At 56.8% G+C, this 57,671-nt stretch carries 48 protein-coding genes and 1 tRNA gene (2 of these 49 only partly in view); 14 read left to right on the top strand and 35 right to left on the bottom strand.

Annotated elements, in window-relative coordinates:
• Both rnhA and AAFH99_RS09430 read right to left on the bottom strand, forming a co-directional pair.
• Positions 1 to 321 carry the 5' portion of a ribonuclease HI gene (gene rnhA / locus AAFH99_RS09435; protein WP_081847926.1) on the bottom strand. Its footprint begins 120 nt before the window's first position, so 321 of the gene's 441 nt are visible here — the first part of the coding sequence; its start codon is at positions 319 to 321; its stop codon lies beyond the left edge, outside the window.
• 46 nt (positions 322 to 367) lie between these two features.
• On the bottom strand, positions 368 to 1,213 hold the full coding sequence (locus AAFH99_RS09430) for a class I SAM-dependent methyltransferase (RefSeq protein ID WP_406827577.1): 846 nt from the start codon (positions 1,211 to 1,213) through the stop codon (positions 368 to 370).
• 184 nt (positions 1,214 to 1,397) lie between these two features.
• Between AAFH99_RS09430 and gloB the strand changes: the two genes are divergently transcribed.
• Positions 1,398 to 2,156: a hydroxyacylglutathione hydrolase gene (gene gloB / locus AAFH99_RS09425; RefSeq protein WP_043316745.1), complete on the top strand. Its 759-nt coding sequence runs from the start codon at positions 1,398 to 1,400 to the stop codon at positions 2,154 to 2,156.
• Positions 2,157 to 2,374: 218 nt separating this feature from the next.
• Positions 2,375 to 3,949 carry a LysM peptidoglycan-binding domain-containing protein gene (locus AAFH99_RS09420; RefSeq protein ID WP_043318143.1) on the top strand — a complete coding sequence of 525 codons (1,575 nt, stop codon included), beginning with the start codon at positions 2,375 to 2,377 and terminating at the stop codon, positions 3,947 to 3,949.
• Positions 3,950 to 4,027: 78 nt separating this feature from the next.
• Here the strand turns inward: AAFH99_RS09420 and AAFH99_RS09415 are convergent, their stop codons facing one another.
• From AAFH99_RS09415 to AAFH99_RS09370, 10 genes are all read right to left on the bottom strand, one after another.
• Positions 4,028 to 5,926 (bottom strand): SurA N-terminal domain-containing protein, encoded by a 1,899-nt coding sequence (locus tag AAFH99_RS09415; protein ID WP_406827576.1) that lies wholly within the window; start codon positions 5,924 to 5,926, stop codon positions 4,028 to 4,030.
• 196 nt (positions 5,927 to 6,122) lie between these two features.
• Positions 6,123 to 6,395: an HU family DNA-binding protein gene (locus AAFH99_RS09410; RefSeq protein WP_010132873.1), complete on the bottom strand. Its 273-nt coding sequence runs from the start codon at positions 6,393 to 6,395 to the stop codon at positions 6,123 to 6,125.
• Positions 6,396 to 6,783: 388 nt separating this feature from the next.
• Positions 6,784 to 9,189: an endopeptidase La gene (gene lon, locus AAFH99_RS09405; protein WP_406827575.1), complete on the bottom strand. Its 2,406-nt coding sequence runs from the start codon at positions 9,187 to 9,189 to the stop codon at positions 6,784 to 6,786.
• 402 nt (positions 9,190 to 9,591) lie between these two features.
• Positions 9,592 to 10,875 carry an ATP-dependent Clp protease ATP-binding subunit ClpX gene (clpX, locus tag AAFH99_RS09400; protein WP_043316752.1) on the bottom strand — a complete coding sequence of 428 codons (1,284 nt, stop codon included), beginning with the start codon at positions 10,873 to 10,875 and terminating at the stop codon, positions 9,592 to 9,594.
• A gap of 228 nt (positions 10,876 to 11,103) precedes the next feature.
• A complete protein-coding gene (clpP, locus tag AAFH99_RS09395) occupies positions 11,104 to 11,748 on the bottom strand; it encodes an ATP-dependent Clp endopeptidase proteolytic subunit ClpP (protein ID WP_043316754.1) in 645 nt (214 codons plus the stop codon).
• Positions 11,749 to 11,959: 211 nt separating this feature from the next.
• A complete protein-coding gene (gene tig, locus AAFH99_RS09390; RefSeq protein WP_043316756.1) occupies positions 11,960 to 13,273 on the bottom strand; it encodes a trigger factor in 1,314 nt (437 codons plus the stop codon).
• Between the two features lie 190 nt (positions 13,274 to 13,463).
• A tRNA-Leu gene (locus tag AAFH99_RS09385) sits at positions 13,464 to 13,548 on the bottom strand.
• A 174-nt stretch (positions 13,549 to 13,722) separates the two neighbouring features.
• Positions 13,723 to 14,898, bottom strand: coding sequence for an acetyl-CoA C-acyltransferase FadA (gene fadA / locus AAFH99_RS09380; protein ID WP_406827574.1), 1,176 nt, complete (start codon positions 14,896 to 14,898; stop codon positions 13,723 to 13,725).
• Between the two features lie 11 nt (positions 14,899 to 14,909).
• A complete protein-coding gene (gene fadB, locus AAFH99_RS09375; protein ID WP_406827573.1) occupies positions 14,910 to 17,066 on the bottom strand; it encodes a fatty acid oxidation complex subunit alpha FadB in 2,157 nt (718 codons plus the stop codon).
• Positions 17,067 to 17,559: 493 nt separating this feature from the next.
• Positions 17,560 to 19,419, bottom strand: a complete 1,860-nt coding sequence (locus AAFH99_RS09370; RefSeq protein WP_406827572.1) for a beta-ketoacyl synthase — start codon at positions 19,417 to 19,419, stop codon at positions 17,560 to 17,562.
• A 294-nt stretch (positions 19,420 to 19,713) separates the two neighbouring features.
• Between AAFH99_RS09370 and AAFH99_RS09365 the strand changes: the two genes are divergently transcribed.
• On the top strand, positions 19,714 to 20,700 hold the full coding sequence (locus AAFH99_RS09365) for a GlxA family transcriptional regulator (RefSeq protein ID WP_043316766.1): 987 nt from the start codon (positions 19,714 to 19,716) through the stop codon (positions 20,698 to 20,700).
• A gap of 5 nt (positions 20,701 to 20,705) precedes the next feature.
• Here the strand turns inward: AAFH99_RS09365 and AAFH99_RS09360 are convergent, their stop codons facing one another.
• Both AAFH99_RS09360 and AAFH99_RS09355 read right to left on the bottom strand, forming a co-directional pair.
• Positions 20,706 to 21,425 (bottom strand): class I SAM-dependent methyltransferase, encoded by a 720-nt coding sequence (locus AAFH99_RS09360; protein ID WP_051686946.1) that lies wholly within the window; start codon positions 21,423 to 21,425, stop codon positions 20,706 to 20,708.
• A gap of 2 nt (positions 21,426 to 21,427) precedes the next feature.
• On the bottom strand, positions 21,428 to 21,931 hold the full coding sequence (locus AAFH99_RS09355) for an Hsp20 family protein (RefSeq protein ID WP_043316768.1): 504 nt from the start codon (positions 21,929 to 21,931) through the stop codon (positions 21,428 to 21,430).
• Positions 21,932 to 22,133: 202 nt separating this feature from the next.
• Here AAFH99_RS09355 and thpR point away from each other — a divergent pair, with 202 nt between their 5' ends.
• Entirely contained in the window at positions 22,134 to 22,742 is a 609-nt protein-coding gene (gene thpR / locus AAFH99_RS09350; protein WP_406827571.1) for an RNA 2',3'-cyclic phosphodiesterase, read from the top strand.
• Positions 22,743 to 22,870: 128 nt separating this feature from the next.
• Here the strand turns inward: thpR and AAFH99_RS09345 are convergent, their stop codons facing one another.
• Complete coding sequence (locus AAFH99_RS09345) at positions 22,871 to 23,905, bottom strand: hypothetical protein (protein ID WP_406827570.1); 1,035 nt, start codon at positions 23,903 to 23,905, stop codon at positions 22,871 to 22,873.
• 582 nt (positions 23,906 to 24,487) lie between these two features.
• Between AAFH99_RS09345 and AAFH99_RS09340 the strand changes: the two genes are divergently transcribed.
• Positions 24,488 to 24,844 (top strand): HPF/RaiA family ribosome-associated protein, encoded by a 357-nt coding sequence (locus AAFH99_RS09340; RefSeq protein WP_043316777.1) that lies wholly within the window; start codon positions 24,488 to 24,490, stop codon positions 24,842 to 24,844.
• A 140-nt stretch (positions 24,845 to 24,984) separates the two neighbouring features.
• Here AAFH99_RS09340 and gorA read toward each other — a convergent pair whose 3' ends face one another.
• Complete coding sequence (gene gorA, locus AAFH99_RS09335; RefSeq protein WP_043316780.1) at positions 24,985 to 26,346, bottom strand: glutathione-disulfide reductase; 1,362 nt, start codon at positions 26,344 to 26,346, stop codon at positions 24,985 to 24,987.
• A 287-nt stretch (positions 26,347 to 26,633) separates the two neighbouring features.
• Here gorA and AAFH99_RS09330 point away from each other — a divergent pair, with 287 nt between their 5' ends.
• A complete protein-coding gene (locus AAFH99_RS09330) occupies positions 26,634 to 27,098 on the top strand; it encodes a hypothetical protein (protein WP_231491533.1) in 465 nt (154 codons plus the stop codon).
• Between the two features lie 48 nt (positions 27,099 to 27,146).
• Here the strand turns inward: AAFH99_RS09330 and AAFH99_RS09325 are convergent, their stop codons facing one another.
• The 4 genes from AAFH99_RS09325 to AAFH99_RS09310 all read right to left on the bottom strand — a co-directional run bounded on the left by AAFH99_RS09325 (position 27,147) and on the right by AAFH99_RS09310 (position 31,220).
• The gene (locus AAFH99_RS09325) at positions 27,147 to 28,343 is read right to left on the bottom strand and encodes a TIGR01620 family protein (protein WP_231491535.1); all 1,197 of its coding nucleotides are present in this window, start codon (positions 28,341 to 28,343) and stop codon (positions 27,147 to 27,149) included.
• Positions 28,340 to 29,776, bottom strand: a complete 1,437-nt coding sequence (locus AAFH99_RS09320) for a YcjX family protein (protein ID WP_406827569.1) — start codon at positions 29,774 to 29,776, stop codon at positions 28,340 to 28,342. Before AAFH99_RS09320 ends, AAFH99_RS09325 begins: the two co-directional genes overlap by 4 nt.
• A 91-nt stretch (positions 29,777 to 29,867) precedes the next feature.
• Entirely contained in the window at positions 29,868 to 30,671 is an 804-nt protein-coding gene (locus AAFH99_RS09315; protein WP_043316787.1) for a GIN domain-containing protein, read from the bottom strand.
• Positions 30,672 to 30,800: 129 nt separating this feature from the next.
• Positions 30,801 to 31,220, bottom strand: coding sequence for an HIT family protein (locus AAFH99_RS09310; RefSeq protein WP_043316792.1), 420 nt, complete (start codon positions 31,218 to 31,220; stop codon positions 30,801 to 30,803).
• A 433-nt stretch (positions 31,221 to 31,653) separates the two neighbouring features.
• Here AAFH99_RS09310 and AAFH99_RS09305 point away from each other — a divergent pair, with 433 nt between their 5' ends.
• From AAFH99_RS09305 to tcdA, 3 genes are all read left to right on the top strand, one after another.
• Positions 31,654 to 32,085: a hypothetical protein gene (locus AAFH99_RS09305; protein ID WP_051686948.1), complete on the top strand. Its 432-nt coding sequence runs from the start codon at positions 31,654 to 31,656 to the stop codon at positions 32,083 to 32,085.
• Between the two features lie 173 nt (positions 32,086 to 32,258).
• Entirely contained in the window at positions 32,259 to 32,723 is a 465-nt protein-coding gene (locus AAFH99_RS09300) for a peptidylprolyl isomerase (protein ID WP_043316795.1), read from the top strand.
• A gap of 95 nt (positions 32,724 to 32,818) precedes the next feature.
• Positions 32,819 to 33,649, top strand: coding sequence for a tRNA cyclic N6-threonylcarbamoyladenosine(37) synthase TcdA (gene tcdA, locus AAFH99_RS09295; protein ID WP_406827568.1), 831 nt, complete (start codon positions 32,819 to 32,821; stop codon positions 33,647 to 33,649).
• An 8-nt stretch (positions 33,650 to 33,657) separates the two neighbouring features.
• Here tcdA and AAFH99_RS09290 read toward each other — a convergent pair whose 3' ends face one another.
• The 6 genes from AAFH99_RS09290 to AAFH99_RS09265 all read right to left on the bottom strand — a co-directional run bounded on the left by AAFH99_RS09290 (position 33,658) and on the right by AAFH99_RS09265 (position 40,592).
• On the bottom strand, positions 33,658 to 35,328 hold the full coding sequence (locus AAFH99_RS09290; RefSeq protein ID WP_043316798.1) for an aminotransferase class V-fold PLP-dependent enzyme: 1,671 nt from the start codon (positions 35,326 to 35,328) through the stop codon (positions 33,658 to 33,660).
• A gap of 6 nt (positions 35,329 to 35,334) precedes the next feature.
• The gene (locus AAFH99_RS09285) at positions 35,335 to 36,129 is read right to left on the bottom strand and encodes a TatD family hydrolase (protein WP_406827567.1); all 795 of its coding nucleotides are present in this window, start codon (positions 36,127 to 36,129) and stop codon (positions 35,335 to 35,337) included.
• A 145-nt stretch (positions 36,130 to 36,274) separates the two neighbouring features.
• Positions 36,275 to 37,150 carry an SDR family NAD(P)-dependent oxidoreductase gene (locus AAFH99_RS09280; protein WP_406827566.1) on the bottom strand — a complete coding sequence of 292 codons (876 nt, stop codon included), beginning with the start codon at positions 37,148 to 37,150 and terminating at the stop codon, positions 36,275 to 36,277.
• Positions 37,147 to 38,166 (bottom strand): SDR family oxidoreductase, encoded by a 1,020-nt coding sequence (locus AAFH99_RS09275; protein ID WP_081847929.1) that lies wholly within the window; start codon positions 38,164 to 38,166, stop codon positions 37,147 to 37,149. The genes AAFH99_RS09280 and AAFH99_RS09275 overlap by 4 nt, the downstream gene beginning before the upstream one ends.
• Positions 38,167 to 38,263: 97 nt before the next feature.
• Positions 38,264 to 39,232, bottom strand: a complete 969-nt coding sequence (locus AAFH99_RS09270) for a bile acid:sodium symporter family protein (protein ID WP_231491537.1) — start codon at positions 39,230 to 39,232, stop codon at positions 38,264 to 38,266.
• Between the two features lie 13 nt (positions 39,233 to 39,245).
• Positions 39,246 to 40,592 carry a flavin-containing monooxygenase gene (locus tag AAFH99_RS09265; RefSeq protein WP_406827565.1) on the bottom strand — a complete coding sequence of 449 codons (1,347 nt, stop codon included), beginning with the start codon at positions 40,590 to 40,592 and terminating at the stop codon, positions 39,246 to 39,248.
• Between the two features lie 158 nt (positions 40,593 to 40,750).
• Between AAFH99_RS09265 and AAFH99_RS09260 the strand changes: the two genes are divergently transcribed.
• Positions 40,751 to 41,740, top strand: a complete 990-nt coding sequence (locus AAFH99_RS09260; RefSeq protein ID WP_043318156.1) for an AraC family transcriptional regulator — start codon at positions 40,751 to 40,753, stop codon at positions 41,738 to 41,740.
• A 71-nt stretch (positions 41,741 to 41,811) separates the two neighbouring features.
• Positions 41,812 to 43,302 (top strand): helicase HerA-like domain-containing protein, encoded by a 1,491-nt coding sequence (locus AAFH99_RS09255; RefSeq protein WP_051686949.1) that lies wholly within the window; start codon positions 41,812 to 41,814, stop codon positions 43,300 to 43,302.
• Here the strand turns inward: AAFH99_RS09255 and AAFH99_RS09250 are convergent.
• Both AAFH99_RS09250 and AAFH99_RS09245 read right to left on the bottom strand, forming a co-directional pair.
• Positions 43,271 to 44,242, bottom strand: a complete 972-nt coding sequence (locus AAFH99_RS09250; RefSeq protein ID WP_081847930.1) for a DUF3445 domain-containing protein — start codon at positions 44,240 to 44,242, stop codon at positions 43,271 to 43,273. The genes AAFH99_RS09255 and AAFH99_RS09250 overlap by 32 nt on opposite strands.
• Positions 44,243 to 44,321: 79 nt before the next feature.
• On the bottom strand, positions 44,322 to 44,846 hold the full coding sequence (locus AAFH99_RS09245; RefSeq protein ID WP_043316806.1) for a hypothetical protein: 525 nt from the start codon (positions 44,844 to 44,846) through the stop codon (positions 44,322 to 44,324).
• 213 nt (positions 44,847 to 45,059) lie between these two features.
• Here AAFH99_RS09245 and AAFH99_RS09240 point away from each other — a divergent pair, with 213 nt between their 5' ends.
• The 3 genes from AAFH99_RS09240 to AAFH99_RS09230 all read left to right on the top strand — a co-directional run bounded on the left by AAFH99_RS09240 (position 45,060) and on the right by AAFH99_RS09230 (position 49,224).
• Positions 45,060 to 45,641, top strand: coding sequence for a hypothetical protein (locus AAFH99_RS09240; RefSeq protein WP_406827564.1), 582 nt, complete (start codon positions 45,060 to 45,062; stop codon positions 45,639 to 45,641).
• 582 nt (positions 45,642 to 46,223) lie between these two features.
• Positions 46,224 to 47,357, top strand: a complete 1,134-nt coding sequence (locus AAFH99_RS09235) for a M14-type cytosolic carboxypeptidase (protein ID WP_406827563.1) — start codon at positions 46,224 to 46,226, stop codon at positions 47,355 to 47,357.
• Positions 47,358 to 47,418: 61 nt separating this feature from the next.
• Entirely contained in the window at positions 47,419 to 49,224 is a 1,806-nt protein-coding gene (locus AAFH99_RS09230; RefSeq protein ID WP_043316811.1) for a M28 family metallopeptidase, read from the top strand.
• Positions 49,225 to 49,302: 78 nt separating this feature from the next.
• On the opposite strand, the gene AAFH99_RS09225 is transcribed toward AAFH99_RS09230, so the two are convergent.
• The 7 genes from AAFH99_RS09225 to AAFH99_RS09195 all read right to left on the bottom strand — a co-directional run.
• The gene (locus AAFH99_RS09225) at positions 49,303 to 49,812 is read right to left on the bottom strand and encodes a phosphate-starvation-inducible PsiE family protein (protein ID WP_231491539.1); all 510 of its coding nucleotides are present in this window, start codon (positions 49,810 to 49,812) and stop codon (positions 49,303 to 49,305) included.
• A gap of 156 nt (positions 49,813 to 49,968) precedes the next feature.
• Positions 49,969 to 51,606: an AMP-binding protein gene (locus tag AAFH99_RS09220; RefSeq protein ID WP_043316815.1), complete on the bottom strand. Its 1,638-nt coding sequence runs from the start codon at positions 51,604 to 51,606 to the stop codon at positions 49,969 to 49,971.
• 388 nt (positions 51,607 to 51,994) lie between these two features.
• The gene (locus tag AAFH99_RS09215) at positions 51,995 to 52,345 is read right to left on the bottom strand and encodes an SCP2 sterol-binding domain-containing protein (protein ID WP_406829173.1); all 351 of its coding nucleotides are present in this window, start codon (positions 52,343 to 52,345) and stop codon (positions 51,995 to 51,997) included.
• 102 nt (positions 52,346 to 52,447) lie between these two features.
• On the bottom strand, positions 52,448 to 54,244 hold the full coding sequence (locus AAFH99_RS09210) for an acyl-CoA dehydrogenase C-terminal domain-containing protein (RefSeq protein WP_043316818.1): 1,797 nt from the start codon (positions 54,242 to 54,244) through the stop codon (positions 52,448 to 52,450).
• 324 nt (positions 54,245 to 54,568) lie between these two features.
• Positions 54,569 to 55,657 (bottom strand): AraC family transcriptional regulator, encoded by a 1,089-nt coding sequence (locus AAFH99_RS09205; protein WP_051686951.1) that lies wholly within the window; start codon positions 55,655 to 55,657, stop codon positions 54,569 to 54,571.
• 12 nt (positions 55,658 to 55,669) lie between these two features.
• Positions 55,670 to 55,891 (bottom strand): hypothetical protein, encoded by a 222-nt coding sequence (locus AAFH99_RS09200; RefSeq protein WP_043316820.1) that lies wholly within the window; start codon positions 55,889 to 55,891, stop codon positions 55,670 to 55,672.
• Between the two features lie 474 nt (positions 55,892 to 56,365).
• Positions 56,366 to 57,671, bottom strand: partial view of a class II fumarate hydratase gene (locus AAFH99_RS09195; protein WP_406827561.1) — the 3' portion only. Its footprint extends 116 nt past the window's final position; 1,306 of the gene's 1,422 nt are visible here — the last part of the coding sequence; its start codon lies off the right edge, out of view; it ends in the stop codon at positions 56,366 to 56,368.

Below are 57,671 nucleotides of genomic sequence, written 5' to 3'. Positions count from 1 at the left end.
ATCCAACGCCTGCCAGAGATCCGCGTTCTTTACCGGTTTCTTCGCAGAAGTCTTCCAGCCATTTTTCTTCCAGTTGTGTATCCAACCGGTAATACCCTGGCGGACGTACTGGGAATCCGTATGCAGATCCACTCGACAGTGCTGATTCAGAGCCTGCAATGCCTGAATGGCCGCCATTAACTCCATTCGATTATTGGTCGTCAGCGACTCACCGCCACACAGCTCTTTTTCTGCATCGCCACTCATTAGCAATGCTCCCCAGCCACCGGGGCCGGGGTTTCCACGGCAAGCGCCATCGGTGTATATGGTGACCTGTTTCAAATCGTACTCGTTTAGAATTTTTTGACTGGTTGCCGAGCAGGGCGTGTCAGCGCTTACTGTTCCGACCCCGCTTGTGTGAGGGCAGTGGCTTGAGCCTGTCTCTCGCCGCTATGCGTGGACTGCTGGGCACAACACTCAGAGCCGGCTTTTTCTCACCGCGCCAATTGAGCTTGATCGTACGCATCCGCGCCACTTCTTTGCGCGCGACTATGATGTAAAAGCCTCCCCACGGCAAGTGCCACCGGGTCCCCACACGCTCCATCCACGACGTCTTGGCAAGAAGGTCCCCATGCGTCAGGGGTAAACGGAAGAAACCGCGCTCAATCTCGCCAGACTGAAGACCCAACAGATTCATCCAGTCGGCGATACGCGCAGCGCGTAACTGGTTGCCGGACTGATATGGACTCGACGATCGAAACAGGCGTGTGAGCCCCAGCAAGGAAAATGGATTGAAGCCAATCAGAACCATATGCCCACCGGGTATAAGCACCCGCGCCGCTTCTCGCAAAACCTGGTGAGGTTGCGGAGAAAAATCCAACAGATGATGTAAAACTGCCACATCGATAGATTCTGAAGGAAGCGGCAATTGCTCAAACTCAACAAGTGCAGCCCCCTGACCTTGCGTGCAAGGGCTGAGCTTGAAGCGGTGATTGATACGACTGCACGCGGCGAAATCCACCTGCCGGGCCACACTGGCCTGCATCAGGTGATAACCAAACAGCCCCTCCACCACCGGCTGAACCAGTGCCAACTGCTGGGTCAAAATCTCCCGCCCCAAACCACTGTCGAACCAGTCACTCAGCGCCGGGCAGGACTCGGCGAGCGGAGCTATGGGCGCTTTCCCGCGATAGAACAGGGATTTTTTTCCCGGCTTTTCCGGCATCCGCGTCATCTCCAGCTCCTTTTCCCGTCATCCAGTTCCTGTCATCCAGTTCCCGTCATCCAGCCATTGCCACCCTATGGTCGCACGCCCCTTCCAACACTGACCAGTCACACTGGTGACAACATTCTTCCTGCCGCAGCATTGTGCCTATGTTAGGGTTCGCCAATCATCCTTAGGTTAGCGGGGACAGCCAATGATCACAATCCGCCCGATCCCGGCATTTAACGACAACTATATCTGGCACTTACAGGAAAATGGAGAGCACTGGGTAGTGGATCCGGGTGACGCCGCACCGGTAATGGCGGCATTGCAGGGGCAGCGTCTCACCGGCATTCTCCTGACCCACCACCATTTCGATCACACCGGCGGTGTAAGCGCTCTCACCAGCGCCTTTGACTGCCCGGTTTACGGCCCCGCAACCATCGAAGGCGTCACCCACCCACTGGAGGAAGGTTCCCGGCTTACCCTACTCGGCAGACATTGCAGGGTTTTTGAGGTGCCAGGTCACACACTCGATCACATCGCCCTGCTTATGGAGGATGGCGCTGAGCGGTACCTGTTCTGCGGCGACACACTGTTTGCCGCCGGTTGCGGGCGCCTGTTCGAGGGCACACCGGATCAAATGCATCAATCTCTCTCCAGACTCGCGGCACTGCCCTCGCACACGCTCGTCTACTGCACCCACGAGTACACACTCGCCAACCTGGCGTTTGCGCTGGCCGCTGAACCACAAAACCAGGAATTGATCGAGCGCCAGCAGGCCGCCAGAGCACAGCGCGATCGCGGTGAGCCCACCCTCCCGTCCACTATCGGTCTGGAACGTGCCACCAACCCCTTCTTGCGCACCGCGGAACCCAGCGTTCGCCAACAGGCCCTGCAGCGTGGGGCATCGGCCAGCGCGGATACTGTGGAAATTTTCGCCACCTTACGCCAATGGAAGGACGTTTTTTGACCAAATTCCATTGACCGGAACCAATCCCCCTCTTTAGAATCAGACAATTACAAATCAAAGCTCAAGTGTATTATTTGGCGACTTGATCCCGAGGCCACATCTGTCAGCAGCACTTTCTGCTGGAGGCCCGGGGCCTGCCAGAATCGCATCCGAGGAGCGCTGGGCGCGCTTTGCAGGATTAGAGAGCCACAAGATAACAACAGATCGTGGACACCAGAATGGTTTATAAGAAGTTTGCCGTTGCGCTACTGGCAGCGGCCGTGGGGGCCTGCACGCAGATTGATTCTGCACCGCAAAACGCAAACTCCTCTCAGAAAAATGGGGCCGCTCAAGACCTGACCACTGGCGGGAGCGAGCACAACGAAATCAGCCAGAACATCTTGAACGTCACCGAGCCGGCCCTGCCGCCGGACGATATCTGGCAACGTCTTCGACAGGGATTTACCCTCGACCGTGAAGTCCATCGCCCCAAGGTAAAAGATTACGTAAAATACTTTTCTTCCAACCAGGGCTATATGGCCCGGGTAACGGAACGCTCCCGCCGGTATATCTTCCATGTCGCCGAGCAGCTGGAACAGGATAATATTCCACTGGAATTTGCCCTGTTACCGATTGTCGAGAGCGCCTACGACCCCTTCGCGTACTCTCATGCCCAGGCATCCGGTATGTGGCAGTTTATCCCTGCAACGGGCCGCTCATTCGGACTTCACCAGAACTGGTGGTATGACGGCCGCCGCGACGTGGTGGAATCCACCCGCGCCGCATCGGAATACTTCAATTACCTGTCCGCAAAATTCGACGGCGACTGGCTGCTGGTCCTGGCCGCATACAACGCCGGAGAAGGGACTGTTCGCCGAGCCCGAGAGCGCAATGCCCGTCAGGGCAAGGGCACCAGCTTCTGGGACCTGAAATTACCTCGCGAGACCCAGCGATACGTACCGCAATTACTGGCACTTGCCGAAGTGGTATCGCGCTCAGACCACTACCGGGTTCCACTGCATGATGTTGGCAACGAACCCTATTACGCAGCGGTCAATGTGGGCAGCCAGATCGATCTGGCCCAGGCTGCCGAACTGGCCGGTGTGGAAATTGAAGAGCTGCATCTGTTGAACCCCGGGTTCAACCGCTGGGCCACAGACCCGGACGGAAACCATCGCCTACTGGTACCCCGCGATAAAAGTGCTCGATTCATTGAAGCACTGGAAAAACTCCCTGCAGACCAACGTGTCAGCTGGCAACACTATCGGGTGGCCCGCGGGGATTCTCTGTCGGTGATTGCACGCCGCTACGAAACGACAATTACAGCCATCCAGCAGGCAAACAAGCTGCGCGGCAGTAGCATTCGAGCAGGTCAGACTCTGCTGATACCCAGCGCCTCAGGACCCAACACCCAATACGCCTACGCCATTGACCAGCGGGTAAAACGCCGACAGAACTCAGGGAAGGGGCAGAAAACCAACTATACCGTTCGCCCTGGCGACACCCTTTGGGCGATCGCCCGCAAGCTGGATGTGAAAGTGCGCGAACTCGCCAGCTGGAACAGCATGGCACCGGGGGATACCCTGCGCCCGGGCCGCCAGCTGGTCGCCTACAGCAACAGTGACAGCAGCGACAGTAGAACGACCCGCAAACTCTCCTACCGGGTACGCAACGGTGACTCCCTCTACCGTATCGCACGTAAATTCAGCATCGACATCAGCGATATTGTGCGCTGGAATAAAATCAGTAAGAACAGCTATCTACAGCCTGGCCAAAGACTGACCCTGTTTGTGGATAGCGCCAACAACGGTTAACGAAACAAACTTTTCCAGCAGACATAAAAAAACCGGCGAGATTCGCCGGTTTTTTTATTCAGCAATCAAAGCTGGCAATCACTGAGCCTGTTCCGCACGGAATATTTCTACATCCGCCTTACCGGCCAGGAACTGCTGCACTGCCGCAAGCTCTGCACTACCCTGCATCGAAGCCAATTGCTGTAGTAGTGCATCTCGTTGCTCTTTGCTTTGCCGCGCCAAATCGCCCGCACGTACAGCACGTAACTGAACAACCACCACATCGCCGCTGGGCAGAGCGAACTGCTCTAGTGTGCGTGCTCCCGGGCGGGGTTCATTCATCGCGAATACTTTGCTCACGACCTCACCCCGTGCACCGAAGCCACCACGGCGAGTCTTATCACTAGTCTCCAGCGTCAGGCCTTCTGTCTCAGCGACGCTCGCCAGCCCCTCACCGGCGGCTGCCTGTTCGCGAATCTGCTCAGCCTTGCTTGCGAGTTGCTCACTGGCTTTTTCGCGTTTCAGCTGCTGGACGATCTCTGCCTTCACCTCTTCCAGCGGCTTTACACCGGCGGGTTTGTGCTCGACAACACGCAACACCACAGCGTGATTTTCGGTAAGGTTCAGCACGTCGGAAGTATTACCATCCTCCAGCACCTCCGGTGCAAAGGCCGCAGAGATTACCTGACCCTCACCAGTGATACCGCTACCTCCCTGACGAGAGAATAGTGCAGATTTCTGCACACTAACGCCCAACTCTTCCGCCGGCGCTGCCAGCGTTTCCGCGTTGTACGCAAGGTCACCCAGGCGGCTGACCGCATCGACAAATTCGCGTTCCGCTGCAGCATTGCGCAAGCGAGAGGAAATAGCCGCTTTGCGCTCTTCGAAGGTCGGTGGCTCCGCATCCGCAATTTCGATCAGCTTGATAAAGTGGGTTCCACCATCGGTTTGAACCGGGCCGGACACCTCACCTACCTGCAATTCTGCCAGCGCGTCTTCAAACGCTTCAGGGAATACATCACCAGAAGTAAAGCCCAGGTCGCCCCCCTCTTCGCTGGACACAATATCGTCGGAATACTGTTTTGCCAGCGCCTCAAAGGATTCACCTTCGTTCAGCTTTGCCTGTACTTCCGCGATCTTGGCTTGCGCGGCCTCGTCATCCCCTTCTACCAGGATGTGTGCGGCATGACGACGAACATTAGCCTCGAAGTTTTGTACCTCCTGCTCGTACTGAGCCCGTACGTCCTGCTCAGAGATATCGATATTCGCCGCAAACTGCTCAGGCGTCAGCTCGATGTACTCAATCGCTACCTGCTCCGGGCGCTGGAACGAGGCCTGATTTTCGCTGTAGAAGGCGTCTACCTCTTCGTCGGCAATTTCGATGCCCTCGAGTAATGGGGAAGCAGACAGCGTAACGTAATCAAAGTCGCGCTCCTCCATGGATACCGCCACGATGTTCTCCGCATCGGTCCGTGTGCTGAACGCAGTGTCGGACACGCTGCTTATAAACTGCTGCATCACCATTTCCTGCTCAAGCAACTGACGGAATCCTGCAGGACTGTACCCCATGCGGCGCAGCCCCTCGCGGAACATCTGCTGATCAAACTGGCCGTTTACCTGAAACCCGGGCATCTGCACAATTTCTTTATCTACAGCGCCGGTGCTCATGGCCATGCCGCTATCCAAGGCCGCCTGGCGCATGACTGCGCTATTAACAAGCTGCTGTAGCACGGGGCCGCGCAGCTGCTCATCGGTGAGCAGATCGCTTGGTACATTTTCGCCGTATTGGCTTTCGATCATCGCGCGGCGATTCTGAATCGCCCGTTGCAGATCCAATTGGGTAATCTTCTCCCCATTTACCTCCGCCACTTTGTCGGCGGAGCCACCACTGGCACCGGTGAAGAAATCAATCCCACCGATCACCATGATAAATCCGAAAAACGCCGCAACAATAATGGCGGCCGTTCCCTTCAGGTTGTCACGCATGGACTGAAGCATATTCAGCTCCGAAATTAACTCTTGTCAGTATTCAGGCAGATCAATCTTTATTGTTGTATCGATCTCAGGTCCAGGGTTTGCTGAGGCCGATCAGGACAAATTATCTGTTGATCCTGTTTACAATTTTTTCTTTCACAAACAAAAAAGGCGCATCCAGATGATACGCCTCTTTGAAGCATTGCTTTTACAAGGCTTCTTAGTTCACCGCGTCTTTCAAAGCTTTACCAGCTTTGAAGTTCGGGATTTTAGCCGCTGCGATTTCAATCGGGTCACCAGTGCGCGGGTTGCGGCCGGTGCGGGCAGCGCGCTCTTTAACAGCAAAAGTACCAAAGCCAACCAGAGCAACCTGATCGCCTTTCTTCAGTGCGTCGGTAATGCTGTCTACCATGGCGTCCAGAGCGCGGCCAGCAGCTGCCTTAGGAATGTCGGCAGACGCGGCGATGGCTTCAATCAGTTCGGACTTATTCACGCTATATCCCTCTGTTCTTTTCTAGGTCTAAATGGTCTAAATAACTAGATTCTGCATCCGGAAGATCCTTCCGGACGTGATTTCCAGGTGTCTTTTTCAGGTCTGTTGCAACCCCGTTTTACAAGGCGCAATCGTGCATTTTTAGCAGTCGATTTTTAATCGCCTGCGGCTCCCCCGCAGCGCAACAAGCCACGTTTTATACCAACTGCCTGTTGGTGGGTCAAGGAACCATGCGGCTTTGCGGGCAGTTGGACAATTTTGAAGCGCACTTGTTCAGTCAACGGTCGGCAAGTTCATTTTTTAACCTGCAGCAACAGCAGGTCGCGTACTCTACGCGACTTGCTGCCGAGGTTTCAATGGTTTTTTTGCCGACCGGATGGCTGGCCTTTTAGTGAGTTTGCACCGAGCGCTGGGAGCGCTCATCCGCCTGCTTCTGCAAAGCAGAGTACTCTTCATCACTGAGCGGGCTGGGCATTGTTTCCAGCGCGTACTCCAGCACCTGATCAATCCATTTTACCGGCTTGATCACCAAATCCTGCTGGATATTGTCAGGAATATCCTTAAGGTCACGCTCATTGTCCGCGGGAATCAGAACGGTTTTGATACCACCGCGATGGGCCGCCAGTAACTTCTCCTTCAGCCCCCCGATGCGCAACACTTCACCGCGTAAGGTAATTTCACCAGTCATTGCCACATCGGAGCGCACCGGGATGTTGGTCAACACCGATGCCAGAACCGTGCACATGGCGATACCTGCCGACGGCCCATCCTTTGGGGTCGCCCCCTCCGGCACGTGAATATGTATATCACGGGTCTCGTGGAAGTCTGGCGCGATACCCAGCGCCTGCGCACGAGCGCGCACAACGGTCAGAGCCGCCTGAATGGACTCTTGCATCACGTCACCCAGAGAACCGGTTTTAATCACCCGCCCCTTGCCGGACACCGCCGAAGACTCGATGGTGAGCAGTTCTCCACCCACTTCAGTCCATGCCAATCCGGTGACCTGACCAATCTTGTTTTCTTCCTCGGCGCGGCCGTAATCAAACTTCCGCACACCCAACAAGTCTTCTAGCTGTTCCGACTTGATCACCACCTTTTTAGTAGTGGCGTTCCGCACATGCTCGGTGACCACTTTTCGGCAGATTTTTGCCATCTCCCGATCCAAACCACGCACACCGGCCTCACGGGTGTAATAGCGCACCACATCGCGCACAGCCTCATCTGCCAGCTCCAATTCCTCTGGCTTCAAACCGGCGGCTTTGCGCTGCTTTGGAATGAGATAACGCTGGGCGATGTTCAGTTTTTCATCCTCGGTATAACCGGGGATTCGAATCACCTCCATACGATCAAGTAACGGACCGGGAATATTCATCGAGTTGGAGGTGCACACAAACATCACATCGGAGAGGTCGTAATCGACTTCCAGGTAATGGTCGTTAAACGACTTGTTCTGCTCCGGATCCAGCACCTCAAGTAGTGCCGAAGCGGGATCACCGCGGTGATCCATACCCATTTTGTCAACTTCGTCCAGCAGAAAGAGCGGGTTTTTTACCCCCACTTTAGAAATTTTCTGAACCAGCTTCCCCGGTAAAGAACCAATGTAAGTCCTACGGTGCCCGCGAATTTCCGCTTCATCGCGCACGCCCCCCAGGGCCATACGCACATATTTGCGATTGGTCGCACGGGCGATGGATTCGCCGAGGGAAGTTTTACCGACCCCAGGCGGTCCAACCAGGCAGAGAATCGGGCCTTTCACTTTTTTCACGCGCTTTTGCACCGCGAGATATTCGAGGATACGCTCCTTGACCTCTTCCAGACCGTAGTGATCTTTGTTCAGAATTTCTTCTGCCTTGATCAGGTCGTGACGCACGCGGCTGGCCTTTTTCCACGGTACACTCAGCATCCAGTCGATGTAACTGCGCAACACGGAGGCTTCCGCAGACATGGGCGACATCATTTTCAGCTTGCCCAGTTCGGCACGGGTTTTCTTCTCAGCCTCGGCAGACATCCCCGAGTCGGCGATTTTCTTCTCCAGCTCCTCAATTTCATTGGGCTCTTCGGTGATCTCGCCCAACTCTTTCTGAATCGCCTTCATCTGTTCATTCAGATAGTACTCGCGCTGACTCTTCTCCATCTGCTTTTTGACACGACCGCGAATGCGTTTTTCGACCTGGATCAGGTCAATTTCCGAGTCCATCAGCCCCAGCAGGTGCTCGAGACGCTCCTTGACACTGATCGTCTCCAGCAGCTCCTGCTTCTGGGGCAGGTCCAGGGACATGTGCGCGGCAATGGTATCTGCGAGGCGACCCGGTTCATCGATCCCGGACAGGGAAGTCATTACCTCGTTGGGCACCTTCTTGCTCACGCTGACATACTGCTCAAACTGGGACATCGCGGAGCGCACCAGCGCCTCCGCTTCCGCCTCGGGTAAATCCTCGGAGTCAATGGGGAATACGGTGGCACGGTAATGCCCTTCCCCTTCGGTAATTTCCTCCACCTTTACCCGGTGGCCGCCCTCCACCAGCACCTTCACGGTGCCATCGGGCAGTTTAAGCAGTTGCAACACACTGGCAACGGTACCCACACGGTAAACGTCTTCGGCGCCAGGATCATCTTCTGATGCCTGACGCTGGGCAACCAGCAATACCTGCTTATCACTGCGCATGGCATCTTCCAGCGCATCAATGGATTTTTCCCGGCCAACAAACAGCGGGATAACCATATGCGGATATACCACCACGTCTCGCAGTGGCAGCAGGGGGTATTCGTTCAAGGTCTCGGATGGCTGGTCCATATAACTCCTCTCGGCCTTCAGGCGGCAGGAACCGCCAGATTGGCAGCGTATTCGTCGTCGCAAGCCGCAGTTCCTGATGCGGTCTTTTGTACGGCTAGTGCCTGTTCAACAGCTAAAGTGGGGGCATACAGCAGAATAACAAGCCTGCACCGCCGTGCGCAGCAAAATTAGTTTAATTCCGCAGAGTCGGCCTTGGTCGCACAAAACTGTAGTTTCTGAATGCCGGCACTGCTTAGCACAAAACCAACTCACCTGTGAGTCGGCAGGACAAAGACGCCAGGGTCATCACCCTAACGCCCGGAGAGCCCGTCGGTGTAGGCAATGCCCAAACGGCAAACATAAAAAAAGCCCCAAAATGGGGCTTTTTCATAGGCGAATGGAGCCAGCTCAGGGCCCGAAGTATTACTCCTCGGGCGCCACTTTTTGCGCCTCGGCCTGCTCATACACCAGCAGCGGTGCGGACTCGCCCTTGATCACCGCTTCGTCAATGACCACCTTGGCCACATTGTCCATGGACGGGATGTCGTACATGGTTTCCAGCAGCACAGATTCCATGATCGAACGCAAACCCCGGGCACCGGTTTTACGTTCCATGGCCTTGGTGGCAACCGCGTCCAGCGCATCCGGACGGAAGTCCAACTCGACCCCTTCCATATCGAACAACTTGCCGTACTGCTTGGTCAAGGCATTGCGCGGCTCGGTGAGAATCTGCACCAGGGCGGCGCGGTTCAACTCTTCCAGAGTCGCGGTCACCGGCAGACGACCAACAAATTCAGGAATCAGACCGTAACGCACCAGGTCTTCCGGCTCCAGATCCAGCAGCACTTCGCCGAAGTTACTGTTGCTATCCTTGGACTTTACTTCCGCGGAGAAGCCGATGCCACCCTTCTCGGAACGATCGCGAATCACCTTGTCCAGCCCTGCAAATGCACCACCGCAAATGAACAGGATATTGGAGGTGTCCACCTGCAGGAACTCCTGCTGCGGGTGCTTGCGGCCCCCCTGAGGCGGAACAGAAGCGACGGTTCCTTCGATCAGTTTCAACAGAGCCTGCTGCACACCTTCCCCGGACACATCACGAGTGATCGACGGGTTGTCCGACTTGCGGGAAATCTTGTCGATCTCATCGATGTAAACGATACCCTGCTGGGCCTTTTCCACATCGTAATCGCACTTCTGCAGCAGCTTCTGAATGATGTTCTCGACGTCCTCACCAACGTAGCCCGCTTCGGTAAGCGTGGTCGCGTCAGCGATGGTGAACGGCACATTCAGCAGTCGCGCAAGGGTTTCGGCAAGCAAAGTCTTACCACTGCCGGTAGGCCCAACCAGCAGAATATTGGATTTACCGAGTTCCACATCGTCTTTACCTTTTACACCTTTACTGGTGCGCAGACGCTTGTAGTGGTTGTATACCGCAACTGCGAGCACCTTTTTGGCGCGCGCCTGACCAATGACATACTGGTCGAGGATTTCGGTAATTTCCTGAGGAGTCGGCAGACGGGAATCGTCGCCATCGACGGTTTCCTGCACCTCCTCACGGATGATATCGGTGCAGAGTTCGACGCATTCGTCACAGATGTATACAGAGGGGCCTGCGATCAGTTTGCGCACTTCCTGCTGGCTCTTGCCACAGAAGGAACAGTAAAGGAGTTTGCCGTTATCGTCTCCGCTGTTCTTTTCAGTCATCTAAGTACTCCGTGGTCTCATAGCCAGCCAAAACTCGGCGGCAAATAGGGTTCATAGCCAAGATGCGGTCTTTTGGCAGGATTTTCAAGCTTTTTTATTCTCTCCTCCGGGTACGGCGGTAGCGCTGCCCCACAGTTCCCGCTATGGCTTGCGGAAATCCGCGGGACAACCCTCCCCTCACCCTCGGGTATTTTAGGGATTTGGTGCGCAGTCAGTCCGACTGCAGTATTACTTGCCCAAATTCTGACGCTGGGCCAGCACATCGTCGACCAGACCATATTCCTTGGCTTCGTCGGCACTGAGGAAGCGGTCGCGGTCGGTGTCGCGCTCGATATCCGCCACGCTTCGACCTGTGTGATGCGCCATCAGCTCATTCAGGCGCGCGCGGATTTTCAAGATTTCCTGAGCGTGGATATGAATATCCGACGCCTGCCCCTGAGCACCACCGCTGGGCTGGTGGATCATCACGCGGGAATTTGGTGTCGCGTAGCGCTTGCCTTCCGCGCCCGCCGTCAACAGAAAAGCCCCCATACTACAGGCCTGACCAATACACATGGTGCTGACGTCAGGTTTGATAAACTGCATGGTGTCATAGATCGACATTCCAGCCGTCACCGAACCACCCGGGGAGTTGATGTACAGGTGAATGTCTTTGTCCGGGTTTTCCGCTTCCAGGAAAAGCAGCTGCGCCACCACCAGGTTGGCCATATGGTCTTCGACCGGGCCCACCATAAAAATCACGCGCTCTTTCAACAGACGGGAGTAAATATCGAATGAACGCTCCCCTCTGGCAGTCTGCTCCACCACCATGGGCACCAGGCCACCAGTGGCGAGAATTTCTTTGGAGTTCATTGGATTATCAAAATATGCCATGGATACGATGCTTCCTTTTTCGGCGTATTAGGCGGGTCAGAACGCATGTGCTCAAAAAAGACACACTTCTGAAAAATTCGCTCAACCTGAGCTTAACCGCTCATTCGCAATAATGCCAGATTGACACTCGCGCCACCGAGCTGAATATACAAAACCCATAAACGAAAACGGCCACCCGAAGGTGGCCGCCTTAAACACTATCGAGCGCGAATCAAGACTGCTTTTGTGGCTTGATCACATCGTCGTAGCTGCTTTCGACATCGCTGACTTTTGCTTTATCCAAAACAAAATCAACAACCTGATCTTCCAGCACTACGGACTCGACACCAGCCAGCAGCTCGCGGTTATTCAGATAGTACTCAACCACTTCTTCCGGCTGCTGATAAGTGGAAGCAAGCTCTTCAACCTTGGCTTTTACACGGTCAGCATCGACGGACAGTTTGTTTTCTTTCACAATCTCGCCAACTACCAAGCCCAGTACTACTCGACGCTTTGCCTGATCTTCAAACATGGTATCCGGCAGCATTTTCGCAGCATCTTCCGGTTTGATCTGACCGCCAAACTGCTGAATCATCTGGCCGCGCAGGGTCTGAACTTCACCCGCTACCAGTGCAGCGGGAATTTCCACCTGATGCTTTTCAAACAGCTGGTCCATGACCTGGGTCTTGACCTTATTCAGTGCCGCATTCTTCAGCTCGCGCTGCATATTGCCACGCACTTCCTCGCGAAACTTCTCTTCGCCACCCTCTTCAACGCCATAACCCGCGAAGAATTCGTCGTTCAACTCCGGCAGCTCCGGTTTCTCAGACGCAGTCACCTTGATAGTGAAAACGGCTTTCGCCCCTTTCAGGTTTTCCGCCTGGTAATCTTCAGGGAAGGTTACTTCCACTTCTTTCTCTTCGCCCGGCTTCATGCCGAGGATGCCATCTTCGAAACCGGGAATCATGCTGCCAGAACCCAACACCAGCTGCTGACCTTCGGCTTTACCACCCTCAAACTCTTCGCCGTCTTTGCGGCCAACGAAGTCGATGGTTACGCGGTCGCCTTTCTGAGCCTTGCGCTTGGTTTCTTTCCAGCCAGACTGCTGCTTACGCAGAACGTCGATCATATTGTCCACGTCCGCATCGGTTACTTCAGCCACGGGACGCTCAACGGCGATTTCTGACAGGTCCGCCAGCTCAACTTCCGGATAAACCTCGAAGGTCGCTACGTACTCCAGATTCTCACCTTCGGTCACATTCTTGGCTTCGATGCTCGGCTGACCAGCCGGCTTAACCTGCTCCTTCTGAACAGCGTCGTAGAAAGAGCGGCTCATTACTTCGCCCAGCACTTCCTGACGAACTCCAGCACCAAAACGCTGACGCACAACCTTCATCGGCACCTTGCCTTTACGGAAGCCGTTGATGCGCACGGTCTTTGCCGCTTGCTGAAGGCGCTTGTCTACTTCCTTATCAACCACTTCTGCCGGCAGATTGACGGTTAAGCGACGTTCCAGACCGGAAGTTGTTTCGATGGAAACCTGCATGTTAATCCTCGTGAGACTCTTCTCTTCACTGAATGCCGGGCTACGGGAATGCTTGCCCGCACCAGCGATTAGCGTTGCGCCGATGCTTGTTCGGCCGCCAAATACAAACAGCCCGCGCCACTACCTCCCTGAGCGCACTTCGCAAGCGCGTTGAAGGTACCGAATGAGCACGGACTGCAAAATTCCTGATTGGTGGGGACGGAGAGACTTGAACTCTCACACCTTGCGGCACCAGAACCTAAATCTGGCGTGTCTACCAATTCCACCACGTCCCCAACGACACACTCGCGGATAAGCCTTTGATTTCCCTGAACTTTTAGAAAAAAACAGGCTGCACGTCCAGCGAGGGGAGCAGATTGTGCCACAGTGGACACAGGGCTTCAATAAGTACGCCGAAAACAATCAGGGCGCCCGCAGGCGCCCTGATCTCATACGCGAATCCCGGCGACTTAGACGCGCTCGAGAATCGTGGTAATCCCCTGCCCCAGACCAATACACATGGTCGAAACGCCGAGATTACCGCCTTCATTCTGCATGACGGACAGCAAGGTTCCGGTGATACGCACACCGGAACAACCGAAGGGGTGCCCCAGGGCGATCGCACCGCCGTAGAGGTTTACCTTTTCGTCCATGACGTCCAGCAGATTCAGGTCCTTCAGCACCGGCAACGCCTGCGCCGCAAAGGCCTCGTTCAATTCCAGCTTGTCAATATCCTCGATGGTAAGGCCGGCACGCTTCAACGCGTTCTGCGTGGAGGGAACCGGGCCGTAACCCATGATGGAAGGATCCACACCAGCCAATGCCATCTCACGCACTTTGGCGATCGGCGTCAGACCGAGAGACTGGGCACGCTCCGCCGACATCACCAGCATCACGGAAGCGCCGTCGGTAATCTGCGAGGAGGTTCCGGCAGTCACCTGGCCATGTTTCGGATCGAATGCCGGCTTCAACTGGGCAAGCGCCTCCGCAGTAGTATCCGGGCGAATGGTCTGGTCGGTTTCCACCAGCATCGGCACGCCGTCTTCATCGTGTCCCTCGATCGCGATAATTTCGCGATTGAACTTACCTTCCTTGGTAGCCTTGGCGGCCAGCTGGTGAGAGCGGGCGCCAAATTCATCCATCTGCTGGCGCTGGATACCGTGCATCATTGCCAGGTATTCGGCGGTCATACCCATGGAACCGGCGGCCTTGGCCATGTTGCGCCCCAGCATCGGGTTGGGGCTCACATGTTCCATCATGTTCAGGTGGCCCATGTGCTCTACGCCACCGACCACGTACACATCACCAACACCGGCCTGGATATTCGCCGCCGCAGTGTGCAGCGCCGACATGGAAGAGCCACACAGACGGTTTACAGTCTGCGCCGGAATGGTGTGCGGAAGACCCGCGCGCAGCAGAATAAACCGCGCCACATTGAAACCCTGCTCGTCGCGCTGCATTACGCAGCCCCAGATCAGGTCATCGATTTCTTTCGGGTCCAGCTTGTCGTTGCGCTGCAGGAATTTTTTCAGCAGTTCTGCAGACATGTCGTCCGCACGCACGTTGCGGTAAACACCGTTCTTGGATCGACCCATGGCGGTGCGCGCGTAGTCGACGATTACGGCATCTCTAGGATTCAGACTCATGGAAACTCTCCTTACTTGTCGCCGTAGTAGGTTTTGCCGCTGGCAGCCATTTCACGCATACCTTTGGTCGGCTCATACAGCGGACCCAGGTCGCTGTGCTTCTCGGCCATTTTCACGAAGGTATCGAGACCAATGCTGTCCAGCCAAGCGAAAATGCCGCCGCGGAACGGCGGGAAACCGATGCCGTAGATGAGCGCCATATCCGCTTCCGCAGGAGAATCCACAATACCTTCTTCCAGGCAGCGGGCGAGCTCGGTCGCCATCGGCACCATCATACGCTCGATGATCTCTTCGTTTTCAAACTCACGGCGCTCGGCAACGTGGGGCTTCAGCAGCTCATAGGCCTCATCGGTTGCCACTTTCTTCGGACGACCTTTTTTGTCTTCTTCGTAGACGTAGAAACCTTTGCCATTTTTCTGACCGTAACGACCCGCTTCATACATGACATCAGAAGCAGCAGTGAAGGATTTACCCATGCGGTCCGGGAAGCCTTCCGCCATCACTTGCTCAGCGTGCACACCGGTATCAATACCGACTACATCCATCAGGTAAGCCGGGCCCATTGGCCAGCCCCAACGCTCCATCACCTTGTCCACCTGCTGGAAATCCGCGCCGTCGCGCACCAGCATGGCGAAGCCAGCGAAATACGGGAAGAGTACGCGGTTTACAAGGAACCCAGGACAATCGCGCACCACGATGGCCTTCTTGCCCATCTTGTTGGCATACGCCACAACGCGTGCAATGGCATTTTCGGAGGTCTTCTCACCGCGAATCACTTCCACCAGCGGCATTTTGTGCACCGGGTTGAAAAAGTGCATGCCGAGGAAGTTTTCCGGGCGGGACAGTGGCTCCGCCAGGGAGTCAATGGAGATGGTGGAAGTGTTGGAGGCTATGACGGTATCGTCGGTCACCTTGGTTTCCACTTCTTTTAGCACCGCGTGCTTCACCTTCGGGTTTTCCACCACGGCCTCGACAACAATATCGACATTGTCAAAACCGTCGTAACTCAGAGTGGGCTCGATGCGGTTCAGGGTCTCAGCCATTTTCGCCGGGGTCATGCGACCGCGATCAACCAGCTTGGTAAGCAGTTTGCCCGCCTCTTTCAGACCCAGATCGATGCCGTCCTGAGCGATGTCCTTCATCTTGATCGGCGTGCCTTTGTAGGCAGACTGGTAGGCAATACCACCACCCATGATACCGGCGCCCAGTACCGCAGCGCGCTCGATATCCTTGTCCGACTTTTTCTCCCAGCCTTTTGCCACCTTGCCCACTTTCTGATCACTCAGAAACAGACCCACCAGAGATTTGGCGGTTTCGGTTTGGGCACTGGCAATAAACTGCTGCTGCTCAATCTTCAGGGCTTCTTCGCGATCGACTTTGTAGCCCTGCTCGATAGAAGTCACCGCATTCACCGGCGACGGATAATTGCGCCCCGCCTGCTGGCCGACAAACGCCTTGGTAGTGAAGAAGGCCATCAGTGCTTCGGTGTCGTTCAGCGGGATCGGCGACTTCTTGATCTCGCGACGCTTCTCATAATTCAACTCGCCGGCAATGGCGCGTTCGAGCAATTTCAGCGCGGCGTCTTTCAGCTTGTCGGTCGGAACTACCGCATCCACCGCATGAGCGGTCAGCGCCGCATCCGGACGCTGCTCTTTACCCGCCGCAATCCACTCGGCCGCAACATCAACACCGACGACGCGCGGCAGACGCACGGTGCCACCCCAACCGGGAATCAGGCCCAGTTTTACTTCTGGCAGGCCCACCTTGGCTTTGTCGCCCATTACACGGAAGTCACAACCCAGGCAGACCTCGAAGCCGCCGCCCAGTGCGTAACCGTTGATGGCTACCGCTGTGGGGAACGGGAGGTCTTCCAGGCGATTGATATTCTCGTTGTTCTTGTTCATCAGTTCGGCGATGCCTTCCGGACCGGCGGAGAAGGCTCCTCCAAATTCGGTAATGTCGGCACCGACGATGAATACACTCTTGCCACTGGTCAGCAGTAAGCCTTTGATATCGCCCACTTGTTCAATCGCATCCAGAGCGTCGGAAAACTCCGATACCGTGAGACGATTGAATTTGTTGACGGACTCGCCTTCCAGATCGAATTTCAGTTCCGCGATGCCGTTTTCCAGCATCTGCACGGATAGCGCTTTGCCACTAAATAACATTATTGACCTCATTGATTGGTGACCCGGTGTCATTGGTATCAATGGACCGGTCCGGGGGTCGGGTTGTGCAAGACTGAGATAGGACTCGCCGCGAACAGCGTGCGGCACTCGTGTTGCCAGTTGATGACGCACTGTCCGAAATCAGTCAACGCGCCAAGTATAGCCAGATTCAAACGTGTGTTTGAATACCATTTCTGCCATATCCACTGTCCGGTTCGGTGCATGCAGGTGCAAATATTGTGGTCTTGCACCCATTCCGATCAAAATCTGACCCAATCGTTCACGAACCGGGGAATTTATTTCTACGTGGGCTCACCCCGGCAACAGCGGTGTGCGCAGCAAGCATAGCGGGAAAAAGCGGCTGTTGGGGGAGCCCGTGGGGCGAGCAATGAAGTGAGGAAAGTCGGGATAGGCGCGCGAAGCGGCAGACAGCGGAATACTCTGCCGAAGGTACCGATGCTGACCCGCTCTCACGGGCCAGCATCGGACCTACTCAGACCATATCCGCAAAGGGGTTGTCCGCATCCAGAGAAATGGCACCAGCCCCACCGGGGAGCGTCAGTGTATGGGCATCCATCTCAATGGCAGCCTCATCGATCAAACCTTCACCGAATCGGTAAATGGCGTTGAGATCACCGCGACTGGCACGCGCATCGTAGGCCGCAGACTGTTCCGCTACCGCCTCATTGCGCTTCTGGTATGCGGTAAATGCAGCCTGGCCGTGACGCTTGGTGAGCATGCGCCGGGTAACATGGGGCGCAAGCACACTGGCTGTCGCGTTGTTACCACCAAACCCCTTGGAGTTAAGGAATGCCACATCCAGAGTCTCAGGGTCGCGCTCCACATGCGTCAAAGAAAGAGCAAGATGCTCGTGATGCACATCCTCCGCTACCCGATCAATGGTGGTGATACCGGGCAGGATACCGCGGTTGAACACGCCCAGGCTGGTGATCAGTTGATCCCCACTGGCGGCCGCCACGGTATGCCCCACAAACGCCTTCACCGCACACACTGGCCACTCTTTTATCGAGAAAGCCGCCGCCAGGCGATCAAAAATTGCTGACTCAGTAACCCGGTTTTGCGGGGTGCTGGAACCATGTGCCTGCACAAAACTGCGCTGGCGCAAGCTTTCTTCACCGAGAATCGCCCGGGCTTCCGCCATGGCGCGCGCCACCGTCAGATAGTTACCCGGGCCTGGCGCAGATATGGACTTTTTGGGCCCATCGGCATTGACGAAGACATTGGCGACAGCCCCGTGAATGGGCGCACCCAGCTCAAGAGCCAGCTCATCGTCCATCAGCACCACCCACTGACTACCCTCGCCCAGGGTAAAGCCGCAGTTGTCACCAAATGGGCGACTGGCGCGGCGGAAATCGATATTCTCGCCGAATATTTTGCGCAGCCCATCCAGATTGGCCAAAGCACCCATGGTGGCGTAGCCATCGACCACTTCCGGCACCAGCGGAGCTTCCGCAGCCCCCACAACCGCAACCCGAGCGCGGCCACAGCGAATATCTTCCACCGCCGAGCGCAGATTGTAGAGATAAGTTGCACAAGCACCGGCAACCGCACCAGTAGTTCCCACGCTGCCCAGCACATAGGCATTCACAAAATCGGCCGGCATACTGGTGAGACCCAGCGCCAGCTGCTTGGAGCTGACACGGCCACCGCGCAGGCGCGACTGCAACAAGCCACCGTTGCCATTGGGATCTAACTGGCTCATGGCGGAACTGGCATAAACGGAAATTTTGTCGGGCCCGGCCTTTTCGGCGACCATGCCCCAGTCGATTCCCAGTGATTGCACCGCATCGGAGGCGCCGAGAATCGCCAACTGCAGGCCCCGGGGATGGAACCGGGAATTGTACTGCTCGCCCGGCTCAAAGCCGGTGGGCAACTGTCCCGCAGACGCCACCGCAATTTCCCGGTGACTATCAAGCATCACCGACAGGCTGCCGGCACGCACTTTTACCCGTCCGGCCTCAAGCGCCTCTACCTGCCAATCCGCTGGCAGCGGGTTTGGCAATTGACGTGCAGACATCTCAAAAGTAAAGCCTTCAGTACTCGCCAGAGAAGCCGGCTGATGGAAGTGGCACTGGCGATAATCGTAGAACCGCGGTTCAAGTGCTCGCACCAGGGTACCCTCCAGCACCCGCTGTTCCAGCTCTGCACCCAGGGGACCTGTAACCTCCGCGCCCGTGCGCAGGCCCATCAGTGCCGCCAGGTCAGATAGTACATCGGTGCGCTCTTCCGCCCCGAGACTATCCAACACCACGCGCTTGTAGCCGCGGTGGAAGGAACTGCGACCTGCCGGGTTAAATCCCCCAAACGCAGTGATAACGGGTAGGCGCTGCATCCTGACCTCCAGCCTGATACGGAAATACGAAACAAATTGACCCGGTAAAATCGGATGTGCGCCAGTTTAGGGGCTGGCGATTCGGCCTCGTTATGGGCATACTGGCCAGCAATTTTGACCATCTGGCCATTGCGCCTGTACACCCGCCGGGCTGCATTGGTACGAGGCCCGGTGGCGGCGGAGAACGTGCGGCGAATAGTGCTGAACACATCACTATCCTGCGGTCGTGCCACAAGGTCGACTGCAGTACTGAATTCCACGCTACCCTAGAGAGTTACCCCAGAGAGTTACCTGATGCCCACCGTCACTTTCCTGCTGATTGACCAAATGCTATCCACCGGCACAATGCTGCCCCTGGAAATGCTGCGCGGGGCAGAGAGCCGGGCACGGGCAGAGGGAAAATCCACCCCTCTGAAACTGATCACCGCAAGTGTCGATGGCGCCCCGGTAAGATCGCGTTCCGGATTCAATCTAGCGCCAGACATGGCCCTTGCCCAGGTCCCCGATAGCGATATCGTCTACCTCCCCGCGCTGTGGCGAAATCCCCGCCCGGCACTCAAGCGAAGCACACCACTACTGGATTGGCTCAACGATCAGGCGTGCAAAGGTGCCGCGATCAGCGCCGTTGGTACCGGCGTGTGTTTTCTTGCAGAGGCCGGACTACTGGACGGCAAGCCGGCCACCACTCATTGGCATTATTTTGAGCGGTTTGCCGCAGACTATCCGCAAGTAAAACTCAAACGTCAGTATTTTATTACCCAGACCGATAAGCTGTTCTGCGCTGCCAGTGTGAACGCGCTGGCGGATGTAACGGTGCACCTGATCCGGCAACTTTACGGTCCGTCAGTGGCGAGCCATGTTGAGCGCAACTTTTCCCACGAAATCCGTCGCCCCTTTGAAGAAATTGCCTACTCAGAGGGTGCGGTGCACCTGCATCCGGACGAAGACATCGTACAGGCTCAGACATGGCTGAAGCAGCACTGCAGCGATGACGTAAAACTGAGTGAAGTGGCGAAAACATTCGACATGAGCGTGCGATCCTTCAATCGCCGCTTCAAATTGGCAACCGGGCAAACACCCCTGCAGTATCTGCAGAATGTACGCGTGGACATGGCCAGAGAATTATTACAGTCAAGCAATCTATCGGTAAATGAAATTGCCGAGAAGGTGGGCTACCAGGACATGGGGCACTTTACCGCCCTGTTCAAAAAATTCTTATCCACCACCCCCAGCGAGTACCGTACGACCGTGCGGGCAAAACTGTTTCGAGTCAACACCTGACCCGGTCAAACCGGCCGCCGCAAAAAAACCACATCAGACGCGACAAATTCCAGCTCGGCCCCCAGATGCGCAGCCAACCAGGAAAAAGTGTCGCGACTGAAAAAAGCGATGTGAGTGGGATCGCGAATATAATGCCAGCTGGCGAAACGCTCTCTGGAGACAACGAGCTTGGTCATCAGCGCAAGCACCCCTCCCCGCCGCACCCGCTGCCACAACATCTCGATTACATCACCCGGTGCACTCAGGTGCTCTACCACTTCGGTGCTGACAATAAAATCGTAGGATCTCGCCAACACCGTTGCATCCGGCTGATAGTAAAGATCGTAAGTCGCCACGCGGTGGCCGGCGTTTTCAAGCAAGCGGGCCAGCAGAGGCGCCGGACCACAACCAAAATCCAATCCCTCCGCAGCCGCAGGTAAAGCAGAAATTAACGGATCGGCACATCGGCCCAGAAACGTTTCATAGCCGGGATCCTCCAGGCTGTTTTCGTGCAGATCGTAGTAGGCTTTTTCTTGCGCTGGAGAGAGGTGAAACTGACGGGGTACGTATACCAGGGAACAACCAGCACATTGAAAGTACAGCCGAGATCCGGCCTCAGCAACGGCGCGATACCCCTTTTTTAAGCGATCCCGGTGGTATAGAAACGGCTGTGCCGCCCGAAGGCGGCACAGGGGGCAAGACGCTGACGACGCCAGCCCATTCTGGTTCGTTTGCGACGAATCCACGATCAGGCGGCTTGCTCGTCCTTGCCTTGCTCGTCGTCCTCGGCAACAGCTTGCGGGCCTGACGGACTGGCCTGAAGTAAGTTACCACCGGAAATTTCTATTTTCCGAGGTTTCATCGCCTCCGGAATTTCGCGCACCAGCTCAATATGCAGCAACCCGTTGGAGAGTTGAGCATCCACCACTCTCACGTGGTCAGCCAACTGGAAGCGCCGTTCGAAATTGCGCGCAGCAATACCGCGGTGCAGGAAATTACGCTGGTTCTCGTCCGCAGGTTTTTTACCACTGACGGTCAGGCGGTTTTGCTCCACCTGGATATCCAGCTCTGACTGCTCAAACCCCGCCACAGCCATGGAAATCCGGTAAGCATCCTCCCCGGTCAACTCGATATTGTAAGGGGGATAGGCTGGCTGATTCTGTTCGGCACTGTTCATGGAATCCAGCAGGCTAGCCAGACGATCGAAGCCAATTGCAGAGCGATAAAGTGGAGAAAAATCGATATTACGCATTGTCATATCCTCAATTCAGAGCAATATTTGGAAGCTGCCCGTACCTTGGTGAAGCCTCGCTTCTGTACCGGGCGGTTATTGACTGGTGCTGTCCCGATAGCGAGCGCTGACCAGTATTTCAGGAGCACCTCTGTCGAGCCTGCTCCCTTACCCATAGATATAGGGCCGCCTGTTTCGGCTTCAAGATCCAAACCCAAAAAATATGCAAAAAAATGTGCGCACACATCGAAAGGCCCCGGCCTCCGATTTGATCCGACTGTTTGTAGGAGTTACTCCAGATCAGAGTACCCAGCGCTTTCTTGACGGAATCTGCCGCGAAGCGAAGCTGCGCGGCATACCGAGAAAAGTTCGCTGGACCAGCCATGGCAACCGGCACCTCACCGTGGTATTTCTCGGCGAAACGGACCCGTCCCACCTGGACGCAATAGAGCAGCGGATGGAGGAGATCGCCAGCCTATCGCCCCCTCTTTGCGGGAGAATTGTCAGTGCACACCCGTTTCCCAAAAAGCGCGCTGCACTATTCGCAGCGGAACTACTTCCCTCACCTGGACTAACCGACTTGCACCAGGCATGTCAGGCACTCATGAGCGCTACCGGAAAAAAACCCGAGCGAAAGTCATTTCGCCCACACTTCACCCTTGCACGCAGCGCAGCGGGCTTTTCCCAGCCAGCCCCCATCCCGGCAGACTTCACCTGCGCACTGGACAACCTGACGCTCTACCAGAGCCTGCTCGCGCCCGGTGGCAGCCAGTACCGCCCTCTACTGACACTGCCGTTAACGGGACCCTCGATTCCCGAAGCGAAAACTTAGGGACTTAATCAGAGGTTCCCTAGGGACAAAACAGGCACAAAACAGGCACAAAAAAGCCCGCCGGCGATCAGACCGGCGGGCTTTTGGCGGCACCCCCGCACAAGCATTAGGGGCGCAAGTTTGACCTGTCAGTCGAGATAAGACAGTACATACTCGGGGTACATGACCAGGCGCGGGCGCGATAGACGACGGGCGTCAAAAATAAACACGTACCGCTCGCCGTCATCATCAGAAGGAATAGTCCGGCGGAAACGCCAGGAATTGATTTTATAGGTCTGACGTCCGGCGCTGACCGGGGCAATCAACTTGTACTGGTTCTGACCGAGAAATTCGAACTCAATGGAATCCTCTCCCGATGGCTTTAACGTCAGATTGCGGAAAGTGTGCTTGCCATCTTCCCCCTCGTCGAGTTCCCCCAGCAGCTTCTCGAGGCGTTCGCGCTCTCCACGTACATAATCCAGCAGCTCAGGGTCGATCTCTCTCACCGACGCGTCCTCGGCAGAGGGCTCATCCGCAACCGGTGCCGCCTCAACAGGCGCCAGGGAAGCCAGTGTCGGCTCTGGAATATTCGGTTGCGACATGGCCACCGCCGGCGGGGCGCTTTTCACCTGTTCCGCTTTCTTCGCCTGCGCCTTCGCCTTGGTGTTTGCCTCCGACAGCATGGCCTTCACCATTGTGTCCACCAGCGCCTGCTGGCTGGCCAGGCGAGCCTTGCCACCCGCAACCGACTCGCGGGATTCTTGCAGCCGCAGCTCCAGCTCGGCGAAGTTGGATTGAATAATCTCAACGCGACGGTTGCGGCTATCGACACCGCGTTCCGCCATATCGTGCGCATGGCGCGCCTTGTGCAGGGCGCGCTCGGTATCGGTGCTCGGCGCACCCTTGTGCTCGCGCTCCGCCGCCTTCAATTCCATCAGGCTCTGCTGATAGTTTTCCCGCGCCTTGCTGAGCGCTTCCTGAGCACGTTGCAGCTTGTACTCATAAGCCAGCATTTCGTTCTCAACATCTTCCAACTCGACCAGTCGGTTTTCCTGAACCTGCTCCATACGCGCAAGCTTGTTCTGCTCCGCGGTCAGCGAAGAAGCTGCCTGCAGCGCGGAATTCCAGCCAATCACCCCCAACAGGCCCGCAATCAGCAGCGAGCGGCCACGGTTTACCACCATTGTCAAAATCCATTGTTTGATTTTTTACTTCGAGAGAGCGACCGCAAAATACCTTCCCGGACGCTCTTGATGTGCCGAGCGACCACTTTTCGGCGCCGACAGTATGAATATTGAGCAACCCGGCGATCAAAAGGTCCCACTACAGGACTTCAATCGGCCTAAAGTCGCCCTCAGGCACATTTTCTCATGTACCTGACAAATTTACCCCACACATTTTTACGCAGCAATGACCATGCCAACTAGAATGCTGGGCATTGAGTGACCTGTGCCTCAGTTCGCAGTTTCTTTCCCGCTGAAAAGTTCCCCGATTACTAGCAAATATTTATGACATTTTATTGATTCTGGTGCTTGATTTTTTTTCTGAGAATCGCATTATGGATCACAGGGAGTTAGTCCTGACCTGGTTGAAAACCGGCCCGAGCGCAAAACTTTATACAGGCTGCAATTGCAGCCACTACTCCGCGACCTCTGGTGACCAAATCTTCAACCCCGTCATTTTCTCCCTACAGGGCGCCCTACCTTCTTTCAGCAAACCGCGCATCGCGGCCTGCATGGACCCTTTATAACCGGAGGTATGTGCCCATGAAATCTGCGCCCTACGATAACATTGTGTTCCGCGACATCGACAAATCTGTCGCCCTCGCAGACACGGTCTCCAGAAAGCTGGACAAGCTGGAACGTTATTGTGGCGATATCATACGAAGCCGTGTGGTCCTCGAAGCCCCCCATCAACACAAGCACAAAGGAAAGCAGTACAAAGCTTCCGTTGAGCTCGCCGTGAGCGGCAACCCAGTCACCATCACCAATGAGAGCGACTCCATTCACCGAGCGGTCAATGGCGCCTTCAGCTCTGCTGAGCGCTGCCTGAAAGAACGTGGCGACCGCCGCAAAACCCGTCGCCACCAAATGCCGCAGGTAGAGGCTGTCACCGAGGAGTAGTAAACCGCTCCCCAACCGAGCTCAGACAGACTGAACACACTGACAAAATTTTCCCGCAGTGGGCTCCAGGCCCCTGCAGATGTCCAACCAAAAAGGCGGGGTAATACCCCGCCTTGTTCATACATCACCAAACGAATGCGTCAATCCGCCACTGGAGTACGCATGGTCACGAACTCTTCCGCTGCGGTCGGGTGTATACCGATCGTCTGATCAAATACAGCTTTGGTCGCACCGGCCTTCATCGCGACCGCCAGCCCCTGAATAATCTCCCCTGCATCAGGGCCCACCATATGTGCACCGACTACCCTGTCGCTGCTGCGGTCCACAATCAACTTCATCAGCGTGCGCTCATCGCGCCCACTGACCGAGTGACGCATTGCGCGGAAATCAGATCGGAACACCTGCACAGGAATACCTGCCTGGCGAGCTTCCTCTTCGGTCAGACCTACAGTGCCGATATTCGGCTGACAGAACACAGCGGTAGGAATATTGTTGTAATCAATTTCCGCGGTCTTGCCACTCTGCCAGTGTTTCACCAACGCCATCGCCTCCGCCAGGGCCACGGGTGTCAGTTCCGGCCCCCCAGTCACATCACCTAACGCATAAATGGAAGTGACACTGCTGCGGAAATTGTCATCCACGCCGATGGTGCCGTCCTTATGCACCACGACCCCAAGCTTTTCCAGGCCGAGCCCGGCTGTATTGGGCTTGCGCCCGGTGGCGTAAAGCACCGCATCCACTTCCAGCACATTGCCGTCACTGTCGCACACCCGAAGACTGCCATCGGCACACTTCTCAATGGACTCAACATGATGCTCAAAGTGCAGATGCACGGATTTCTTTGCCATTTCGTCGCGCACAAAGCGACGCACATCATTATCAAATCCACGCAGAAACAGGTCCCGACGATAGGACAGATGGGTCTCTGCACCGAGCCCGGCGAAAATCCCGGCGAACTCTACGGCAATATAGCCACCGCCGACCACCAGCACCCGCTTGGGAAACACCTCGAGGGAGAATACTTCGTTGGAAGTAATAACGTACTCACTGCCCGGAAATTCCGGCACGAAGGGCCAGCCACCGGTCGCAATCAGAATACGCTCCGCCGAGTATTGAGTCTCGCCAACCGATACCTGCTGTTTGCCACTCAGCTTTGCACGACCATCAATAATGGTGACGCCGGAAGTACCCAGCAGATTCCGGTAAATACCATTGAGGCGCGCCACTTCCTTCGCGTTATTGTCACGCAGGGTCGGCCACACGAACTCGGCGCCCACCTGGCCTTGCCAACCATAGGCTTCGGCGTCCTCGAAGGTTTCGCGATAGCTGCTGGCATACACAAAGAGTTTTTTGGGCACACAGCCGACATTCACGCAGGTTCCGCCCATATACCGATCCTCCGCAACCGCCACACGCATGCCCGCCGCAGCCGCCATGCGCGCAGCGCGCACACCGCCCGAGCCGGCACCAATCACGAAAAGATCAAAATCAAATTCTGACAAAACTCACTCCTTTTGCCGAAAAAACTACCCATATCACCACGAAATGGCCGAGGGAAACGCGGACTGGTTCCGCAATTGGCACATAAGTGACATTTCGAACTTAAAAGCCGTTGACATAAGACTGGCGTTTAGATACTTATGTGATGTTTATCACAATAACAAGCCTGATAGCGAAAACAACAGCAAGGCACTCGAAAATGAAAACGCCAAAACCAAAAACAGCACACGTAACTCAATCCAGCCAGCCGACTCTACGCCGGAAGGTAACACAGGCGCTGAGTGCCGCCATGACACTCGGTCTCCTGATGACCTCCGGACACGCCGCTGCCAACGCTCACCCGTCCTATCTCACCGAGAGCTACTGCGACGGACTGGTAGAACAGTTCGTTGACTCCGGGATGCGAAGCCTGGGCAAGTACGTTAATGAGAATTTTAAGCCGGAGTACAAGGGTGGTATTCGCAATACCATCAATTTCCTCAAGCAGCGTTCGGAGTGGCTGTCAGAATGCGACGCCTACCTCAAGGATACTGCCAGTGTCCACGTGTTCCACGATGAGAAGAACACCAAGGACATCTTTGCAGCCATTGATGCCCTTGCCAAGGAACTGCAATTGGTACGGGAAGGGGTCGAATACCCGGACGAGTCCGGGGCGAATAATCCGCACCCGTTTATCAAAAGCCGCTACGAGACACTCGCGGAGCTGATGGATCAGCACCACACCCGCATCTTGATGAAAAAGCAGTTCCAGTAATCATCCATACAAGGGGGGGGCGTTCTGCGCGCAGTCAGCTGAACGCGATCACCCCCCTTCCTTCCCTGTTTGGCGAGCCACCGGCTCGCGCTCGCCCGCCCCCTTTGCCATCTCGGCCACTAAGATATCTGGCACCCCCCCTGGGTCGCGCCCCAGAAGCCGCTCCTTGAGGCTGGCGGCGATTCTGCGCGTGAGTGCTCCGAGTCTCGGACGCTGCTTTTCGGAAAACGGGATCGGCCGACAACTGTGCACCGCGGCGAGGCCAATACGCGCCATAAACAGGCTCGCCCCCATGCCCTGCCCCAACCGCGCAGACACGGTACTCAACATACTATCGCCCACCAGCTCCGGCCACAGCTCACTCACGGCATATTCGCTCGCGCCGCTATAGGCCACCAGCGCCAGTATTTTCTTAAACAGTCGCCAGCGCACCACGATGGAAGGGCGCACGCCATAAATCTGGGCAACATCGTCGATCATGCGCATGGATTGACGCAGCGCCACCAGAACATCCAGCGTCGTGAAAGGGCTCAACCCTACAAGAGCACCCGTGGTAGTGGCATGCCGCACGATACGTCGCAATGCCTCCTGATCCAGCGCCTCAAAAAAGTTGAGTTCCAGGTGCTTGAGCAGTTCGCTGTTATCGAAATAATCCGGCGTTTCTTCCTGCACTCTGGCCAAGAGCGCCCCCTGCGGCTTGCCGTCAAACAGCTCCCGCAACTGCTGATTAAGCGGCTCAACCGCATCAGTGGCGCGACTATCGCGCACCTCGGCGGCGAGCTGCTGGGTTTTCTGTAGTTTGCGCAGCGGTTTACCTGCGCGAAAATACTCCCACACCGCACTGGCCATAGTTAGCACCAGCGCGCCAATAATGACCCCAGCCAACAGCCCGAGGCTCCAGTGCATATCGGCTGCCCAGTAGAAAAACTGCCGCAACTCCCAGAACACGGCTCCAAACGTGAGAGCCAGTGCAGCAAGTAGTGCCGGCTTCCACAGGCGCAAGCGGAATACCGGTAGACGCAGCTCGGAAAAGGAAATGGTGTTGGGCAGGGACTCACCGGTTGTGATCGAGCGCGGCAGCTGCTCGGGCTCGTCGGCGAGAGATTCCACCCGGGTACTGGCACGCTCGCGCAGGGCTGGCTCCTCGGCATCCAGATTCTCGATGCGGGTCTGACGTCGGGGCTCATTGCGCCCTCCGGGAGCTTTACCGGCAGGAATGGCGTTATCGTCGGGCAAATCCGTCACACCTTGTCTCCCAGCAGTAGATTCAGTAGCGCATCGATTCGTATATGCGGCATATAGCCCTCCCGCCCGATGCCCAACGGCGGTCGCAACTGCGGGGGCAAGCCACCATTGTAATGTTGCCAGTCAGCTTCCTGCGGCAGGTGGGCGAGGATTTCTGCGTTCTCAAAGCCGAGATAGCGGCCATCCATACCATGCCCCACCAACATGCGCCGCCCGTCGCGCACATTTTCATTTGAACAGCGCACTGCGGCGATGGCCTCGCAATAAAGGGGTAGCCCGCGGTGGCGCGCTCCGGAAAACACCTGCTGCAGCTGCTGCCCCAACAACTGGCGCAATGCGTCGTGATCAGCCGCCAGCACCTGATCCACTTTGGTTGCGGCGAATACAAGCCGGTCGATACGCGGCCGCCACAATTTACGCAACAGGCTATTCCTCCCGTAGCGGAAGGTATCGGCAATATGCCCGAACGCCTTGCGCATATCTTCCAATGCGTCTTCGCCGGCAAACAGTGTTCCGATCAGATCCACCAGTACCAGCTGGCGATCCAGATGACGAAAATGGCTATCTACAAACGGCGCTACCCGGGCCTCCACATATTCCCGGTAACGGGCCTCGAGGACACGGTAATTGCTGTTCTCCGGCAGCGCCGCCAGTTCTGTGGCGTTCTGATGCGCCAGTGCCGGTAGCGGGAAAAATCCATACTCGTCATTGTCGAGCAGCGCCCTACCGGGCTGCAGATAACTCAACCGGGCACTGCCGCGACAGTCACGCAAAAATTGCCGGTAATCCTGCCACAGGCTATCCAGCTCACGGGGATCCGCGGTTGCTTCGGGTACCAGCTTCGCCAGGCGATCCAGTAGCAGCGGTGCCAGTGCGCGACGACTCTCCCCCGCCAGTAAATCGCTCTGGTGCCTGCACCAGGTCGTAAAGTCCATGCGCAGCAACGGCAGATCCATCAGCCATTCGCCCGGATAGTCGCGGAATTCAAGAATCAGCTTCTGTCGGTAGTTGCGCCCGAGGCGGCGGCTCTGTAAGTGCAGGTGCAGTTCCAGGGCGGAGAGGTCGCGGGTCGATTCTGGCCAGCGCGGAGGATTGGCAGTCAGCGCATCTAAGCAGCGTTGATACTCGAACAGGGGTAACCCGGCGTCGACCGCGGGATGGAGCTCGGCGCCAATCAGACGACCATTCAAGGCCGGCGCAAAGCCTGGCAGCTGAGCCCTGTCAGGATGGCTCAACTGATAGATCAAACTGGTGATCAGAGTGGATTTTCCGGCCCCGCTGAGGCCGGTAATGCCAATACACAAACGCTGGTCGAGTAGGCGTTCGGCAGCCCAGTGGGATTTATCCAGCGCCTCCTTTCCCAATCGGCGCAACTGTTTCTTCAAGCCGCGCAAACGGCCGCTGCCGGTACCACCCTGGTTTTCAGAACTCACTCAAACTCCATTTACCCCATTGACCCTATACGCGACGCAAAAACAGCGCTCCAGGTCACAACCGCGCCGGCCACCGACCAGTATCACCACTCTACTCTACAAGCGCGATGTCTCCGGAACCCATCACCGAAAAATTCTCACTGGCCGGGCGCTTGAGCACGATGTCCCCCGACCCCATTACGGTGCCTCCGGCATTGGTAGCCTGCAGATTGCGGCCCACAAAGTCACCAGATCCCATCACAGTGATCTTCAGGTCGGCGACCTTGCCTCCAATAACCATATCCCCGGACCCCTTTATCTGCGCATTCAGCGCCTCACCGATAAAATTGTCCATGCGAACATCGCCCGAGCCTGTCACACCGGTATTCCCCTGCACAGCGAGAATAGTCCCGAGAATGAGGTCGCCGGAGCCGGTAACGTTGGTATTCAGTGACTCTGCCGCCACTTTCGCCACCTGAATCACCCCGGACCCGGTCACGCGTAAATCGAGTTCTGCGCTCTCGAGGGTGGTTGCGGAGGCTTTACCGGAGCCGGTAACACGTAAGGCAGTGATGGTCGGCAATGTAACGCGAAAGGCGATTTCCGGCTCACTGCTGACGGTGACTACACCAAACAGACTTTTGCGGTCAGACTCTACGGATAGAGACAGGGTGTTACCACTGACCTCCGCTCTGGCGTGTTCCAGATCATTTTTCTCCCCGTGAGCGGTCACGGAGAACTCAGGCCCCTGAACCACTTCAAGAGTGGAACCGCCCTTCAGGACAATGGCTGAGAAACCCTCCGCTGCGAAACTGCGGCTCTGTTCCGCGTAGCTACTCGCAGCCCCCGTGAGTAACAGTGGCGCCAACACCAAAGCGGTTAAAAAACGAGCAAAACTTGAAATTCTGGAACCCATGGTCCGATTACCTGTGGTCATTAGCTGATGTATGCGATGGCCCCTGGGGCTGCCACCTCCGTTCATTGCCAGTAGGACGCTACCGCGAAGGGGTTTGGATGCAGCGCAGCAACACCGACCCCGGCGCGATTATTCAGTGCTGTCGCAGTAACCGAGATCCACCAGGGCCTGGCGAATCTTCGCCGCCTCTGCAGCCAGTACTTCAGGTTCAGCCTGTTGCTGTAACGCGAAATCCAGATCGGGGATCTCGTTGATTGGTACCAGGTGGTAATGGGTATGGGGCACTTCCAGACCAGCCACCATCACCCCCACCCGCTTCGGGCTGTACACCTGCTTCTGCGCCTTGGCCACCTTGCCCGCCACGCTCATGAGGTGTGCATTCACCTCCGCGGGCACATCGTCCCAATGATCGATTTCCTCCACCGGAATTACCAGACAGTGGCCGGGTTTGATTGGTGCAATCGTCATGATTGCCACGGCCACGTCGTCGCGCCAGACAAAATGCCCCGGCAGGTCGCCATTGATGATTTGGGTAAAAATACTCGCCATTAAAGAGTCCCGCCTGGATAAAAGTGCTGCAAAGAATGCTGCGAAGTTTACCAGCGGCGATTCCCCTGTCACCAGCCCGACGCTGCGCGCCCCGATATACCACCCATGACACCTGACTCCCACGAGCTAACCGACAACTCGGAAGCCGCCAAAAATGCCGTAAAAATAGACTCCCGAAGCATACCGCGCCGCACTGTTGCGCCCAATTAAACGGGGCCTCAAACACCCGTGGAAGAGTGTGACAATTTCTTGCCATTTAGTTGGCAGTGGTATTTCCATCCCGTAATCTTGCCGCCCATATCGAAGCCGGCAGCCCCAACCTCAGCGAAAGCGGTAAATAACGCTCTCTCAATTGCCTACAAAAGCAAATACTTACAGGAAAAACGGGCGCCTGATAACTCTAGATCGACCGTCTCACAGGGGGATTTCATCCATGCCACAGGTTGTATCAGCAGTACCAGCACTCCGATCGTGCACAGACCACAACGAGCCGCGAATTCAGGCAGAGTGCAGCCTGCTCGACATCATCGGCGGCCGCGCGTTTATTGACCAGCTTGTCGGCGAGTTTTACCAGGCCATCGGCAAGTACCTGTCTGCCGAAGACGCATCCGATCACGCCAAGCAGACGACCCGCCAGGCGCTGTTTCTCAGCCACGCCCTGTCGGAACAGGCAGAGCCGGTTCACAGCGCCCGTGCCAGCTTTCTTGCCCGAGGCCTGAATCCGGCCTTGTTTGAGGCACTCATGGAATATTTTGAGGCACGCCTGCTGGAACTTGGTTTTTCCTCATCCTTCGGGGGGCAACTGGTACGTACCGTGACCGACCTGTACGACCGGAGTGAAACACCGCTGTCAATCGCCTGTTAAGGTACGCTCCGACGCCAACTGCTCCACCCCCCTTTGCCGCCCCCGCCGGCCTCGGTTGCGACCACCGAGGCCGCCCCATACAATGCACCCTCACACAGCCTATATCCCCGTTTGCTTTTCCTACTGTAAGCGGTAAGCGCTACAACTCACGCTCAAGATACAAGAGATTGCCAATGAAAATTGCTAACCACAGTGTTGTGGAGATCAACTACACCCTGAAAGATGCCGAAGGTACCGTGATCGACACATCCGAAGGTGGCCAGCCGCTGAAATACCTGCAGGGCGTAGGAAATATCATCCCCGGGCTAGAGCAGGAAATGCTGGACAAGAGCGCCGGCGACAAGTTCAAGGTTATCGTAGACCCGGAAAATGGCTACGGCCCGCAGAACCCGGAACTGATCCAGACTTTGCCGAAGAGCGCATTCGGAGGTGTGGAAGAGCTGAAAGTTGGTATGGCTTTCCGCGCCCAGAGCACCGAGGGTCAGCCGATCGAAGTTGAGATTATCGATATTGACGGTGACCAGGTAACCATCAACGGCAATCACCCGCTGGCGGGCGTCGAGCTGCACTTTGACATCGAAGTCGTTTCCGTGCGCGAAGCGACCCCGGAAGAAATCGACCACGGCCACGTGCACTGATTCGATCCCCTTCCCACAGGGCGGCTTCTCCGCCCTGTGCCCCCTCCCCTTCGGTTTATTATTCATATCCAATAGTAAGTGGTACCGGAACCCCTATGTCCGACTCTCTGCTCCAGAACAATCTGAGCGACAACTACCTCCAGCGTTTCGGCGGTATTGCAAGGCTTTATGGCACCGATGCCCTGCGGGTTCTGCACGGCGCTCATGTGGTGGTGATCGGAATTGGTGGCGTGGGAAGCTGGACGGCAGAGGCCTTGGCCCGCAGCGGAATCGGCCGAATCACGCTGATCGACCTGGATGATATCTGTATCACCAATACGAACCGGCAAATTCACGCGCTGGAGCACAGCGTAGGGGGAATCAAGGTTTCGGTGATGGCGGAGCGCCTGCGCAGTATCAACCCGGAAATTTCCGTTGCGACCGTCGAGGACTTTATCGCCAGTGATAATTTTGCCGAGCTACTGGCACCGGAACGGGATTCTATCAACCTGGTTATCGACGCTTTCGACAACGCCCGGGTCAAGGCGGCTTTGATTGCCTATTGCAAGGCGCGCAAGCTGCGTTTGATTACCGTCGGCTCGGCGGGCGGTAAACAGGACCCTGCCCAGATCACCTGCGCCGATCTCGGGCGCACGGTCAGCGACCCCATGTTGGCAAAAGTCCGCCAGCACCTGTATCGCTTTCACAATTTCCAGAAGTCCAGCAAACGTCAGTTTGGCGTGGATGCGATCTATTCCAGCGAACCCATGGTATACCCGCAGCCCGATGGTCAGGTGTGCCAGCAGAAAAGCAGCATGCAGAATGGGGTAAAGCTGGATTGCAGCGGCGGCTTCGGGGCCGCCACTATGGTCACAGGCACCTTCGGGTTTGTCGCGGCAGCGAAAGCGATTGACCGGTTACTGCAGCAAGCGCGAAAGGCGGGTTAACTAAAAACTCAGCGCGCACTCATCAAATCAAAAGCGCGCTGTACCAGTGCACGAAACCCATTACCGCGGGATTCACTCAGTTGTTGCGCCAAACCCAACTCATCGAACAGCGTCTGCAACTGCACCGCACTCACATCGCCAGACCGACAGCCCTCTAACTGCGATAACAGTAAAGCCCCCAATCCTTTCACGATGCGGCTATCGCTATCTACGGCGAAGTAATGCCGGTCGCCAACCTGACGATGCACCAACCAGGCACTGGACTCACAGCCCCGCACCAGGTTGTCGGATGTGCGGATGATGTCTTTGCGGTGAATCACCTTGGCCCACCCCATCAGGGTTCGGTAGCGATCCTGCCAATTGCGATGCCTGCGCAGCTGTTCAGCGTCCAGCGTCGAAAGATCGTCCCCTTGCCACTGCGTACTGGATATACCCTCGTCAGGCATTGCGCAAACCGGCTCTTGATCAACATCCAGCTGCTCAAGAAATTCTCGCACCGCGGCAATAAACCGGTCGAGATCCTGTCGTGTGTTGTACGCCGCTATCGAAGCGCGCAAAGTCGCGGTGTGACCAGCGGCCTGCATAAGCGGTTGCGCACAGTGATGTCCTACCCGCACCGCGATATCGCGCCCATCCAGCCACTGCGCCAGGTCAATGGCGGCACACCGGGGGTGAATAAAGCTGACGATGCCGAGATTGCTCTGCGGGCTACTGAGTAACTGCAACTCTGCAATCTGCGACAGCTGTTCGTGTAAGTAACACTGTAACTGCTGTTCGTGCCACGCCATTGCGACGCGGTCCTGCTGTGCCAGAAATGCCATACAGGCACCGAGACCTGCAATCGCCGCCAGTGACGATGTACCCGCCTCGAACTTGTGGGGCAGGTCCGCATAGTCGCTGGACAGCAGATCGACATTGGCGATCATCTCGCCACCCCCCTGCCAGGGGGGAAGTTGCTGCAGCAATTCCTCGCGCCCGAATACCAGACCGATCCCGGTAGGGCCGTAAAACTTATGCGCCGAGCAAACAAAAAAATCGCAACCGATCGCATCCACATCGACCTGGTCGTGCGCGGCCAACTGAGCGCCGTCGAGGACCCAGTACAAATTTCGGCCATCCAGTATCGCTCGCAGCGCCGCCAGGTCAGTGCGAAAACCAAGTGCATTGGAACCCGCCGTCACGGAAACGACCCTGGTGCGCGCAGACAGCACTTCATGCACCCGGTCGAACTGGGGAACACCAGCGATATCCGGCACAAAACGCAGACGCAGCCCGTGCCGCTCAGCCATCATCTGCCAGGGCACCAGGTTGGCATGGTGTTCCGCAGTGGACAGAACAATTTCATCGCCCGCAACCAAGGTGCTGCACAGACTGTTGGCGAGCAGATTCAAGCCTTCGGTCGCACCGCGGGTAAATACAATTTCACGGGGCGAGCGGGCATTCAAAAATCCAGCGGCGGCACGGCGAACGCGCTCTACCATCTCCGTTGCACGGCGCGCGAGCCGGTGACTGGAGCGATGGGTATTGGCATTACTGTGCAGGTAGAAGTCGTGCAATGCCTCAATGACACCGACAGGCTTTTGCGTGGTTGCGGCGTTGTCGAGATAGACCAGCTCCCGATTCTCCTCCTGAGCGAAGAGCGGGAAATATTGTTTGAAACGTTCGGGAGAGAAATACATGTTTGGTTAAATCCCGAAAAGTGCGCGGGCATTGTTTCCCGTCTGGGCAATCACCGTGTCCACCGGAATCCCACGCAACTCCGCCAGTGTTTGCGCAACCGCAGGCAGGTATTCCGGGCTGTTTCTTTCACCCTGGCGCCCCGCATGGGGCATATCCGGCGCATCAGACTCCAGTAGCAACTTGTCCAGCGGTACTTCGGCAAGGGTTTTGCGGGTCTTGGCCGCGCGCTGGTAGGTGATGGTGCCGCCGACACCGAGGGTAAACCCGAGTTTGATATATTCCTCCGCTATCTCGCGACTGCCGGAGAATGCGTGAATGACCCCACCTTTTTGCGGGCGGATGTTTTTCAATACCCGCTGCACTTCTCCGTGACAGCGTACACAGTGAACGATCACTGGCAGCGACAATTCCTGCGCTGCACAAAGTTGCGCCTCGAATACCGGCAACTGCTGGGCGAGGGGCGTATCAATATTGGCATCGAGGCCGCATTCGCCCACCGCAATGCAACGCGACGGCCCGGCTCGCCGCTTGCGCTCATGGGTCACCCGCTCAATCACCGCGCGCCCAACGTCCGACGGCGCCAGCGCAAGTTCAGCAACCCACCAGGGGTGCACCCCCACCGCCCCGAACCAGCCCGGTTCAGAATGCACGAGCGCGAACAGGTTTCGCCACTGGGGAATGCTCACACCGGGAATGATCAACCCCTGCATGCCCAGCGCCTGGCAGCGCGCCCATACCTGTGCGCGGTCAGCCGCGAAGGCGTCAAAATCAAAATGGCAATGGCTATCGAATAGTGCCATCAAGGCCCCCAGGAAACCTCGGACAAGGTGAATTCGCGATATTGAGGGCGTGAATTGTAGGTCGAGCGCGCCGGAAAAGCGACGCGCTCGCAAGGAAAGCTGAGCGTCAAAAGCAGCTACACACAGCCGCTACCGGCTGCAGGCGTCAGACCGCGCTGGACTGGCGCGCCAGCTTGCGCCCCTCTTCCAGCTCTACGCGAAAGTTTTTCACCATCTGGCGCAGGAAGAGACGCGGTGCCAGCTTGTACAGATAGGCACCCAGCAGGGTCTTGTCCCATGGGAACAAGCGCTCTTTGCCGGTAGCCACCGCGTTCAGAATACGTGCTGCCATCCAGTCCGCGGTGCGCACCTGGCCAACGGTACTCTGCGCGTGTTGCGCACGACCACCATCACCGGACAGCGCATTGGCGTCGATGTTGGTGGCGACAAAGCTCGGATACACCATCAACACGGAAATACCGTCTTCCCGGACTTCCTCGCGGAAGGTTTCAAAATACTGATGCAGCGCACTCTTGGCCGCGCAGTATCCTGCACGCCCCAGCACCGGCATCCACCCCGCCATGGAACTGATATTCACCACACAGCCGCCAGCGGCACGCATCGGTGCCAGCAGTCCCTGCGCGAGCTCCACCGGCGCGTGGTAATCCACGGCCATTACCCGGCGAATCACCGCATTACTGGTCTGGGTGGAAAGACTGCGGTGGGTGATACCCGCGTTATTGATCAGCAGATCGACCTGAGGGTAGCGGGCGGCCAGCACCTGACAAAGTTGCGCAACCGATGCTTCGGCAGACAGATCCGCCACCTGCACATCCACCGTGACAACCGACTGGGTTAGCTCTGCCGCGCGCAGCTGCAGCGCTTCGCCATTCATATCCACCAACACCAGACGCAGGGGCGTCCCGCTGTCCTGGGCCCGCGCGGCAAGCTGTTGCACCATGGCCCAGCCGAGCCCGCCCGCGGCTCCGGTAACAACTGCAACCTGATCGCGGTTCACCCGCTTACCACGTAAAAAACTCATGCAGCCTCCCCCTGTCGCTCTTGTGTCTTCACTGCCTCGGCCGGCGTACCTTCAAAACGGGTAACCCGTGCGTCTTCTGCGCTTACCGAAATTCCCAATGCGTTATTGGCGAAATAGGCAAACGCCTCGGCCGAGGTTTTTTGCGGCTGGTAACCAAGCTCTGTTTTCAGGCGGTGATTGAGCAAGACAGGGCGATACTGCAGGAACATCACCTGGGCGGGCTGCACATTGCCAAGACGCAGACTGAAACTGAGTGACAGAATGCATTTCAGCAACCACACCGGTGGGCGCCGCAGTGGCTTCTTCAACAGTCGCGCGATCTCAGCCGGGGTAAGCGCATCGTCACCGGCAAGATTGAAAATACCACAGGCAGTGTGAGTGACTCCGTACTCTATGGCACCGATCACATCCTGGTCCCACACAAACACAAAGGGTGAATTGTGCCCACCGGGGTCGAGAATTCCTCGTCCGGAAAACAGTGCACTGATCTTGCTATTGGTCGTTGCGCCAACAATGGAGCACGGCCGGAATATCAACTGCTTGAGCTGAGGGTGGCGCTGACGATATTCAGCCAGCATCTCCTCTACCAGCCGCTTGTGATCGGAGTAGGCAAATTCTCGATTGCCGCGCAGTGGGTCAGACTCCTGCAGCCAGGCCGGGTTATCTGCATGATAACCGTAGGCCGCGCCGCTACTGGTCAGCGTCAGATGAGAAACACCCGCTTTGACACAGGCCTCCAGCACGTTCCGCGTGCCCTCCACGTCGATCTTGTATTCGCGCGCGCGATCACGCCCGGGCGATACCACAGAAGCCAGGTGCACTACGTGCGTGATGCGCTCTGCGCGCAACAGTTCCGCCAGAGCCGCATCACAGATGTCCATTGCCAGAATGGGAAAGCCGGCGTCACGCTGCACGATATCAATACCCATCACAGACATCTGTTTATTCAGGGACTCCCCCAGAAGACGGCCCACATAACCCGCGGCACCGGTAATCAATACCCGCTTGTCAGTCATTGTTAACTCTTATTTCCCAGGCTGCGACCGATCATCGCAGCGAAATCGATTTTGTTATGGATACCCGTTTTTTATTCGAGATCTGCCACTTTGTGGGTCAAACCGAATCGGGCTGCACGGCCCGCACTTTCTGTTCTTCGAGTCGTTGGCAGCGGTTGTTGGAATAACTCCAGTAACCGGCCAGGCAAAGCCCGGACACCAGGTGCCACACGCCCCAGAAACCGGCGATCACCAACATTTCGCCCGCCTGCGGATAAAAGGTAAACAGGATGGCAAGGGCCAGGCCGGAGTTCTGGATACCTACTTCCATGGTTACGGCACGCCGGTCCCCTACCGGTAAGCGCGCCGCCCGACTAGAAAGATCCCCGATGAGAAATGCCAACGCGTTGTGCACCACCACCAGCACCAGCACGGATCCGGCGATCTGCAAAGCCGTCTGCCAGTGTTTGCTGAAGGAAATAGCCACAAACAGCAGGAATACAAAAAGAGAGGCCGTACGGAAGTAGCGCTCACTACTCTGGGAGAACCGTGGAAAACGCGCACCGACCACCATCCCCACCACCATGGGGACCGCAAGCACCATGACCACGATCAACACCATGTTCTCTGCAGGCAGAGCGATGGCTTGCAGCAGGTCGCGAGTTTGAGGGTTGAGGCTGCCGTAAAGGGCAAAGTTGAACGGGGTCATTACCACCGCGGCGAGACTGGAGATGGCCGTCATGCTTACTGACGTGGCCACATTGGCACGCCCGATCCAGGTCATCACATTGGAAAAGGTACCGCCAGGACAGCAGGACACCAGAATCATTCCCAGCGCCAGTCCCGGGCTGATGTCCAGCGCCCAGGTGGCCGCGCAGGTGACTGCCGGCAGCACCAGGAACTGCGCCACCAGGCCGGTTATTGGCGCCACTGGCCTGCGCAGCACTCGGCGAAAATCCGCGCTGCGCAGTCCGAGGGATACGCCAAACATCATAAACGCTAGGATCGCATTAAGCGCGAGCAGCGCCGCCGGTGACATCTGGAATGTGTCCAGTGAGGTCGAGAAGACAGGGTTCATTTCATTCATGGTCCAGGCGACCTCAGCGGGTCGCCGCAGCGGCACTGGCTACAAAATGATCAGTATCCGCAAACTCATACCCCTTCAGCAAGTCTTCGGTGTGACCGGCCAGTGCTTTCAGGTAAGTGTCCTTGTGCACGTAATAGGCCATGCGCTCCAGGTTCAGGTAATTCATCCCGCCATCTGCGCGGCGCCCGGCCTGGGACCGCTTGATCGCTTTCAGCTTGCGCGCGGATTCGGCGCCGTCCGCCAGCTGGCGGATATACAGGGCCACCATTTCCGCCTGACGGTTGCGCCCTTCCCATCCGAGCCCGGCAGCTTCCACCATTCCCATCAGGAAAAGGTTGTCGTATTCCGGGTGGAAGACATTCAGGTAAAGACGCGGGGCGTAAGACTCCCAGTTCAGGTGCGCGCGATCGATAAACGGATAATGCAGCTTGTAACCGGTCGCCAGCAGGATCATGTCGTACTCGCCAATGCGGCCATCGGTGAAGGTCACCCGGTGGCCGTCCACTGCAGCGATATCCTTGCGCGCCTTGATATCCCCGTGGCCAATGTGGTGGAGGATCAGCGAGTTGATCACCGGATGAGACTCGAACATCTTGTAGTCGGGCTTTGGCAGACCGTATTGCTCGGGAGAGCCCAGCATGAACTTTGACAGAGCGGCACTGATTTTCTGCTGTATGAAGCGCGGCAGCTTGATCTTGCCACCCACAGCATCGGTGGCTTTACCACCAATAAACTTGGGCAGGAAGTAGTACCCGCGGCGCAGGCTGATATCAACACTCCTGGCGCGATGCGCGGCGTCCACCGCAATGTCCGCACCACTATTCCCGCACCCCACCAGCAAAACGCGCTTGCCCTCGAAAATCGCCGGATCGCGGTAATCGGACGAGTGCAGTAGTTCGCCGGCAAATTCACCAGGTAATTGCGGTTTATTGGGGTGATGCAAGGTGCCATTGGCGATCAACAGGCCGCCGAAAACACGGGTCTGCTCTTCGCCCTTACAACGGGTGGTAATACGCCAGTCATCACCTTCACGTGCACAGTGCACCACCTCGGTGTCGAATTCATAGTGGCGATACAGGTCGAATTCCCGCGCGTACGCCCTGAAATAGGCTTTCAGCTCGCTGTGATGGGGGAACAGAGCAACCTCATCGCCCATCGGAAACTCGGCAAACTCCGTCATGCGTTTCGAGGAGATGAGGTGCGCCGACTCGTACATGGTGCTGGTGGGGCTGTCGATGTCCCACAGCCCACCGACGTCGCTGTGAATCTCAAATCCCACACAGGGGATGCCGTGCTTTGCCAGATTCCGTACACTACACAGACCCATGGGGCCCGCGCCAATCACCGCATAGGGCTTCATTATTCTTCTCGCTGTTTTTTCAGTTCATCAACGATGCCTGCTCCGCGCCTTGCCACGCTCTCAGACATACCGTTTGGGATCGAATTTGAATATAACGTGACATCCGGAGAGGCCGTCGTCATAATCGGGCAGTCTCTGGTTAATTTCGGACAGTGAATTTGAATACCGCTGATACTCGAAGCGTCACACTCAGCTACACCCGCGCTATTATTGCCGCCTTGGGGCGCCTGGACCTGGCACTCCCACACAGCGTGCAATCCCTTTTGGCCGCCATTAACGAGGAAGAGCGGGTGCCAATGGAGGTCCAGGAAGAGATATGGCTGGCGGTCCAGGAAGCCATTCCCGACCCCCTTTTAGGTATTCGCCTCGGCCAGGCCATGCAGGGCAGCCAGATGGGGCTGGTCGGCTACCTGCTGATGACCCAGAAAAATCTCGGCGCTGCGATCGATCAGCTGCTTATTTACCATCCGTTACTGGGCGAGGGCGGTCAGTTTGAGCTGCGCCGCAGCAGCTTCTATGTCGAGCTCTGCTACCGCCCCAACTACCTTCGCTGTGCGCGCCTGCGGGTTGAGACAGTCCTCTCTATCTGCCTGGCGCAGGCCCGCGCCATGACCGGTCGCGAGTTCCAGCCCCAGAGTGTACAGTTCGCCTACCCCACCCCCTCCCTCGCGGTGCAGCAGCAGTACCAACAATTGCTGCAGGCCCCGGTACAGTTCAACGCAGAAGTCTCCGCAATCCGCTTGCGCCCGCAGGACCTGGAGACCCCCCTGGTGGCCGCAGATCGCCAGGTCATGGCGCGACTGAAGCCGGAAGCGGATGCCCTGCTCAAGGCGCTGACCAGCAAGAGCCTGCAATTGCGCGTGGCACACCTGCTGCAGCAGGAACCCCAACTTAGCCGCGAGCAGGTGGCCGCACGCCTGTGTATCAGCCCAAGACATCTGGGCCGCAAACTGCTGGAAGAAAATGCCAGTTTTCGCGGGATACAGGATGAAGTGCGCTGTCATTACGCCTGTCAGTGGCTGCGCGAAGGGCAGAAAACCAACGTGGATATTGCCGCGGCCCTCGGCTACTGCGACGAAAGCGCTTTTGGTAAAGCCTTCCGCCGCTGGACTGGGCTCTCCCCCAAGGGATTCAAGGCACAGGAGTAAGCGCTACCGTCACAGCGGGAAAACGCTACAGTTAGGGGGACTTCCCGAAGTACAGCACTCAGGAACCCCTCATGCCACTCCCGTCAGCGCACAATACTGAGTCACCCACAACGCCCATTGTCATCGGTCGGTCCGCCTCCCCGGGCGCCGGAGACGCCCAATCCACCCTGGTGACCCTGTTACCGCAGATGCTGAATCGCCACAGCCTGATTTGCGGCGCTACTGGAACTGGCAAGACAGTTACCCTTCGCTACCTGGTGGAACAGTTAAACCGCCGCAATATCACCACCCTGGTGACAGACCTGAAAGGCGACCTGAGCGGACTCGCCGCCCCCGGCGGCGCCAACAAAAAAGTCGCGGAGCGCCTTCCCCTGTTTGCACTCGATACGCAGTATTTCACTGCCTTCCCGGTAACTCTGTGGGGGCGCAGCGGGCTCCCTCTACGCACCACACCCAGTGAAATGGGGCCTGAGCTGCTGGGCCGCCTGCTCCAGCTCAACGACAATCAGCAGGGATTGCTCCAGATGATTTTTCGCATGGCAGATCGGCAGGGGCTACTGCTACTGGACTGGAAAGACCTAACCGCCCTACTGGACCATGTAGACCAGAACCGCAAGCACCTGACCCTTGAGTACGGCAACATTTCTCCCGCGAGCCTGGGTGCGATCAAACGCAAGCTGCTTGCCCTGGAGCCACTTTCTCCAGATATTAAAGGTGCCGCAAGTCTATTCGGAGAGCCCGCACTGGCCCTCGATGACCTGATGCAGGAAGGACGCATACACCTGCTCGACGCAAGCGATATGCAGCCGGCGGTGTACGGCACTTTATTACTGTGGCTGCTTGCAGAGCTCTATGAGACCCTGCCGGAAACCGGCGACAGTCAGCTGCGCCTGGTGCTGTTCTTTGACGAGGCCCATTTACTGTTCGACGACCTCCCAAAAAGCCAGTGTGATGAGGTGGAGCAGATCGTAAAACTGATCCGTTCGAAAGGGGTGGGCATTGTATTTGTCACCCAGAATCCGCTGGATATCCCGGAAGACATCCTCGCTCAGCTGGGCAACCGCATTCAACACGCCCTGCGCGCCTACACCCCAAATGAGCAACGGGCAGTAAAGGCCGCAGCACGCAGCTTTCGCGCAAACCCAGCCATTGATACTGCCACCGTCATTGGTGAACTCGCCGTAGGCGAGGCACTGGTTTCCGGACTGGACGCTGACGGTGTGCCCCAGCCTGTGGCGCGGACCATCATTCACCCCCCAGCGAGTCGACTCGCTCCGCTCACCGACACGGAAAAGAAAACGCAACGTAAAAACGACCCTTTGCGATCAACGTACGCCAGGAAGCTGGATCGCGAATCCGCCTATGAACAACTACAGCAAAGACGCGAGCAACTAGAGGCTCAAAAAGACCCAATCTCAAAACCCGCCGCGAAAAAAAATGTGGTTAAAAAGCAGAGTCCGCTGGAAAAAAGTGTTAACCGAATGGCAAGCAGTTTCGGACGACAGATCGGTAGGGAATTGATGCGCGGGCTTATGGGAGCCCTGTCCGGTCGCCGGCGTTGATTGAGTAACCGTGTTCGGTAAAGAAGCGCCGCAGTGGTCCTCCCTCCTCCGCCAACAGAGGCGCCAGGGACTTGTAGCGAGTCTCTTCTGGCGACATCCTCAGCACTGCATCCCTCAGGGCAGCAACGCCACCACTGATCAGCAACAGATCCTCCAGTGGGTTGATCGTTACGCGAATGGTAAACACCACCGCACCGGTTGCAGGCAGGCGGCGCAGCGTCTGCCGCTCAATCCGCAGGTATAACCGCCTTGGCTGCCCCATACATGCGGACTTCGAATCGGTAACCTCGCCCGCACGCTGCAACAGTTGCGGGGAATCCACTACCGACCAGTTACTCCGCCACACGGGAAATTCGGGCTTCAAATGATCGAAAAAGCGCGCTACCCGGGCAGACAGTTTTTGCTGAAAGCCCGGTACGGGTCCGTGAATCTGGTCCAGTGGCCGCCCGATTTTTTCCTCGAGGCGCCAGTAACTTGGCGCGGCAAGCGATGCGGCGACCAGCGTATAGCCGTGCTGGCCAGGTTGCAGCAGGCAGATGTCGTCTGCGACCCAGCAGCTGGCACCCCACAGGGGTTCGGCGCTTGCGAGTTGAGGTGCCAGCCCGGGCCAACGTAGTTCACTACCGGCAGCGCACCATCGGAGCACAGAATCCGCCGCGCACAGATAGTTGGTGTGGTCATATATCAGGTGCTGATAGAGCTGCGTAGCCAGCTCCCGCTGAATCGGCAACGATGCCGGCAGTTGGGCGTATACTCTGTCGCCCATCGCGTGGCGAGCGGCAATTTTATTTTGCTGATAGTGCGGAAGAGTACGGCAGGGCAAAACCCAGTGGCGTGGGTCGAGCTTGTTGAGCCCCATATGCACCACATCGGGCACCGTAAGGAAAGGAAGACATGGGGAAGCTGAGGCAAAATCCTGCGCAAAACGCCGCGCAGTCATTTCGCCGACGTCACTACCCGCACAGGCCGGTGCGGGCGATGACGATCCATAAGCCGGCAAAACGGCCAACCGAGAAAACCTAGTGCGTTGCAGCCATTTGCGTATTGCGCGCCTGCTGCAGTGCCGCGAGGTCTTCTACCCAGATAATGTCCGACAAGCGGGTGTTGCGCCCGGTATATTCACGCAGGGCTGCGCTGACCTGCGCCAGATCACCGCTTTCCTCCGCGGTGTGCAGAGGCAGTTCAACCCAGGCCTGCCCATTTTGGTCAATGACACGCTTCACGGATTTGTCTCCGCTCAGTTGGCCATCATCCGCAGAGCTCACGTGGCGATCAATAGCGGAGGACCCGCCCGCCGGTAAATAAATCGTGCCATTGGTAAAGTCCACCGCAAACGCCACGATCCCCGGCAGAATGCCGAACAGTAATGCCGCACCATCGAGAATGACCACCACCGGGTCTACCCGGCCGCCAGTCTGCCCCTTGCGTTCCGGATACAGGAAGTAACCGCAGGCAGTCAGGTTCATCACCATTGTGAGTAGGCAGGTAGCGGCAAGGCCGCGCTTGAGAGATCGCGATGCGGGTCGGTTCGTAGGTCGGGTCATAGTGCAATTTCCTTAACGGGAGCCAGCGGTACATAGCCGGTCAATTCGAATTTCAGATGCCCGCAAGGATACCTGATTTCATAAACCGGCTGAAAGTGGCGCCATTTCATTCATTGTGCGCCAGGTCGCAGGCGTAACGGGACATCATCGGTATTCTTGCAAGGAACCTGTGCCAGACCCAGTAATAACCCCCAAGGCTTTCGGAGATCTCCCATGCCCAGTCTCAAGTACCCTGCTCTACGACCACTGACCCTGTTGTTTGCGGTACTTCAGGTCTGCCTGCTCGCCGCCTGTGCAGCCCCCGGGCGCACTCCCGAAGAGCAGCGCCAACACATCGCACAAACCGAGCGCGAGGTACTCACTGAGCTGTACCAACTGAAGCCTTCGCTTCGTAGCGAAGTGGCCAAAGCCCCCGGCTACGCCGTATTCAGCAACATCAACGTCAACCTGCTGGTTGCCAGCACCGCAAGCGGGTACGGGGTTGTGGTGAACAAATCCGGTAAGCGTACTTATATGAAGATGGGTGAGGTGGGTGTAGGCCTCGGGCTCGGGGTGAAAGATTTCCGTGCTCTGTTCATCTTCGACTCTACGGAAGTCATGGAGCGTTTTGTGGAATCCGGCTGGACCTTCGGCGGCCATGCGGACGCCGCTGCAAAATCACAGGATAAAGGCGCCGCCGTAGGCGGAGAAGTCGTAGTGGATGGCATGCGCGTGTACCAGCTCACTGAAAGCGGGATCGCACTGCAAGCGACGGTGAAAGGCACCAAGTACTGGAAAGACGCCGCACTGAACTGAATCCGCACACCGGTGACCGGGTAGTAAAGCCGGCAGACAATGCATCGGGAGCCGCCCTGCCATGTCCGCTGGCGCCACAAGTTCTAACCTGCTTAACCTGTCTAATAGTTAATTGAATCTGCGCCAACTTGCCCTTTGAATCCATGCCCCCCGCAAAAGACTGCCTAAACTTTAGTCAGCACCTGCTGAGGAATGTCAGGGAGCAGTACAACATTTCTGAAGGTGTGTTAGTGGTTCGCACCGAGCATTTGACCAGGGCAGTGAGAAGTCGTCATTGGTCCGACGCCAGAAATTTCAGGGAGCAGTAGTCTCAGCAGGTGCCGCCAAGGATTGGCAGAGGCGCGACGTCCGCAAGGGCGTCGCGCCTTTTTATTTGGTCCACTAACCAGAAAAATGTCCTGAGGAATTTCCCGCCAGCCTTCAAAACATTGTTCTCGAAACTTGCGCTACCGCAGTTATTTCTACCAAGCTGCCTTGGGCTATCCTGTTTTCCAGGCCTGAAGCTGTATCCTGCAAACCGTTCGACCACTGGCTCAAAGCACGGTGCCAAAAACCTGAACAAAATCACTGCGGAGTCTACGCATGCATATCAGCAGCGCTTTCGATAGCGGCAACATCAAAGTCATCGATAAAAACACGAATCCCGTAGAACTGGCGATCCGGATTGACAACCAGTCCGACTTTTACCAGTGGTTCCACTTCCGACTGGAAGGTGAGGTGGGCAAGGAATACCCGCTGCGCATTAACAATGCCGGTAAGGCCGCTTATCCGGAAGGTTGGGAAAACTACCGGGTATGTGCCTCCTACGATCGCCACAACTGGTTCCGCATCGACACTCAATACGACGGCAAGGTTCTGGATTTCACGGTAAACCTGGAACAGCCCGCCATTTATCTGGCGTACTTTGCCCCCTATTCCTGGGAACGGCATCTCGACCTGCTGGCGTGGGCCCAGTCCGATGAGCGGGTAGAATGCGAAACCCTCGGCCTGACCCTGGACGGTCGCGACATGACCCTGCTCACCGTGGGCGACGCGGAAAAAGCGAAGCGCAAAGTATGGATGATCGCCCGCCAACACCCCGGTGAGTCAATGGCCGAATGGTTTGTGGAAGGCTTTCTGGAAAACCTGCTGGACGAAGCCAACCCCACAGCGCGCCAACTGCTCCAGGACACGGTTTTTTACGTAATACCCAATATGAATCCGGACGGTAGTGTACGGGGCCACCTGCGCACCAACGCCGCCGGTGCCAACCTGAACCGCGAATGGCAATCTCCCAGCATGGAAAAAAGCCCCGAGGTCTATCTGGTGCGCGAACGTATGCTGGAGACCGGTGGCGATATGTTCCTGGATATTCACGGCGACGAAGCGCTGCCGTTTAATTTTGTTGCCGCCTGTGAAGGCATACCCGGTTACGACGATAAACACGCTGCGCTGGAAAACGTCTTCAAGGCCGCCTTTGTTAAAGCCAGCCCCGATTTCCAGACGGAGCAAGGATACCCCCTGGACAAGCCCGGTGAAGCCAATATGACCGTGGGCACCAACTGGTGCGGTCACCAATTTCGCACGCTGGCACTGACTCTGGAAATGCCGTTTAAGGACAACGACAATCTGCCAGATCCCATTGAAGGCTGGTCACCGGCGCGCTGTCGCCAGCTGGCCCGGGACATGCTAACCCCCATTCGTGAGACCCTGGTCTATATGGACAGCAATCAATAATTTCGACACCAATAACCACAACATCAAAAACAACTAAACCAATAACAACAGAGGTAACCCTATGCGAACACCATTTCCCTGGCGACAGCTGGCTATGCCGCTTGCCCTGTCAGGCCTGATCGCCGTTGGCGGATGCGCCAAGCAGAATGACAGCGCCACCGACAAGCCCAATGCACCGGAAGCAGCGACTGCGCAGGCCGAAGACAAAGCCTCAACAGATGCGCTGCTAGAGAATGCTGGAGCGGCGGCCGCACCGACACTCAGCGCGGAAGAAAAGAGCGAAGTCGCGGAGCTGGCAAAGGATCTGCACTCCCATATCGCGGTGCTCGCCTCCGATGAATTCGAGGGCCGCGCGCCTGCAACCAAGGGTGAAGAGCTCACGGTCAAGTACCTCGCAGATGAGTTCAAAAAGCTGGGCCTGAAACCCGGCGCGGTCGACACCGGGGGCAATCCCAGCTGGTATCAGTCGGTGCCGGTGGTAGAGATGCAGATTGAAACCACACCCATGGAAATCAGGGGTGAGAATTTTGCGAAGTCCCTTACCGCCCTGACCGACATGGTTGCCTTTACCCAGCGCCAGACCCCGGAAAGTAAACTTGTCGACAGCCCACTGGTGTTTGTCGGTTACGGCATCGTTGCCCCGGAAAACAACTGGAACGATTACGCCGGTCTCGACATGACAGGCAAAACCGCGGTGATCCTCGTAAACGACCCAGGTTATGCCACCCAGGATAAAAACCTGTTCAACGGCAACGCTATGACCTACTACGGTCGCTGGAGCTACAAATTTGAAGAAGCCGCGCGCCAGGGAGCGGAAGGCGCCATCATCGTCCATGAGACCGGCGCTGCCGGTTACCCCTGGGAAGTGGTCAGCGGTAGCTGGTCCGGTGCCCAGATCAGTCTCGCCGCCGAAGACAAGAATTCTGACCGGGTTGCCGTGGAATCCTGGATCACTACCGATGTGGCCAAGTCATTGTTTGACGCCGCCGGCCTGGACTTCGCTGCGGAATTGGAGGCCGCAAAGCAGCGTGGCTTCCAGCCCAAGCCAATGAACCTGACCGCCAGTGTCGAGTTGAAAAATCAGGTCCGTACCTCCAACTCTCGCAACGTGGTTGCCAAAGTCGAGGGCAGTAAATACCCCGACGAAGCGGTTATCTACACCGCACACTGGGACCACCTGGGAGTGAATGATCACGCCGAAGGCAGCGATCATATATTCAATGGCGCTGTTGACAATGCCACAGGCACAGCCGGTCTGCTGGCCATGGCACGGCAGGTGGCGAAGCTGCCGGAAGCACCGCAGCGCTCTATGATTTTCGTCGCGGTCACTGCGGAAGAATCAGGTCTACTGGGCTCAAAGTATTATGCGGAGAATCCGGTTGTTCCCCTGGAAAAAACGGTTGCGGGCATCAACTTTGACGCCATGGGAGTACTCGGTCCTATGCGCGATGTCATCGTGGTCGGCTACGGCAACAGCGAGCTGGAACAACTGCTGGAGCAGGCCGCGGCAAAACAGGGGCGCTACCTGGCTCCGGAAGACCACCCGGAACGCGGCTACTTTTATCGCTCGGATCACTTCAGCCTGGCGAAAAAAGGCGTACCCATGCTGTACTTCGACTCTGGCACTGACAGCTTCGAACACGGCCGTGAATGGGCACAAAAGAAAGCGGCAGAATACGGTGCCCGCGCATACCACAAGCCCGCCGATGAATACGATCCGCAGTGGAACCTGGAAGGGGCGGCGCTGGATCTGGCGCTGGGCCTTGACCTGGGGTTGGCGCTCGCCAACAGCCGCGACTGGCCCAACTGGTACCAGGGCAACGAATTCCGCGCTGCGCGGGATAAGAGCGCCGATACACGCAAGTGAATCCGCTCGCGCGGCCTCCATACGGCCGCAACGAAAAGGGGCGCCCGATCGGGCGCCCCTTTTTTATGTTGTCCGGTCTCAGTCCTGATCCTCGAGCAGGCTGCGCCGCTCTTTATACGACAGAGCTTCTTTTTTTGCCACCAACCAATAGGTTACCCCAAGCGCCAGCACCGCCGCGGCAATACCGAGAATATAATCCGGCGTCGTGTCATCGAGATCCAGCACAATCACTTTTCGCGCAATGGCCATCAGTGCCGTCGCCACCACCAACTGAATCGGAATAACATTGGAGCCGAGATAAAGTCGAATATTGATGAAAATCTCGATGGAAATCAGCACCAGCATGATTGCACCAAACACATCAAACAGATCATTGTGGTTCATGATCAGCACGGGGGCTGCCTGCAGCCGCTGATACACCACCCACACGACATCCGCCACACTCCACACAATAACCAGCGCCATCACCACGGACAGAAAACGCACCGAGCTGCGAATAACCACATGTAGCAACCGGATCAACGGGTCTTCGTGTTCCGCCGGCAGCTCCTCGTGGATCATGGTCGGCCTTTCCTGCTTCTCTGACATTGGGTGCTCTTGGGTCAACAATTTGCCCATTAGTTATAGCGCACCAGCCACCGCCCCGTATGGGGCATCACCGCACACACGTTTTTCTCAACGATCTTCCACAAAAAAAACCCGCTGCAAGCAGCGGGTTTTTCGTTTTCGAAACAGGATTCAAGCTCAGGCGCTGACTGCTGTTTCCACTTTCTTGAGTTCTTCGTCGCGAAGCTCGCGACGCAGAATCTTACCGACATTGGTCTTCGGCAAGTCATCGCGGAACTCAATATTTTTTGGCACTTTGTAGGCTGTCATATTTTCACGACAGTAGGCAATGATCTCTTCTTCAGACAGAGAGCTATCCGCTTTTACCACGAACAGTTTTACGGTCTCGCCGGTTCGCTCATCCGGAATACCAACCGCCGCGGCTTCGGTAACTTTGGGATGCGCACTGACAATATCTTCGATCTCGTTCGGGTAGACGTTGAATCCGGAGACGATAATCATGTCTTTCTTACGATCCACAATCTTGATGTAACCATCGTCCTGGATCACCGCCATATCGCCGGTTTTCAACCACCCTTCTGAATCAATGGTCTCAGCGGTAGCTTCCGGGCGCTCCCAGTAGCCTTTCATTACCTGAGGGCCGCGTACACACAGTTCCCCCGGGGTATTGTTGGGCAGATCGTTGCCGTTTTCGTCGATCACCTTCACTTCAGTACTTGGCACCGCCTTACCCACCGTGCCCAACTGCACCGCTTCTGAAGGATTGAAAGACACAACCGGTGAGGTTTCCGTCATACCGTAACCTTCCGTCACAACGCAGCCAGTCATTTCTTCCCAGCGCTTGGCCGTATCGCGGGTCAGAGCCATACCACCGGATGCGGTGGTGTGCAGCTTGCTAAAATCGAGATTGGCAAAATCCGGGTTGCGCATCAGGCCGTTGAACAATGTGTTCAGGCCCACAAACCCGGTAAAACGGACACCCTTGAGGGTCTTCACGAAGGCCGGGATATCGCGCGGGTTAGGAATCAGGATTGAATGGTTACCAGTGGCAAACAAGGCCATGCAGTGAATGGTAAACGCGTAAATATGGTACAGCGGCAGAGGCGCAATATAAATTTCCTCGCCCTCTTTCATGGAATCGCCAAGGGCTTCACGCACCTGTTCCATGTTCGCCACCAGGTTGCGATTGGTCAGCATCGCGCCCTTGGCAACACCAGTGGTACCGCCGGTGTACTGCAGCACCGCAATATCATCCGGCGTGCGCTGAACGTCCTGGTGCGGCTGCTTGGCACCAGAAGACATGGCGTCGCGGAAATTCACCTGATTGCTGAAGTGGAAATCCGGAACCATCTTTTTAATGTGCTTGGCAACAGTATTGATCAGCACCCGCTTGAGCGGTGGATGCAGATCAGCAATTTCGGACACGATCACCTGCTCGACGGAGGTTTCTTCGATCACCGCAGCGGCTGTATCGGCAATATTCGCCAGCACCACCAGCGCCTTGGCCCCGGAGTCATTCAGCTGATGCTTGATTTCCCGCTGTGTGTACAGCGGATTGGTATTGACCACCACCATACCGGCACGCAGGGCGCCGAATACGGCAACCGGGTACTGCAGAACATTGGGCAGCTGCACAGCGACGCAATCGCCGGGCTTGAGGTTGGTGTGGTTCTGAAGATAGGAGGCAAATTGGGCGCTGAGCCGATCAATATCGCCGATGGTGAGCGTTTGCCCAAGGCAGGTAAATGCCGGGCGCTCTGCATATTTGGCCGTGGCACTGGTAAACACGTCAAGAATGCTGCGTTCGATGTCCAACTTGTTTCTCCCAATACTGTTGTTTTTGTGGTGTCACCCGCCAAACGCGGCCTGCCGCACTCGCAAGAAATCGAGCAGGGACAGTTTCACTAGACTGGCAGATTATCGGCGAGTTCGCGGACTGATGATACCTCACCAAGTGATCCAGTCCGTTTATAGTCGAAATCCGCAGTTGTGATCTGAGCAGACGGGCAATTATTGTAAGTTTTGTTAGTTATCTGGTGAATGTTACTGCGAGAGGCAAATAAGCCGCCTGAATTTCACTAGAAACCCAGAACCGGCAGATTAATAATTATTTTTACGCCAGGTGGTCAACCTGACGGGGCCGCATACCCGTTATCGTTCAACGCAGACAATTTTTCTCCTGCAGAGAACAGTGTGACAGTAATCAATGTACGGTGAAAAGATCCGCCAGTGCCGCTGCCAGTTCACGATTCCCGGTGTAGCGGATATCCCCCAGCAGAAATGCGTGCCGCGCACTCAGCTGGCCGTCGATGATATCCCGCAAGGTATCGTAGGACATTTCCAGGTCCAGATCTGGTGCTTTAACCAATCCGGAAACCTGCTCGGCCTCGATAATGAAAGCCTCCCCCTCTGGGCCCTGCTGGTCCACCGCCTTGCGTTCGACACGCAGGTAGAAATCACTGCCATCCGGCAATCGAAACTGTACTCGAGTGGTCTGAGGCAGACAAGTAAGCAGCCGCAAGCGCTCGAGAATGTGCGCCGGTAATTGCATCATCACTCCGCAAATTCGGACATCCGCCATCGGCCGCCATTGGCAAAAAGCGGATTCAAAAACACCGCCGCTGTTACCAGGGGCGGTGTTTTCCAATCATGTTGCTCAGAACGCGAAGTGTTCCGCATCCAGGCTCATGAGGTTGTCGGCGCCGCTCTGCATGGCGCTGGCGTGAGTCGCGGTGCGCGGCAGAATGCGATCGAAGTAGAAACGTGCGGTGGCGATTTTTGCACGGTAGAAGTCTTCTTCACCGGCACCCGCCTGCAGTTTCTCGTTGGCGATTTTCGCGGCCTGTGCCCACAGATAGGCTTGCACGGCGTAACCGGAGTACATCAGGTAATCCACGGAAGCTGCGCCGACCTCATCGGGGTTTTCCATGGCCTTGACACCGACGTTCATAGTGAGCTCACCCCACTCCTTGTTGATTTGCTGAAGCTTGGCAACGTACGGCGCCAGCGCTTCATTATCCACCTCGGCCTGACAGAATTTGTGCACGATTTTGGTGAACTTACGCAGCAGCTCGCCCTGGCTCATCAGGACCTTACGGCCCAGCAGGTCCAGTGCCTGAATACCGGTAGTACCTTCGTAGATGGTGGAGATACGGGAGTCGCGAACGTTCTGCTCCATGCCCCACTCGGCGATGTAGCCGTGGCCACCAAAACACTGCAGACCCAGGTTGGCAGATTCATAACCGGTCTCGGTCAGGAACGCCTTGGCGATCGGCGTCAGGAACGCGAGCAGGTCGTCGGCGTCTTTACGCTCTTCTTCCGTCTCTGCGGCGTGGCTGCGGTCAACCTGTTGTGCACACAGCAGTACCAGCATGCGACCGCCTTCAGCGAAGGCTTTCTGGGTCAGCAGCATGCGGCGTACATCCGGATGTACGATGATCGGGTCTGCCGCACCTTCCGGGTTTTTCGGGCCACTCAGGGAGCGCATTTGCAGGCGGTCTTTGGCGTAAGCCAGGGACTTCTGGAAGCCCGCTTCCGCGTGCGCCACGCCCTGCAGGGCAGTACCCAGGCGCGCGGTGTTCATGAAGGTGAACATGCAGTTCAGGCCCTTGTTGGGCGGGCCGATCAGGAAGCCTTTGGCACCGTCGAAGTTGAGCACCGCGGTGGCATTACCGTGGATACCCATCTTGTGTTCCAGGGAACCACAGGTCACACCGTTGCGTTCGCCCACGGAGCCGTCGGCATTCGGCAGGAATTTCGGCACGATAAACAGGGAGATACCCTTGGTGCCCGCAGGGGCATCCGGCAGGCGTGCCAGTACGATGTGGACGATGTTCTCGGCCATATCGTGCTCACCGGCAGAGATAAAGATCTTGGTGCCGCTGATGGCATAGGAGCCGTCGTCGTTGGGCTCGGCCTTGGAGCGCAGGATACCCAGGTCGGTACCGCAGTGTGGCTCGGTCAGACACATGGTGCCGGTCCAGGTGCCCTCGACCAGCTTGGTCAGGTAGGTTTCTTTCTGCGCATCGGTACCGTGGGCTTCCAGGGTATTCATTGCGCCGTGGGACAGACCCGGGTACATACCCCAGGACCAGTTGGCAGTACCCACCATCTCGCTCAGGATGGTACCCAGAGAAGGCGGCAGGCCCTGGCCACCGTGTTCGACTTTGTGCGGCAGGGACGGCCAGCCGGCTTCCACGAACTGCTGGTAGGCTTCCTTGAAGCCATCGGGGGTAGTGACTTCGCCGTCTTTCCAGGTACAACCCTGCTGGTCGCCGATCTGGTTGATCGGGGCGAGGACGTTCTCACAGAACTTGGCACCCTCTTCCAGGATGGCATCCACCACGTCGGGGCTCGCATCTTCATAGCCCAGTGCCGCATAGTGCTGATCCCAGTTCAGCAGCTCACGCATGGCGAAACGCATGTCACGCAGCGGAATTTTGATCTCGCTCATCCTGAATACCCTCTTTAACGATTTTTACACTCGATTTTCGCGCCCACTGCCTACGTCTTGTTCACACCAGGCCGGGCTGCGCCACGGGAAGCACGGCCAAATGCCGTGACTCAACTATTCGTTTTATTCATATTAGTAGCAAATTACCAATAGTCACTATGGCGAAAAGTGTCCAAAGCACTAACAAAATACGGCGACGAAATTGCCAGATATCCACTGACGCACAGGTCACGGCTATAGCGAAAAATGGCGAGAATGTCGCTGGCAAGAGGCTGGCATACAGAAAGGAAACGCGGGGAAAATCCGCCAAGTACGGGGGTACAGTCAGGAAGACACCGCCGCTCGCGGGCTTTTACGGTATTCACCGGGAGTTACCCCGGTCCACTTTTTGAACGCGCGGAAAAAGGCACTCGCTTCGTCAAAGCCAAGCATTTCAGCTATCTGTGTATTCGACAGATCCGGACAGCTCAGATAGTGAAAAGCCGCTTCCATCCGGCACTCGTCCTTGAGCTTCTGGTAAGAGGTGTTTTCCTGCTGCAATTTACGACGCAGGGTGGTGACGGACATATTCAGACGCTCCGCCACCGCTTCCGCAGGCGGCATGGATTCGCTCACATCGCGATTGAGAATCGTCTTGACCTTGGTCTTGATGCTGTTGGCATTGCCATCACTGATGACCAGGTGATAGGGGGCTGTGCGGATAAAATCTTCCACCGTCTGCGGGCTCTGCACTATGGGGTAGTCCAGGTAGCGACTTTCATACTCCAGCGCATTGGCAGGCTGATCGAACAGCAGCTCGCCGGCCTCACTCTGAGCGAGCGTCTGGAACTCCTCCGGACAGGGAAAAGAAAAATGCAGCTTGGCCAGCGGAATCTCTCGCCCTACCAGCCAACAGTAAAACCGGTGCCACACCGCCAGGGTGGTACGAATGACTCCCGGTGTGGTTTCGGCGATCAGCTGGTCAAATTCGCCCTCTTTCAGGGAACTGATCCCGACAATCACCACTTTGTCGCGATCTCCCCGGGATGACAGCACTGGCTTGACCCGGAAGCCGCGACAGATCTCCATAAATTCCGCGCTAAGAGTGATCGCTTGACGCACGGTTGCGCAATTCACCACCGTCAGACACAGTAACCGGAATGAGCCCGAGCGCACCCGGCCACCACTGAGCATGCCGAACCACTCATCCTGGGCCAACCACATGACCCGCTGATACAAACGGCCGTACTTGATGGCAGAAAATGCCGCCGTATCTTCCAGCTCACCCTCAGAAATATCCACCGACGCGAGCAACTCTGCCCGATCACAACCGTGCCGGGCCGCTTCGTCCAGCAAGCGCTGGACGTAGGCTATGGGTATACGGATATCGTCACTCTGACCGGAACTGGAAACCGACGGGCTATCGCTGGCCATGCTCTGCCTTACCTAGCGGTCGTCGTCACGGCGGTCGTTGCGGCGCCGCAGCCAATTCAGCAACGCACCAAAACCGAATGCCAGAGTCACAATTACCGCCAGAAATACCAGCATCAACACCAGGTAGCTGAGAACATCCGCCACTGGCAGGTCCCAGCTCCAGATCGCCGCAGCGATAAACGCGATGCAGGCAAGCACACTGGTAATAAACGAACGGCGGCGTTTCTGGGCCATAACAAAACACTTTCGACGGGGAGTGAACGATTGGTCGACGGATACCGTCGACACTAGGATTCAGGTAGTGCGCAGCGCTTCACGGTGCGTCCGCTAATCCGGTTTTGCCGACTCTCTAATACTATAGGGTTGTATTATCAGAGCGATGAATTCTACCGGTTAGCAGGGATTACCTCCGCGAACTGCCAGATTACGTGCAAGACCTGAAAGGTGGGACCGGGCATTCCCGACTCCACATGGCGCCGAATCCTGCAGGATTGGTCATGGGCTGTCAACGCAGCCGGCTGGATCGGCACTTCGGCGAACCCGATCTGGGAGAATGCCATGCAAAGACGACACCTACTCCGCAAATCAGACAGGTCCACTCTCCGCCGACTTGGAATCTGGGTCGAGTGCATGGTGCTGCTCGCGGGTTCGGTATTACTGGGCATCCTGCTGCTTGCGTAGGCGGCGACCGACCTGCGATACAGGGCGTTAGTCGCCCACAATACCGCCCGCACTGAGACGCGCCGGGTCCAGCAGCTTCTCCAGCGTTTGCCGATCCAGATCGGTCATTTCTTCGGCGACATCCAGCACGGGACGACCGGCGCGATACGCGGCCTTGGCAATCTCCGCTGCCTTGGCATAACCGATGACCGGGTTCAGCGCGGTAACCAGAATGGGATTGCGGGCCAGCGCATCCTGCATCCGTGTTTCGTTCACAGTAAAATCACTGATCGCCTTGTCTGCCAGAATGCGAGATGCATTTGCCGACAATTGGATACTCTCGAGTAGACTGAACGCTATCAGCGGTAACATCACATTCAATTGGAAATTACCGCTTTGCCCCGCCACGGCTATAGTGGTGTCATTTCCCATCACTTTTGCCGCCACCATCGCTACCGACTCGGCAATCACCGGGTTGACCTTGCCAGGCATAATACTGCTGCCAGGTTGCAGCGCCGGCAGCGCAATTTCACCAATCCCCGCTAGCGGCCCACTGTTCATCCAGCGCAGATCGTTGGCAATTTTCATCAGGGCCACCGCCAGGGTTTTCAGGTGCCCGGATACCTCCACCGCCGTATCCTGACTGGCGATTGCGGCGAAAGCATTGTCCGCGGGGCGCACAGAGATCCCACAGGCTGCGCCGAGTTTACGGGCGAACACTTCGGCAAACTGCTCGTGCGCATTCAGACCACTGCCTACCGCAGTCCCTCCCTGCGCAAGCTGCTCCAGGCGGGGCAGTACATCTTCCAGACGCGAACGGCACAGCTTTATCTGCGCACTCCAGGCCGAAATTTCCTGCCCCAGGGTGATAGGGACAGCATCCATCAGATGCGTACGCCCGGTCTTTACCACAGACGCCAGGTTGTCGGCTTTCTCATCTGACACCTCGCACAGGTGTACTAATGCGGGGAGCAATTGATTTTGAATGGCCAGGAGTGCAGAGAGGTGAATCGCGGTCGGAATGACATCGTTACTGCTCTGGCACATATTGACGTGATCGTTCGCGCCAATCTCAACACCGGTTTCTTCACTGGCGAGACGGGCGAGCACCTCGTTCACGTTCATGTTGGTACTGGTGCCGGACCCCGTCTGGAAAACGTCCACAGGAAACTGACGCTGATAGTGGGCGTCCGTCAGGTTGTCACAGGCCTGAATAATCGCGCGGGCCCTCTCCTCATCGAGAATACCGAGGGTCTGGTTTGTCTCCGCAGCAGCACGCTTGATGGCCACCACGGCGCGTAAAAATGACGCGGGGAGCACATGATCACTGACGGGAAAGTTGTCGACAGCACGC

It is taken from the genome of Microbulbifer sp. ARAS458-1 (genome assembly GCF_045348205.1).
GTDB lineage: Bacteria > Pseudomonadota > Gammaproteobacteria > Pseudomonadales > Cellvibrionaceae > Microbulbifer.
Note: the sequence above shows the minus strand (reverse complement) of the source record. Positions and strands in the feature narration are given on the sequence as shown.

Coding starts and splice junctions, on each gene's coding strand:
- AAFH99_RS09340 (WP_043316777.1), top strand. CDS start 24,488: ATGAAATCTGCGCCCTACGATAACATTGTGTTCCGCGACATCGACAAA.
- AAFH99_RS09240 (WP_406827564.1), top strand. CDS start 45,060: ATGCCCAGTCTCAAGTACCCTGCTCTACGACCACTGACCCTGTTGTTT.
- AAFH99_RS09235 (WP_406827563.1), top strand. CDS start 46,224: ATGCATATCAGCAGCGCTTTCGATAGCGGCAACATCAAAGTCATCGAT.
- tig (WP_043316756.1), bottom strand. CDS start 13,273: ATGCAGGTTTCCATCGAAACAACTTCCGGTCTGGAACGTCGCTTAACC.
- AAFH99_RS09265 (WP_406827565.1), bottom strand. CDS start 40,592: ATGAAGCCCTATGCGGTGATTGGCGCGGGCCCCATGGGTCTGTGTAGT.
- AAFH99_RS09280 (WP_406827566.1), bottom strand. CDS start 37,150: ATGAGTTTTTTACGTGGTAAGCGGGTGAACCGCGATCAGGTTGCAGTT.
- AAFH99_RS09345 (WP_406827570.1), bottom strand. CDS start 23,905: ATGGTGGTAAACCGTGGCCGCTCGCTGCTGATTGCGGGCCTGTTGGGG.
- AAFH99_RS09310 (WP_043316792.1), bottom strand. CDS start 31,220: ATGGCGAGTATTTTTACCCAAATCATCAATGGCGACCTGCCGGGGCAT.
- AAFH99_RS09230 (WP_043316811.1), top strand. CDS start 47,419: ATGCGAACACCATTTCCCTGGCGACAGCTGGCTATGCCGCTTGCCCTG.
- AAFH99_RS09225 (WP_231491539.1), bottom strand. CDS start 49,812: ATGTCAGAGAAGCAGGAAAGGCCGACCATGATCCACGAGGAGCTGCCG.
- AAFH99_RS09270 (WP_231491537.1), bottom strand. CDS start 39,232: ATGAATGAAATGAACCCTGTCTTCTCGACCTCACTGGACACATTCCAG.
- lon (WP_406827575.1), bottom strand. CDS start 9,189: ATGGACCAGCCATCCGAGACCTTGAACGAATACCCCCTGCTGCCACTG.
- thpR (WP_406827571.1), top strand. CDS start 22,134: ATGCAAAAAAATGTGCGCACACATCGAAAGGCCCCGGCCTCCGATTTG.
- AAFH99_RS09205 (WP_051686951.1), bottom strand. CDS start 55,657: ATGGCCAGCGATAGCCCGTCGGTTTCCAGTTCCGGTCAGAGTGACGAT.
- AAFH99_RS09315 (WP_043316787.1), bottom strand. CDS start 30,671: ATGGGTTCCAGAATTTCAAGTTTTGCTCGTTTTTTAACCGCTTTGGTG.
- AAFH99_RS09255 (WP_051686949.1), top strand. CDS start 41,812: ATGCCACTCCCGTCAGCGCACAATACTGAGTCACCCACAACGCCCATT.
- AAFH99_RS09415 (WP_406827576.1), bottom strand. CDS start 5,926: ATGCTTCAGTCCATGCGTGACAACCTGAAGGGAACGGCCGCCATTATT.
- AAFH99_RS09355 (WP_043316768.1), bottom strand. CDS start 21,931: ATGCGTAATATCGATTTTTCTCCACTTTATCGCTCTGCAATTGGCTTC.
- AAFH99_RS09430 (WP_406827577.1), bottom strand. CDS start 1,213: ATGACGCGGATGCCGGAAAAGCCGGGAAAAAAATCCCTGTTCTATCGC.
- fadB (WP_406827573.1), bottom strand. CDS start 17,066: ATGTTATTTAGTGGCAAAGCGCTATCCGTGCAGATGCTGGAAAACGGC.
- AAFH99_RS09365 (WP_043316766.1), top strand. CDS start 19,714: ATGCCCACCGTCACTTTCCTGCTGATTGACCAAATGCTATCCACCGGC.
- AAFH99_RS09250 (WP_081847930.1), bottom strand. CDS start 44,242: ATGACTGCGCGGCGTTTTGCGCAGGATTTTGCCTCAGCTTCCCCATGT.
- AAFH99_RS09215 (WP_406829173.1), bottom strand. CDS start 52,345: ATGATGCAATTACCGGCGCACATTCTCGAGCGCTTGCGGCTGCTTACT.
- clpX (WP_043316752.1), bottom strand. CDS start 10,875: ATGACTGAAAAGAACAGCGGAGACGATAACGGCAAACTCCTTTACTGT.
- clpP (WP_043316754.1), bottom strand. CDS start 11,748: ATGGCATATTTTGATAATCCAATGAACTCCAAAGAAATTCTCGCCACT.
- AAFH99_RS09305 (WP_051686948.1), top strand. CDS start 31,654: ATGCCACAGGTTGTATCAGCAGTACCAGCACTCCGATCGTGCACAGAC.
- gloB (WP_043316745.1), top strand. CDS start 1,398: ATGATCACAATCCGCCCGATCCCGGCATTTAACGACAACTATATCTGG.
- AAFH99_RS09290 (WP_043316798.1), bottom strand. CDS start 35,328: ATGTATTTCTCTCCCGAACGTTTCAAACAATATTTCCCGCTCTTCGCT.
- fadA (WP_406827574.1), bottom strand. CDS start 14,898: ATGAGTCTGAATCCTAGAGATGCCGTAATCGTCGACTACGCGCGCACC.
- tcdA (WP_406827568.1), top strand. CDS start 32,819: ATGTCCGACTCTCTGCTCCAGAACAATCTGAGCGACAACTACCTCCAG.
- AAFH99_RS09330 (WP_231491533.1), top strand. CDS start 26,634: ATGACACTCGGTCTCCTGATGACCTCCGGACACGCCGCTGCCAACGCT.
- AAFH99_RS09245 (WP_043316806.1), bottom strand. CDS start 44,846: ATGACCCGACCTACGAACCGACCCGCATCGCGATCTCTCAAGCGCGGC.
- AAFH99_RS09285 (WP_406827567.1), bottom strand. CDS start 36,129: ATGGCACTATTCGATAGCCATTGCCATTTTGATTTTGACGCCTTCGCG.
- AAFH99_RS09420 (WP_043318143.1), top strand. CDS start 2,375: ATGGTTTATAAGAAGTTTGCCGTTGCGCTACTGGCAGCGGCCGTGGGG.
- AAFH99_RS09275 (WP_081847929.1), bottom strand. CDS start 38,166: ATGACTGACAAGCGGGTATTGATTACCGGTGCCGCGGGTTATGTGGGC.
- AAFH99_RS09300 (WP_043316795.1), top strand. CDS start 32,259: ATGAAAATTGCTAACCACAGTGTTGTGGAGATCAACTACACCCTGAAA.
- AAFH99_RS09200 (WP_043316820.1), bottom strand. CDS start 55,891: ATGGCCCAGAAACGCCGCCGTTCGTTTATTACCAGTGTGCTTGCCTGC.
- AAFH99_RS09210 (WP_043316818.1), bottom strand. CDS start 54,244: ATGAGCGAGATCAAAATTCCGCTGCGTGACATGCGTTTCGCCATGCGT.
- AAFH99_RS09370 (WP_406827572.1), bottom strand. CDS start 19,419: ATGCAGCGCCTACCCGTTATCACTGCGTTTGGGGGATTTAACCCGGCA.